Source organism: Ornithinibacillus bavariensis, assembly GCF_018333235.1.
In the GTDB taxonomy this organism is placed as follows: Bacteria; Bacillota; Bacilli; order Bacillales; family Amphibacillaceae; genus Ornithinibacillus; species Ornithinibacillus bavariensis.
Window position 1 is genome coordinate 1 of sequence record NZ_BORP01000008.1, and the last position, 57,671, is coordinate 57,671.

Below are 57,671 nucleotides of genomic sequence, written 5' to 3' on the forward strand. Positions count from 1 at the left end.
CGCCTTTCATCTTCTTACCATGTGATAAAAAGTATTATCCGGTATTAGCTCGCGTTTCCGCGAGTTATCCCAGTCTTACAGGCAGGTTGCCCACGTGTTACTCACCCGTCCGCCGCTCGATCCACTACCTTCACCCCGAAGGGATCCGTTAGTTTCACGCGCTCGACTTGCATGTATTAGGCACGCCGCCAGCGTTCGTCCTGAGCCAAGATCAAACTCTCCATAGAAGACTCACTTTTGGTTCTTTCAAAAGTGTAGTCGCACTTGTGCAAACAGCGTTAAGTTGTTTGCCAAAAAAAGTTTGTTTATCATAATTGATCGAGTCAATTACATTCTTAGCTACTAAAAGCACGCTAGCTTTTAGATTATTAATAGAAAAAACAGGGTATGTTTTTTCCTTACATACTGGTTGTTTTGTTCAGTTTTCAAGGAGCAAATACTTCGTTGCCTTTTGTTTGCGACAACTTTTATATTATATTAAATCGACCTAGTTATGTCAACAAGTTTTTTTGATATAAATCAATTCGTTATTTTGCCTAAAATGACAAAATAATGTTTGAAGTTCATTGTTCTATACTCATGTATGAACAATATCACCGACAAAACAATTATAACATGTTGCATATATTATGTCAACTAGTTTATTAGTGCTCGTTGCTCAGATAACAGCAACAGAATTTATAATACACCCCTTTAATACTTCGGTCAATAGGATAACATAAAAATATCAATTCCATTTCCCCCAAAATAATCCAAGACCACATATTATTATATTCCAGCCTCTAAAAACTGCTCCTACTTTTAGTATGTATAGGTTTTTATCATTTACACAAAATAATCACATTAACTGTAAGAAGAGGAAGATACAATGCGAAATATCGTACAAGTAGTTCTGTTAACATTATTATTAATAGGAAGTGTTAATTATTCCAGTAATGCTGAAAATAACAAGAAACAATATGAACATCAAATTATAAAAACATATGAGGAGGATGTAACAGGAGATGGACTAAAGGAAATTGTTGAACTAAAGGGAGTTTTGTTTTCTCCTGATTCCAAATATTATCGTGATATAGTTGCTGTAATAACTTCTTCTGAGAACCATGTTTGGGAGATTCCTTATATGGGTGGTTACGATCCAAAGCTAACATTTATTGACTTAAATCATGATAAAGTCAATGATATATTTTTCCAAAGTCCAACCGGTGGAAGTGGTGGATTATATCAATATCACTTACATACTTTAGTCCAAAACAAGCTTTTGGAAATCCCTTTACCTGAACAACCTTTTGTTAAAGGAAAATTTCTTGAAAATTTTAAGTTAGAAATAACCATTTCACCAAATACGGAACCGACTATCATAAATATTGAGAAACGAGCAAATGAATATATTCGCTTAGGAATTTATAATAAGGAAGGAAAACTACTGAAAGAGACCTCCGCAATGGTTGATCCAATTGCCTTCTTTGAACCTAAGTTAATAAGTAAAAGTAAAGGATATGGCTTAAAAAGTTACCAGCAGGTTAGTGGCGCATATCACGCAGACCAAATTGGTACGGTCGAATCTTTGTGGTACTTTGACAGAGATAAATGGATATTGTTACAAACGAAATGGATGCCGAGTAATTAATAAAGAGGGCTTCTCATTATAAAAATTATTAATGAGAAGTCCTCTTTCATTAGTTTGCTACTATATTAACTAATTTGCCAGGTACAACAACAACTTTTCTAACCGTCTTCCCTGCTATCCAATCTTGAATTCCTTCATCTTCAAGTGCCAATTTCTCAAGTTCTTCCTTAGAAATGTCTTTTGCGACTTTCAATTTAGAACGAACTTTTCCTAATACTTGAATAACTATTTCAATTTCATTTTCTACCAATTTAGAGGCGTCATACGTTGGCCAAGCTTCATAGCTAATAGTTTCCTCGTGGCCAAGACGGCTCCATAGTTCCTCCGCAATATGAGGAGCAACAGGGGAGAGCATCTTCACAAAGCCTTCAACATATTTCTTAGAAAGCTTTTCAGCTTTGTATCCTTCATTAATGAACACCATCATTTGTGAAATTCCAGTATTGAAGTGTAGATGTTCAAAGTCCTCGGTTACCTTTTTAACTGTTTCATGATATACCTTTTCTAGTTCAGTACTTTCTTCATCTACTATTTTATTAGATAGGCTCCCATCCTCATTAATGAATAAACGCCATACTCTATCAAGGAAACGTCTTGCTCCATCAAGTCCATTGGTAGACCATGCAACAGATGCATCTAGTGGACCCATGAACATTTCATAAAGTCGAAGTGTATCAGCTCCATGAGATGCGATAATATCATCAGGATTCACTACATTTCCTTTTGATTTACTCATTTTCTCGTTACCTTCACCTAGAATCATTCCCTGATTGAATAGCTTCATAAATGGTTCTTTAGTTGGAACTACACCAATATCGTACAAGAACTTGTGCCAAAAACGGGCATATAGTAGGTGAAGTACTGCATGCTCTGCCCCACCAATATAAATATCAATTGGTAGCCATTTTTTCAATAGCTCTGGATCAGCTAATTTTTCTGAATTATTTGGGTCAATATAACGTAAGAAATACCAGCAGCTACCCGCCCATTGTGGCATTGTATTCGTCTCACGGCGACCTTTCATTCCCGTTTTAGGATCGACCACATTAACCCAATCACTATTAGCTAATGGGGATTCACCTGTACCAGATGGTTTAATCTCTGTCATGACTGGAAGTTCTAATGGTAGCTCTTCTTCAGGCACCGTAGTCATACTACCATCTTCCCAATGGATAATTGGAATTGGCTCGCCCCAGTAACGTTGTCTAGAGAATAACCAGTCACGCAAACGATATGTCACTTTTTTCGTTCCTAAACCTTTATCTTCAAGCCAAGCATTCATTTTAGCAATAGCATCTTCTTTATTTAACCCGTTTAAGAAATCAGAGTTAACATGTTCTCCATCTCCGGTATAGGCTTCTTTTGCGACATCACCACCAGCTACTACTTCAATGATTGGTATGTCAAATTTACTTGCAAATTCATAGTCACGTTCATCATGAGCGGGTACAGCCATAATGGCACCTGTGCCATAAGACATTAAAACATAATCAGCTATCCATATAGGCATTTTTGCCTGATTAACTGGGTTAATGGCATAAGCACCACTAAATACTCCTGTTTTATCTTTAGCAAGATCTGTTCTTTCTAAATCCGATTTGGTTTGAACTTCATTCAAATAGCTCTGTACCGCATTCTTTTGATCTGCGGTTGTAATCTCTTTTACTAAAGGATGTTCTGGAGCAAGAACAGCATATGTTGCACCGAATAAAGTATCTGGTCGTGTTGTAAATACTGTAAAGGCTTTATCATGCCCTTCTATGTTAAAGGTTATTTCTGCTCCTTCAGAACGACCAATCCAGTTACGCTGCATATCCTTGATGCTTTCCGGCCAATCCAACTCCTCCAAATCCTCAAGTAACCGATCAGCATATGCAGTAATTTTTAGTACCCATTGTTTCATCGGTTTACGAATTACTGGATGACCCCCACGCTCACTTTTCCCATCAATTACTTCTTCATTTGCTAGCACAGTTCCTAGAGCTGGACACCAGTTAACAGCTACTTCATCAATGTAAGCCAATCCTTTTTCATAAAGCTTTGTAAATATCCACTGTGTCCACTTATAATAATTCGGATCTGTTGTACTAATTTCTCTGTCCCAATCATAAGAAAAACCTAGCTCCTGAATTTGCCTTTTAAAGGTATTAATATTCTTTTGCGTAAACTCAGCTGGGCTATTTCCTGTATCTAGTGCATACTGTTCAGCCGGAAGTCCAAAAGCGTCCCACCCCATAGGATGAAGTACTTCGTAACCTTGCATCCGCTTCATTCTAGACAGTATATCGGTAGCAGTATAACCTTCTGGGTGACCAACATGAAGGCCTGCTCCTGATGGATATGGGAACATGTCTAATGCATAAAATTTTTCCTTATTGGATGAAGTATTTGTCTTGAAGGTTTTATTTTCAAGCCAGTATTTTTGCCATTTCTTTTCAATTTCATGATGGTTAAAGCTCATCATTTTCCCTCCTTTTTTAAAATAAAAAAAGCCCCTCATCCCAGTAAGGGACGAGAAGCTGTTATTCCCGCGGTACCACCCAAATTAACGAATCAATCGCTCACTTGTATCCGTAACGTGGATGTACGTCAAAAGCTACTAATGGTTCACTTTTGCAGCCTTGAAGGCGAGTTCGTAAATAATCAGGGGCAATTTACACCAACCATTGCCTCTCTTTACCTGAAATCAATACTACTACTCCTTCGCATTGCTTTTCAATATTTAAATTGAATTGTAATGAATACTATTAGCTTTGTCAAGATATTCCTTTTTTATAATTTATCTTTTGTACGATTACCATTACACCTTCATGCTATCCTTGGATAAGGGATTCGATGCAGTCTCGCTCATCCGCTCATAAATTTGTTTAAGGATATAAGAATTTGCCTGATTATTCTTATACACTGCATTCGTCGTCTCTAATAGAAAATCCTTCGTAGGATTCACTGGGTATTCTCCACAAATATCCACACCTGCTATCTCCTTACAAGCAATAAGCTCCGTTACCAGTTTCATGAGCTGGTTAAGGCGCAGGGTCCCTTGATCCCAACCAGTTAGGGCATCTTCCATATCCAACACATCCTTATCTATACTGATGTAAATGGTTTTTGTCGGGATATTTTTTATTATCGCTTTCATTATAGCTGCTAGATTGGTGTGAAGTGATTGTTCCGTATAAATAATCACTTTTTCGTCAAACGCGTTAGGGATGTGTTGATATGCTTCCTCACTTACACCAAGGATGTAGACCTTTTTCAGCAAAGGAAGCGTTTTGAGAGATTCCAGTAGCCATGAACCACATGATATCATATCCGGACTAGGTGCAGGTAATGTATCTGTATGGTGATCAAATAAAATTAGTGTGTACGGCTGACAAATTTTAGATTGCAGTAAATAGGAAATATAATGATAGTTACCACTACCTAAATAATATACGCTGCTTTCTTGATAATCGTTTAGTTTATCAGCAATATTCAATAGGGTACTCTTCTCGCAGAATAAACTAACATTTTGCATAACATTAAAATCAATCCAATTGTAGGAGCCTTCATGATAGAAAGATTGTCTCTTGTATGCCCCATCAAAGTCCAACAAGGATACAATACTTTTCACTTTCATTCCCCCAATTTGATTGTTCACTGTTTCACAAAATTTAATCAATAAATAGAATATTATTAATATTATTTTAACATAACACTAGGAAATCTCTAGCTTGAACACATCAAAAATAATATGATTTCATCCTATAATGTCAATAATTTACGATTACATTTATCCATGCTATGCTTAAATAGATTTGATTTATTAAAGGAGATCGCAATGAAAAGCATATTAAAATATTCTCATCACCTATTAGAAGAAATTATTCAGCCAGGTGAAACAGTTATAGATGCCACCTGTGGTAATGGTAATGATACTTTATTTTTAAGTAAACTTGTTGGAGAAAATGGTGAAGTTATTGCATTTGATATTCAAGAGAAAGCTATTAATAATACGGATCAATTATTAATTGAAAATAATTGCACGAATGTTTCCCTTGTTTTAGACAGCCATGCTAATATGGAAAACTATTTATCAAAGGATTTAGCAGGAAAAATAGGCGGTGCTATTTTTAATCTCGGTTATTTACCGAAAAGTGATAAGTCCATTATTACAAAAGGTGAATCTACAATAAAGGCTATTCAATCTGTTTTACCTTATTTAAAACCAAATGGACGTATCATCCTTGTTGTTTACTACGGACATGACGGTGGAGAAAACGAAAAAAATTCAATACTAAAGTATGTTATTTCACTAGACCAGAAAAAGTTTGATGTCCTACGATATGGTTTTATAAATCAGAAAAATAATCCACCGTTTATCATTGCTATTCAAAAAAAATAGAGGAGGATCATTAATGATACACCATTATAAAAATATCTCACCAACTATCCATCCTACTGCATTTATCGCCAAAGATGCTGTCGTAGTCGGAGATGTTACCATTGGAGAGGAATCCAGTGTTTGGTTTAAAACAGTAATTCGTGGAGATGTTGCCCCAACTAGAATTGGTAAACGAGTTAGCATTCAAGATTTATCCATGCTTCATCAAAGTCCGAATAACACACTGATAATAGAAGATGATGTTACAGTCGGTCATCAGGTCACACTGCACTCTGCAATTGTACGGAAAAATGCCTTAATCGGAATGGGTTCTATTATTTTGGATGGAGCTGAGATTGGGGAAAATGCCTTTATTGGGGCAGGAAGCCTCGTTCCACCAGGTAAAAAAATCCCTCCACATACGTTAGCAATGGGGCGCCCAGCAAAGGTTGTTCGTGAGCTTACAGATGCAGATTATAAAGAGATGGAACGTGTGAGACAGTCATATGTGGAGAAGGGTAAATATTATCGGGAGAATACTAATTTAGGAATAATTTTTTAACACAAAACACGCTTCGTGCTTATAAACTGCACGAAGCGTGTTTCTATTAATTATTTCGTTGTTAATAATACTAGATCATCAACCTTATCCGTCTTTTCCCATGGGAATTCTACATCTGTTCGTCCAAAATGTCCATATGCAGAAGTAGCTCTGTAAATAGGCTGCTGAAGGTTCAGCATCCGAATAATTCCTGCCGGACGTAAGTCAAATGTCTTACGAACAGCTTGAACTAGCTCTTCCTCACTTACAACCCCAGTCCCAAAGGTGTTAATGGAAATTGATACAGGTTCAGCCACACCGATTGCATACGCAAGCTGCACTTCACAGGATTCAGCTAATTTTGCTGCAACGATGTTTTTAGCAACATAACGAGCCGCATAGGCTGCAGATCGGTCTACCTTAGTTGGATCCTTACCACTAAATGCTCCTCCGCCGTGACGAGCATATCCACCATACGTATCGACGATTATCTTCCTACCAGTTAAACCAGCGTCACCCTGTGGGCCTCCAATGACAAAACGTCCAGTTGGATTAATAAAGTACTTTGTTTTTTCATCCAATAAGTCACTAGGTACGATAGGCTTGATAACATACTCCATTATATCCTTTTCAATCTGCTCCAAAGTAGCATTTTGAGAATGCTGTGTAGAAATAACGATGGTATCAACACGAATTGGGCGATCCTCTTCATCATATTCGATAGTCACCTGTGTTTTTCCATCTGGTCTTAAATAAGATAACGTATTGTCTTTTCGAACATCACTTAATCGTTTTGCTAGCTTATGAGCCAGTGAAATTGGTAAAGGCATGAGCTCTTCTGTTTCATTACATGCAAAACCGAACATTAGCCCTTGGTCTCCTGCACCAATCGCTTCAATTTCACTATCTGATATTTTACCTTGACGTGCTTCTAGTGCATGATTGACTCCTTCGGCAATATCTGGAGACTGCTCATCGATTGCAGTTAGTACTGCACATGTATCGGCATCGAAACCGTATTTAGCACGAGTATACCCAATATCCTTAATAGTTTGACGAACAACCGCTGGAATATCAACATAAGTTGATGTAGTAATTTCACCAGCAACTAATACTAATCCGGTTGTCACTGTAGTTTCGCAAGCTACCCTTGCGACTGGATCCTTTTTTAATATTTCATCTAATATAGCATCTGAAATCTGGTCACATATTTTATCTGGATGACCTTCTGTTACAGATTCAGAAGTAAATAAACGACGATTATTAGCCATTAGGCTAAATCCTCCCTCTAGTTTCTTGGTACGGTACTCTTTTCTCTATCAGTATTATATCCTTAATCAATAAAAAAAGCCTTTCCATCACACGAGGAAAGGAATTACCAGCCTTTCGCTCTTATTGTTCAAGGAAGTTTCCTTGCACCAGGTTAGCACCTTTTCACAAATGTGTGAGGTTGCCGGGCTTCATCGGGTCTGTCCCTCCACCAACTCTGAATAAGAGAGTATCCGCTCATTGTTAAGGTTAACTGAATATATTGTCCCATGTCAACCGTATATTTCGCTGTCACGTAATTTTAATAATTTAATACAATAAAAAATAATAAATAGTATGGACTATTAAAATCAATGTGTTATACTATTGATAATTTCATATACATGCTATACTTAAAAATATCTTTCTTGATTAAATTAACATAAAGGAAGGAAAATTTAAATGAATATGGTAATGAAAAGTTCTCTATTGGAAGAACTATTATCTGGGAACAATGTTAAAAAAAATCTATCTGTTGCACAATTAGTTGAAAAAGTACTATCTAGAAAAGAAGGATTATTATCAGATACTGGTGCAGTACTTGCGACGACAGGAAAATATACTGGTCGTTCCCCAGAGGATAAATTTATTGTTAAGGATACTTTTTCTGAAGGAAAGGTTGACTGGGGAAAAGTCAATCAACCAATTGATAAAGAAATTTTTGAGAAACTATATAAAAAAGTTATCCAACATTTAAAGAGTCAAAATGAGATATTTGTTTTCGAGGGTTTTGCTGGAGCTGACGAGAACTATCGCTTACCTATTCAAGTCATTAATGAATTTGCTTGGCATAACTTATTTGCAAAACAGCTTTTCATACGCCCAACTGAAGAACAATTAGCATCACATATTCCATCCTTTACAGTAATTTCTGCGCCAACATTTAAGGCTGATCCTAGTATTGATGGTACTAACTCTGAGGCATTTATTCTTATCTCATTTGAACATAGAGTAATTTTAATTGGGGGAACGGAATATGCAGGTGAAATTAAGAAATCAATCTTTTCCATCATGAACTTCCTTTTACCTGAGAAAAACATCCTTCCAATGCATTGTTCAGCTAACGTTGGGAAAGAAGGCGATGTTGCACTATTCTTTGGGTTATCTGGTACTGGTAAAACGACACTGTCAGCGGATCCATACCGATTATTAGTTGGAGATGATGAACATGCGTGGAGCTCAAGTGGCGTCTTCAATATTGAAGGTGGCTGTTACGCAAAATGCATTAATCTATCTGAAGAAAAGGAACCACAGATTTTCAATGCGATAAAATTTGGTGCTGTTTTAGAAAATGTTGTTATGGATGAAATAACTCGTAAACCTAATTTTGATAATACAACGCTAACAGAGAATACAAGAGCAGCTTATCCATTAGAGCATATAGACAATATTGTAAATCCAAGTATTGCAGGACATCCAAATACCATTATTTTCTTAACTGCAGATGCTTCTGGCACATTGCCACCTATTAGCAAACTATCGAAAGAACAGGCAATGTATCATTTCCTAAGTGGGTATACTAGTAAACTAGCAGGAACAGAAAGAGGAGTTACAGAGCCGCAAGCAACATTCTCTGCTTGTTTTGGAGCACCTTTCCTTCCATTAGAGCCAGCTACCTACGCAAAAATGCTTGGTGAAAAGATTGATCAGTACCATACCAATGTATTTTTAATTAATACTGGCTGGACTGGTGGCTCATACGGAATTGGAAGTCGAATTAAACTGTCCTATACAAGGGCAATGGTTCATGCAGCACTAGAAGGCGAATTAAATAATGTAGAAACCATTAAAGATGAAATTTTCGGTTTAGAAATTCCGACACATGTTGCAGGAGTTCCCGATAACGTGCTTATTCCGAAAAATACATGGACTGACAAAACCGCCTATGAAAAGCAGGCAAAAGACCTTGCATGTCAATTCCACGAAAACTTTAAAAAGTTTTCTCATGTAAGTCCTGAAATTGCTCAAGCTGGTCCTACATTTCAATAATTATTATTGGCCTCATCCCAAGAGGGTTTATATACTATAGATGGTAACAACATGTTACAAAGTTCCTAAACGACCTTACACAAAAGGTCGTTTTTTTATATAAAACGCTTATTTTTATCTAGGCATTCACACATTTTTCGTCCTTGCATACACTATCCTGTGGAAAAAACGCTATTAGAAAGGGACGAATCGAATGAGAAAGATAAAAATTCTTGTATTCGTGTTATGTTTTGTGCTTTTCTTCCTTTCTGCTTGTGGCTCTAACGATAAACATACTACGATTAAATTAGGAGAGGTAACACGCTCTCTTTTCTATGCACCACAATACGTAGCTATTGAAAAGGGCTTCTTTGAAGAAGAGGGGTTGAATGTAGAATTACAAACAACCTGGGGTGGAGACAAAACAATGACAGCTTTATTATCAGATGGAATTGATGTTGCGTTAGTTGGTTCGGAAACTTCCATCTATGTGTATGCACAAGACTCCAAGGATTATGCTGTTAATTTTGCTCAATTAACACAAACAGATGGTACGTTCCTTGTCGCGAAAGAAAAACAAGATAATTTTTCGTGGGAGGATCTTAAGGATTCTAATTTTCTTGGCCAACGTAAAGGTGGCATGCCGCAAATGGTAGGTGAATATGTACTAAAACAGCATGGGATTGATCCCCACAGCGACCTTACCCTCAATCAAAATATTGAATTTGCCAATATTCCTAGTGCCTTTGTTTCTGGTGACTACGAGTATGTTCAACTTTTTGAGCCAACTGCCAGTGTGTTCGAAAAAGAAGGTAGCGGCTATGTAGTGGCTTCGTTTGGAGAGGAATCAGGTCAAGTACCTTATACCGTTTTTATGGCAAAACAAAGCTATTTAAAAGAAAACGAAGAAAATATTGAGAAATTCACTCGTGCCATTTATAAAGCACAGCAATGGGTTCAGGATACTGATTCAGCTGAAGTTGCAAAGACAATTAAAGATTACTTTGAGGACGTGGAATTAGACATTTTAACTTCATCAATTGACCGTTATAAAAATCAAGGATCATTTGCAGCTGACCCTATATTAGATGAGGATGAATGGAATAACTTAAAAAAAATTATGAAAGAAGCAGGAGAATTACCAGACGGTAATATTTCTTACGAGGAGTTAGTAAACACAGAAATAGCAGAAAAAGTCATCTCAAACTAAGGAGTGAAAACATTGTCCTTTCTAACCTTAGAAAACGTATCACATCATTATTTTTCAAAGAATGATTATACAAAAGCATTACAGGATATCTCTTTTTCTGTTAAGGAAGGAGAATTTATAGCCTTACTCGGACCGAGTGGTTGTGGAAAATCAACTATCCTTTCGATCGTATCAGGAATCATGAAACATACGTCTGGAAAGGTACTTCTTAATAACAAGCCAGTAGAAAAATCAAAACGAGATATCGGTTACATGCTTCAGCAGGATTATTTATTCCCTTGGCAAACTATCCTAGATAATGTATTGATTGGACCTACTATCCAAAAAAATGTGGATGAAGAAATAAAAGTTGAAGCAAAGAAGTTATTAAATGAGGTTGGCTTAAATGACGTTGAAAATCAATATCCATCCTCTTTATCAGGTGGTATGAGACAAAGAGTTGCTCTTGTACGAACCTTAATTACCAAGCCTAAAATTCTACTACTAGATGAACCATTCTCTGCACTAGATTATCAAACAAAATTAATGCTAGAGGACTTAGTATTTCAATTACTACACGCTTATAAAAAAACTGCTATTCTTGTAACTCACGACATAGGTGAAGCCATCGCGATGAGTGATCGAATCATTGTGATGCGTGCAAATCCAGGTACCATTGCTAAAACATTCGAGGTACCTATTGAATTACGAAATGAGATGCCCTTTCTAGTTCGAAGACATCCTAAATACCAGGCTATTTTCGATAAAGTTTGGGAGGAGTTAAATAAAAATGAAGAACAAAAGGCTTAACACTTCCCAATTAAACACAGAAAGGGGATGTAGCAATGCTAGATAAGGAAGACCAGCAATTATTGAATATGCATATGCAAAAGCTAAAACGTGAAAGAAAAATAGTGGTTATATGGCAGATATTCATCCTTATTGGATTTTTCGGGTTATGGGAGTTAGCTAGCAGAATGAACTGGCTTGACCCACTAATATTCAGTTCCCCTTCAAGGGTCTATAACCTATTACTAGAAAAGTTTTCAGATGGTACTATTTTAACGCATACGTGGGTTACCTTAATCGAAACACTTTTAGGCTTTATCATTGGTACACTACTTGGAATCATACTCGCAACCCTACTATGGTCTTCCACCAGATTTTCAAAAATATTAGACCCCTATCTTGTAATTTTAAATGCTATGCCTAAGGTTGCATTGGGGCCAATTATCATTGTAGCTTTAGGACCTGGGTATGTCTCCATCATTTCGATGGGGGCAATTATATCCGTAATCATTACGACTATTGTTGTATATACCGGCTTTAGAGAAGTAGATCCCAACTATGAAAAAGTATTAAAAAGCTTCGGAGCTACTCGTTGGCAATGCTTCAAATCAGCTGTATTCCCTGCTACCTTACCCGTTATGATCTCAACACTAAAAGTAAATGTTGGCTTATCGTGGGTTGGTGTGATTGTCGGTGAATTCTTAGTTTCAAAGGTTGGGCTAGGATACCTCATTGTTTATGGGTTCCAAGTATTTGATTTCACATTAGTAATGGCTGCTTTAATCCTTATTGCGTGCATCGCTGCAATAATGTATAAAGTTGTGGAAAAAATTGAGGGCTGGTTAATAAAACATACAACTTAGTATGCTATATAAATAGTTGCATGCTACTCAGAAATATCATCTAATTTGAATAAATAGCGGGATGCTTCATAGCAACATGCATCCTCGCTATTTTTATGTGTTTATTGCTTATCATTAGTGCACTTAGCCGATTTTTACAGTTAAGAATAGATAGCGATTTTCGATTTTCCTAATTTTTTGTATGTATCGGGTATTTTTGGTGCATATCCTCCCCCTCTACTGTAAATAACTGGAGAGAAACCGTTCATTTAAGTCAATCGGTATGCCGACGTATAATTTCAAGCAAACTATCGGGATTTTCTGTTGGGACAATCTCTGCCATTCTCGCCCCAGCAATAATCGGTTCCCATTCTAATACCTCATTTCTAGTTAGTCCACTTTTTTCGCAATAAAGTGTTAAATAATGTTCGGCTATTTCGTTAAAATGTAGGGTATATAAAAGATATGTTCGGCAAACATCAGCACATCTATTACCTGAACTCGAATCTACCCAATCGATGATATAAACTTTTTCACCTGACAAAATTAAGTTAAATAAATGAAAATCCCCATGGCATAATTTATTATCAAAAGCCATTTGATCTAATTGATCCAATAATTTTTGTTTCTGCTTATCAGTTAGCCTTTGAGCTGATAGGATTTTGCTCTTTAGTTTAGCTTTCATCGGCGTAAACGAAACTGCTTCAATCTGATGTATTTTCTGTTGTACATCAACTGATAGGGTTAAGTAATATTCAACGTCGTCTCTATTCTTGAGCAGTAATTCCCCAAGCGTTTTACCTTGTATTTGTTCCATAATAATCGCTTGCCTTCCTTGAACCTCCGTAATATCTACAACTCTCGGTACTGGCAAGCCACTAGTATAAGCAAATTCTTGTTTAATAGCTTCATGACGAGCTTCTTCTTTAGGTAAATGCTCATGAAATACTTTTATGATTTGGTTATCATGATGATAAATCTTAGCTGTGTTACCATGTGCTATGGGAATTCCTAAAATCATTACTACCCCCTCCTAAATGTTGAATTGGTTCAAAATCTCTATCTATTTTATATTTCCATAAACATATTAAGTTGGACCTTTATTGATACCATTTTAATGATTTTATATCTAATTTTTATTCTAGCATATTATCTAGACTAGTCGGCAGAAAAATCTGAATACAAGAAAAAAATGGAACCCATTGTAGGGTTCCTTAAGTAGAAGTATTTCTTTAAGCTCTAACAGGCGAAATCAGCTGTATATTGGAGGTTTTTCCTCTTGGAATAAGTACAATTGGTTTAAATGAACCGTTAAAACATAACATTATCTCTTCTTGATCAATTATCACTAATGCATCTTTCATATAGTTACCATCAAACGTTATACTTAACTCCTTATCACCCGAAACATGCTTAACCTTCATGGTTTCTTCAATTTGTCCGATGGAAGATGAATTAGAGGATACTATTATTTTTGAATCATCATATAGCTGAATTTTCACGTTATTATTTCTTGATTCACTTGCAAATATACTAGCACGATAAATTGCGTTTAATAAATCCTTTGTATTGACTATTAGAGTGGTTTTCGATTCTTCAGGAATTAGACTTGAGGTACTTGGGTATTTTCCATCAATTAGCTTAGAGTACACTGCTAAATTACTGGATTTAAACACAATAGTTGATTTTTTAATAAATACATCTATCTCACTTGAATACCCATTATAAAGCTTTCCAACCTCTGATAAAGTAATACTTGGGAGGATAAAGGACTCGTTTAAATCGGTATGTAAAGAATGCTTAATGAAAGAAAGCCGCTGGGAATTTGTAGCGACACAAATAAGTGAATTGTTTTGAAGTGTAAAATGTACACCAGTAAGCACAGGCTTCGTTTCATTTTTGGAAGTAGCAAAGACGGTATGCTTTACGATATTTTTCAACTCCTCACTTGTAAGCTGAAACCCGTCACTATGATCTATTTCTGGTAGAACAGGATATTCCCCTGCATCAAATCCACTTAAGGTAGTTATAATCTCATTTGATTTAATCTTCACCGAAAGATTATCCTCTAGCATAACATGCATATCATTTGGCAATTTCTTAATAAGCTCATTCAAATGCTTTGCTGAAACTACTATACTTCCGGTATGTATGATCTCCAGCTTTTCAGAGGTTGAGATTAATTTTTCAATCACCATATCGTTATTACTTCCTACAAGGTTTAGACTATTCTGTTTAGCCTCTATCTTAATACCAGTTAAAATAGGATTAGTTGCTTTTCCTGAAACTGCTCTGCTAACCTCCGATACAGCCTTACTCCATTCTGCTTGATTAATTATAAACTCCATTGGTTAATCCTTTCGTATACTAGATTGCTAGTTATTATGTTTGCTTCTATACAAAGTCTATTAATTTACTCTAAATTAAATGGCAATCTTGGGCTCTCATCCTTATAGATAGAATATGTCCACCCCTCATTAGTCAATGTTGTGCATTTCTCATCACTACAGCTAAAAAGATAGGTTTGCTTATTTGTCTTCACACTAACCCCGAAGTAATAAGGAAACACTCCTCCTTTCGCTCGATCAATACCCGAATCAATAGCGATTATATCTTCTGTCTCAGATAGCCTTTGATATGCTTCACTTTCGACCGTTTTTTGAACCATTTCACTTAATATTATTTGTTCTTCATCGGTTGGTTCATACCATTGGTCAAACAAAAACCATTTTCCAAAACAGTATATATTTACACCGATACTCAAGGTAAATATAACAATACAAATGATTAACAGTATTTTCTTGTTTTTCACTTTACTATCCCCTGTATATAAAAAATTTATAATAATATAGTAAGTATAGTATAGAAAATGAAAATCTGAAAATTATAAGTAAACGCACCTTTTTAATAAAGATGCGTTTTTCTCGAATCAGTCTGACATTATTTTATTCAGGCAATATGTTAGGACATCATCCTTCATAATAAAACTATATCTTTTATTTGTTTTAACATTCTTTGGTATTTCACTTATCAAAACTGGCCCTTCAGTTTCATAATACGTCTCTTGCCTTTCTAATTTTTCAATATCAGCGACATAAACATTTTTCACGACATGGCCTGCTTTACCAGCTACATGATACTGTCCTAAATAATAAATCGATTTGATAATGCCTCCTGTCTCTTCCATTACTTCTCGGTGTGCTGCTTGTTCAGCAGTCTCCCATTCTTCTACTTTTCCACCTGGAAACTCTAATCCCCGGTCCTTATGCTTCGTTAATAACCATTTTCCTTGATATTGGCAAATAACCCATACATGCTTGGGTTCCTTTGAAAAAGGATGATCCATAAAAGAAAGTTGAATTTCATTTTGATAATAATCACGAAATGTATACATGTGTCAGCTACCTTTTTTTCAATGATGTGTAATATTTGTTATTTTCCACTCCTGGTTTGCAAAAGTAAATTCCATTTCAATTACAAAGTCTCCATGGAGCCCAGTTTGGTTTTCTTGCTTAACCAATACTTTATTATGCTCTAATTGTATCACATCATAGTCATTCTGTTTATTAAACCAAGGAGGTCCATCTGTCGGAACAATATATAATCCCCCATTCTCCTCATAAAAATAGAAATTGACATATTCGCGAGCAATAGTTTCCGTTGTTACAACACCAAAGGCATTTATTAATGATTCTTTATTATTAAATTCTATTACTTGGTAGTCTTGATCTGTTTCTTGTACTAAGAGTCGCATAAATTCATCTGTCAATTGAATGATTTCTTCTTTTGTTATGGATTGATATTGTGAATCTTCCCCTATTACTTGTTCTTTACTTGATATTGAAGCTGTTGATGGTATGATAAGGGCGATGCAAATACCAAGTGCAATTAGTATCAATACATATTTCATCTCTATTCCTCTCCATGTCTCTAGTAGAAATTATTCCCTTTCCTCTACTAGCCTTAAACTAGAAAAGGAATAAGATATTATATCCTATTCCTGTATGGCTTCACATATGATTATCTTCTAAAATCCCAATACTATCGATATGACTTTTTATTGTGTCATCTCCTAAATCATATAGCATTTGATAGACTTCCACCAACCCGGTATCATAATGATCATTAGGCTTATCATTATGATATGGCATTATAGGTACATGCGCCCGCCAAAATGCTTGCATGGATGCGCTGTCCATATTGTTCAGTTTTGCTCTTAGCATCGCTACTTCTTCGTCAGTTGCATGAATGGTAAAGCTATCATTATTTTGATATTTCGTTTGTGAAATTTCTCCACTGCCTATGTCGATATAGTATTTCTTTTTTTCCAATACATCCACCTCCTATCCTTAATTTGTCTTAAAGTAGGAAAAGAATGTATGATAAGCATGGATTAATCATTTAGTAGCTCCAATAATTTACTACGTACTAGTTTATTGGAAGCATTCCTTGGCAAGCTCTCTACAAAGTATATTTCCTTTGGAAGCTTATATTTTGCAAGTCTTTTTTTCGCATAATCAATAATTTCTTCTTGTTGTAAGTTATTATTGGAACGGACGATAAATGCCACTGGGATTTGCCCCCAGTTATCATCAGGCTTTCCGGCTACTCCTACTTCCTTTACGCCATCATATCCAGACAATACGCTCTCTATTTCAGATGGATATATATTCTCCCCCCCTGAAATTATTAAATCCTTTCTACGATCAACAACATATAAAAATCCTTCCTCATCTATATAACCAAGATCTCCTGTTGTAAGCCAACCGTTTTGAAAGCTTTCTTCATTTGCTTCTTGATTATTGAAGTAACCATTTGTTACCATTGGTCCTTTAACAAGGATCTCACCAATCTCATTTGGTGCACTGTTCTTTATTTTTATTTGAGCAGGAAATAATGCCTTTCCAGCTGAACCAACCTTAGCAAATGCATCCCTTGGACTTAATGTAACAATCTGTGATGAGGTTTCTGTCATTCCAAAGGATTGAAAGACTGGAATATTTCTTTCATTCGCTTTTTTCAATAATGGTATAGGAGCTGGTCCACCACCAAGAAGCATACAACGAAAATGATTAGGAAGCCTACTCTCACCTAGCGACTGAATCATTCTTTGCAACATTACAGTGACCACTGAGACAATCGTTACACCACGATTAATAATAGCATCGAGTACGATCTGTTCATCGAATTTTTCAACTAAATAGACAGGCATACCATATATGACACTTTTGATGAAAATGGAAAATCCCCCAACATGAAAATATGGTAAGACAGCAAGCCATTTATCTGATTCCGATAAACCAAGATTCAATGCTGAACCAATTGCACTCCACCAATGATTCCCATAGGTATGTACCACTCCCTTTGGAAAACCAGTCGTACCTGAAGTATAGATGATTGTGAAAGGATCATCCAAATTAATTTCAGATACGAGCTGGGTATCCTGTTTCGCTTCCTTCCCAACCTCGGAAAAGCTTCTAACAAAATCAATGCTTAATTCATTAGCTTTTTGAATTAAATCATCTGCAGCTAATACTACTCTAACTTCAGCATCGTCTAGCTGATAATTTATTTCTTCTGTTGTTAGTCGAGTATTTAATAACACGATTACAGCACCTAGATAACTCAATGCATGTACGGCAATAATCATGTCTAGATTATTATTGGATAGCACTCCAATATGATTACCTTTTTGAATTCCAAGTGTAGCTAGTCTTTTAGCAAATGCTTGACTTTTTTCCTTAAGCTCATGAAATGTAATAACTGTCCCATCCACCAATTCAATTGCTGGTTGATTCGGTGAAAGAAATGCTTGTTTTGTTAACCAATGGGGAATAGTTTCAGCCATTCATACCACCTCATTTTATAGAAAAACCTTTGCATAATTTGCAAAGGTTTTTCTCGTTTTGGCTTCTTTCAGTAGCCTATTAGACGTTCATTGATCATACTAATTTTGGCTTTGCAAGATAACATCAAGGAAAACGAGGGAATTGACCGAAGTCTGGTTTTCTTTTCTCCTTGAATGCGTCTCTTCCTTCTTTCGCTTCATCTGTTGTGTAATAAAGAAGTGTTGCATCTCCACCCATTTGCTGTAGACCGGCTAAGCCATCCGTAGCCGCATTAAATGATGCCTTTAAGAATCGTAATGCAGTTGGTGATTTTTCTAAGATTTCAGCACACCATTGTAGTGTTTCTTCTTCTAGCTGTTCGAGTGGAACAACCTTATTAACCATTCCCATTTCATAAGCTTCTTGTGCATTATATTGACGGCATAGGTACCAAATTTCACGTGCGCGTTTTTGACCTACCATTTCAGCAAGTAATCCCGCTCCATAGCCCGCATCGAAGCTTCCTACTTTTGGACCGGTTTGTCCAAAAACAGCGTTATCAGCGGCAATTGTTAAATCACAGACAACATGAAGTACATGGCCACCACCTATCGCATAACCAGAAACCATGGCAATGACTGGTTTTGGAATTGTACGAATAAGTCGTTGTAAATCTAGAACATTTAAACGTGGGATATGGTCTGATCCAACATATCCACCATGTCCACGAACAGATTGGTCTCCTCCAGAACAAAATGCTTTATCACCTGCACCTGCTAAGATAATGACACCGATAGATGAATCGTCACGTGCATCAGCAAACGCATCAATCATTTCATTTACGGTTAGTGGTGTAAACGCATTGTGCTTTTCCGGGCGATTCATGGTGACTTTTGCAACACCATTGTATTTTTCATAAATAATTTCTTCGTAATCACGAACTTTTTCCCATTGTACAGACATGGAATTCCTCCTTCTATGTAATAAACTATCGGTACGACCGTTTACAATAGGTCTACCTAGGTTTTGTTTATACAGATAAAAAGCTATACCTTTTTATCTGCTAAAATAAACTCCTCTACTATTTTACCAAAAAGTTCAGGTTGTTCCACATGAATTGCATGTCCAGCATTATTTACTAATGTCATCTTGCTATTTGGTAGTAACTTATCCATCTTTTCATTAATAGAAATAAACTTATGGTCCAATTCCCCAACAATTAGCAATACTGGGACAGTAAGTGCTGAAAGGGTATACCACCAGCTTGGTTGACTACCAGTTCCCATAGACCGTAACGACATTACTAATCCTTCGACTGATTGAGACATTCGTTCCCTGCGGAGCTCTTTACGGACATTCTCTGCTAAATCTCGCTGCGATAAAAAGAGTGGGATATTTTCCCAATATTTAACAAAGGACTCTAGGCCTTTTTCTTCAAGCATACTTGCGAGATTCTCATCCTGATCGATTCGTTTCTTACGTTCTTCTATCGTCGCTAATCCTGGAGAAGCACTTTCAAGGGTTAGCGACTTTAGCGCTTGCGGATAGAACATTGCATATGAAAGAGCGGTTCTTCCTCCCATGGAATAGCCTACTAGATGGAATTGATCAAACCCATTTTCTGTCACAATTCGGTGAATATCATGACAACAGCTCTCCATGTCAACAGAGGAAGATGCAAAGGTTTTCCCATGTCCTGGCAAATCGATGACTAATATTGTAAATTGTTTTTGGTGTTTTTCTAAGAATTGATCCCAAGTATGTGTACTTCCCGTGAATCCATGCAGCAATACTATTGGTTCACCATTTCCATGGATTTCATACCAATAACTCACATCCCGAATTAGCGTTCTCACTGAACCACCAGCTTTAAAATATCCTCTTCAATAGCTGTCCATAATTCCTTGTGCCAATGAAGATTTTCAGTTCGATCTGTTTTCACCTCAATAACAGATAATCCTTGTTCTTGATAGCTTGCTAATAACATTTCTTTTAATTCGCTAGAATCTGTCGGATTGTGATACGAACCTCCATACATTTCAATTGCCTTTTGAAAATCAATATTTAGCGGTGTTCCAAACAGTACCTCGAAATGTTTTTCATGGTGGAATTGTGGTAAAAACGAGAATATACCACCACCATTGTTGTTGATTACAAGGATCGTAATATTGAGATTATAATGTTTTGCTGCAAGTAAGCCATTCATGTCATGGAAAAACGATAAATCGCCTAATAATAGCGTTACTGGGTTTCCAGACGCTGCAGCTCCTAATCCACTTGATATAATCCCATCAATACCGTTTGCCCCACGATTAGCTAATAATGTTAGCTTTTTAGAGCCCGCCATTAGGAATGTATCTACATCACGGATGGACATACTATTTCCTACATAAAATGTACTTTTGTTAGGAATTACATCTGTTAATTGCTTCACAGCTTCTCCTTCTGTAAGTGAACCAACCGATGCTTTTACTAAATGTTTCTTAGCAATCGAATTAAAGTTTTTCCAAGTAGTTAACCAGTCATTGTCTGAAGAAGAGCTTATAATTCCAGCCTCTAATAAATCTGAACAAAATAAAACCGGATCAGCATAAATATATTCTGTAGGATTACCAACCGGTTCACGATAGCCAGCATCCTGTTCAACCACGAATTGGAGAGCAGTCTGATTTTCTTTCACAAAAAATAAATATGCCTTAGATACTGGCATAGCTCCAAACCGAATAATATAATCAGGTTTTAAATAAGCTCGGATTTTTTCATTGCGTAAAAAACTGTCATAGCCCTCAATAATATTTCCAGTTGAATGGGAGCCAGTTCGAATCAGTGATAGCGGATCAGCTAAAATTGGAACTCCCCAATTTTCTGCAAGCAATGTAACAGCCTCCGCTAAATCCTGATCCATTTGTGGACCACATACAAAAAGTCCCTTTTGCAGAGAGGCTAATCGCTCAGCAAGCTGATTTATAAAGCTCTCTGGGAGCCTTCTTTTCCCATCATGCCATCTAGTATATGGCTCACGAATTGGTTCTCCCCAAAGATCCTTAAGTGTGAAGTCAGGAATAAGAGGTTCTTGAAAAGGAAAATTCAGATGAACTGGTCCTGGATTACCCGATAAAGCCTCATGAACTGCTCGTGCTGCTCTTATTCTAGCGTAATTTAGCATTTCTGCTGTAGACTTAGGCAATGCCATCTCATGAAAGCTCTTCACATAGGAGCCGTACATCTTTATTTGATCAATGGCTTGTGGTGCACCAACATCTCGTAATTCATGGGGACGGTCTGCAGTTAGAGCAATTAACGGTACCCTACTCTCATGTGCTTCTACTATCGCTGGATAATAGTTAGCAGCCGCAGTTCCAGAAGAACAAACTAGTGCAACAGGCCGATTTGTTTGTTTCGCTAATCCCAAACCGAAAAATGCAGCAGATCGCTCATCTAAAATAACCCATTCTTTAATTTCTGGATGCTCTCGAAAAGTCATGGCAAGTGGAGTTGACCTTGATCCAGGTGAAATAATGACATCAGTTAATCCACTTTTTGCTAATTCATCAACAAAATTTGCAATATATCTCGTTAAGTCTTCCGTGTGACTCATTTTTTATCCCCCTAATACGGTTAACATCGGTAAAAACTTAATTCGCGTCTCTTCAAATTCCGCTTCAGGGTCTGAACTTCTTACCACTCCACAGCCAGCAAATAATGAAGCAGTATTACCCTGAATAAGTCCTGAGCGAATCGCTACAGCAAATTCGCCATTTTGATTACTATCTATCCAGCCAAAGGGGGCTCCATACCATCCTCGATCAAGTAATTCAGATTCGCGAATATAGGATAGTGCTTCTTTTCTAGGCTCCCCGCCTAGTGCAGGCGTTGGATGTAGCTTCTCAATGACATCAAATATACTATACCCTTCTTTAAATATACCTCTTACAGGTGTATATAGATGCTGCAAATTTCTTAATCTATAAAGAACAGGCTTTTTAGGTATCTCCATTTTCTGACAAAATTCCTCTACAGAATTCTTTATCATTTGCACAACAAAATCATGCTCTTGCAAATTTTTTTCATCGTGCAATAATTGATACCCTATCTTATCATCCTCAAGTTCATTCCTACCCCGAGGTGCAGTCCCAGCTAAACAAGTTGATAATAACTGATTACCTTCCAGTTTTATTAGTCGCTCTGGACTAGCTCCAACGAAACAATCCGTTCCTTTTTCATATGCGAAAATATAACTGGTAGGTTGTGTATCAATTAATTGTTTGATTACATCCGTTAAACCAACTTCTTCCGAGAAGGTTAATCGTAGCTCACGAGCTAAAACGATTTTCTCTACTTGGCCTTTAGCTATATATTCAGTTGCATGTTTTACTGTCTCTTTCCACTGTTCTGGTTCAACTTCTTCCCGCCCAACAATTACTGGCTTTTTATGGTCTATATTTTGATAAGAAAGGAGAGCCTTCTCTTGATCAGCAAGTTGTCTTATTAAAAGCTTCGGATCATCCATTCCATCTACTAAAATCGTTGTTGTTAAAAAAGTCCCTTGTTGATTTACAAGTAATAAAAATGTCGGAACTCGAAGTTCATTATTCGTAAACTTATTCCACAACGCTGTCTTAGGCTTGTGTGGATCAAAAGCCATCCCACCAATTGCAGCAATTCCAGTCCCAGGAATCTGATACGGATTATTAATCACCGCTTCCTTCAAAACGGACTCCCATTTCTCCTCTAAACTAGATATAGCTTGAGAGTCCTCGTGGATAGAAACAGCACTTCCTATCCCTACCATCACAAAGTCATCGATTGTACTATGCCAATAGGAACGATTCATATGTAACGTTAATCCTGCTTCAAAAAAGTGCAAGGGGTTTAACGGTTGTATTTTTTTCGTAAAGCTCACTAGCCTTGACTCAGAGGAGTGTAGGCCCTGAATCACTCTTATTAAAGTGGACTCAAGTGTTTCCTCTTTAACCTCTATCATTTGGTTGTCCTCCGTTTTAACATGATACGTCTCTTTATATTCTATTCCCTTTCTTCTAGTTTCTCAAGAAAACTACTATCTACTCCAAATAGCCCTACTTTTACACCTGTTATCCTACTTCATTGACACCCTTACTCTTTTTGCCTAAACTAAAAATGATATAGATAGATAAGGAGTTAGTTTATGGCAACAACAGATAAAGATCATATTAAAAGAGCCTTAAATGAACGGGACGGCTTTCAGGTTTGGTGGAGGCTACTTCGCCCGCATACATTGACTGCATCATTTGCTCCAGTATTTGTTGGAACAATGGTCGCATTAAATGCCGGTAGTTTTCATCTATTATTATTCTTGGCAATGTTAATTGCATCCATCTTAATACAATCTGCCACCAATATGTTTAATGAATATTACGATTATGTACGTGGTGTCGATTCGGAGCATTCCGTTGGTATTGGTGGAACTATTGTTAGGGATGGAATCCAGCCCAAGACAGTACTTCGTTTGGCACTCTTTTTTTACGGAATTGCCCTTTTACTAGGTATTTATATTTGTGCAATCACCAGTTGGTGGATTGCTGCCATTGGGCTAGTATGTATGCTGTTTGGTTATTTATACACAGGAGGACCATTTCCAATTTCTGCAACACCGTTTGGAGAAGTTTTTTCTGGATTCTTCATGGGTACAGTTATCATCGGTATCAGTTATTATATACAAACAGGTTATATAGACGCATTCCCTATTTTCATCTCCATTCCAGTTGCGATATTAATTGGTTGTATAATGCTTTCTAATAACATTCGCGATTTAGATGGTGATAAACAAGGTGGGCGGAAAACACTAGCCATATTACTTGGAAGATACAATGCCGTTCGTTTTCTAGGTCTATTATTTATTATCGCATTCTATTTTACTGCACATTTTATTATTATTGGCATTTTACCGCTATGGTCTCTCCTTACATTTGTCGCAGTGATTCCTGCTATAAAAGTTGTAAAGGGGTTTAAAGGAAAAACAGAACCATTAGAAATGATGCCAGCTATGGTGCTAACTGGAAAAACCAACTCCATTTATGGCATCCTGCTAGGCTTGTCTTTATTGATTAATTATTTCATCTAAGAACTACTAATACTTATAAAAGGGGAGAGTTCAGATGGAATTATCAAATACACTTATGGAATCGCTTGGTATTAAAACACTGTCACTAGATAAGGAACTTGTTGTCATGACAATGCCAGTCGATCACCGTACACATCAGCCTCTTGGCTATCTACATGGGGGAGCCAGTGTAGCACTTGCTGAATCCGCTGCAAGTGTAGGAGCATGTTTACATGTCGATTTAGAGAAATTCCATGTTTTTGGAATCGAAATTAATGCGAACCATATCAAGAGTAAACGTGATGGAATTGTAACAGCAAAAGCAAGACCAGTCCATGTTGGAAAAACGACGATGGTATGGGAAGTTGACATTCGAGATGAAGATGAGAAAATAATTTGTATTTCTAGATGTACAATCGGAGTTGTACCGAAGAAATAAAAAAAATCAGTGGGGAACTAGTTCCCCACTGATTTTTTTATAAAGCATCACATAAAAAGTAGTTCAGAATTATCCCATAAGGCTGAACTACTCTCTAAACATAAATTTGATTATACAAATTTTGCTTGCTGCTGTTCAATCCAGCGGCGCATTTTGATAAATATTGGTACAAATAATATTCCTACAATAATTCCTTTAATCACGTTAAAAGGTAAAATACCAACTAAAATAGTAGTCATCATAAATTCGTGGGTAACTTCTCCCCAGCCCATCATCAATGAGTATGCTGGTAGCAACACGAAGTAATTAAATACTCCCATTCCTAATGCCATGATGATTGTTCCAGTTATTAATCCAGAAACAATACTTTTTACATTTTTAAATTTGTGATAAAGAATTCCTATTGGTAACACAAGTAACACACCAGCTATTAGGTTTGCTGTAACACCTACTATTTCCCCACCACCTATTGCTAGATATAAACCATTCTTTATGGCTACAACAATAACTCCAGCTAATGGTGAGAAGATTAATGATGCCATAATTGCGGGTACATCACTAAAATCAATCTTTAAATAACTTGGTAATAATGGGAGAGGAAAATTAATAAAGAACAGCAATAATGATACTGCACCTAACAAAGATAATATTATAAGTCTCGTTAATTTGGATGATTGCTTATTACTAGTTTGCATCATCTAACTCCTCCTTCACATGCATCGATTCACATCTTGTGAAGGATGAACCTATTCCTACATACAAATAAACCCTAAAGCCATAACCTAATCGGGGCTTTAGGGTTTTAAATTCAATAGGAAATAGAGGCACATAAAAATGTACCAACTGTTCGGCTCGACATCTTCTCCCATCCAGACTTTAACTGTCGGTCCTGGATTTACACCAGATCAACCAATTTGACATACCTCTCAAACGGCTCACGGACTTAGAACCATGGTTCATTACCGTCGGTCGGGAATTACACCCTGCCCCGAAGATGGAATCGATATGATATTTTCAATCTTAATTATAACACATACTTTTGATTTGAAAAGGAGTATGCTCACTATTATTTTAAATAAACCAACTGGAAATATCCAAAATTTGATTGGAATCAGAAAGGGAGCCTAGTATCACCTTTGAAGATGTTTATTACTTAATCAAGGGGATTTAAGCTCTCCTCTCCCGTCAAATCAGCAATCATTGTAACAAGTAGCTTTATCTCCTGATCTATATCCATAAAACTTGCCGTCTCAACTGGCGAATGCATGTAACGTAACGGCAATGATACTAACGAAACCGGAACACCACGACCAGTGTACCGCATTTTATCAGCATCAGTGCCAGTATGTCTTGGGGTTAGCTCATACTGTATCTCTAGCTGAAGCTTTTTGGCAGCTTTTTCTAATAGATGATTAATTTTACGATTAATTGGAGCACCTTTTGCTAATACCGGCCCCTTTTCCAGTCGAACATCACCATGCTTATTCTTATTAACACCAGGATAATCCGTAGCAAAAGTCACATCACATGCAATGGCCATCGTTGGTTCAATTCCTGCAGCTGCAAAATATGCTCCACCCATATTCGTTTCCTCATTAACAGTACTTGCTGCATATACTCCAACTGTACAGCCCTTTTTCTTTAATTGCCTTAGCACTTCAGCAACGATAAATGCTCCAGTCCGGTTATCCAAGCCTCTACCGGAGATATAGCGGTCCATTAAAATTTCAGGCTCTGTTTTGTACACTACTAAATCACCTATTTGTACAAATTGTTCTGCCTCACCCTTTGTTTTAAAGCCACAATCAATAAATAAATCCTCTAGGTCAAAATCGTTCTTCAATCCACCATGATGTTGAGCATTTACACCAATGACACCGGTTAATGTTTTACCATAGCCTAAGACGGTTGTTTTCATACCGACTGCAGCCTTTGGATTAATTCCACCCATTTTATCAAAATGTAAAAAGCCATTTTCATCAATACGATTAATAACAAGAGCTATCTCATCGCAATGCCCTGCCAACAGAACTTTAAATGGAGCATCCGGATTCAATACACCTATAACATTTCCAGCATTATCTGTGATGACATCATCGGCAAACGCTTTAAAGTAATCACGTATTTTCTTTTGAATTTCCACCTCTTCACTGGAGGGGGAAGGAGTTCTAAGTAATTCTAATAAAAAATCTCTATTTGTCTTTTCCAATACAGACAACTCCCTTAATTATAAATTTATTGGTTTTATCATAACAAAATAACAGACAGCAAGCACTTTTATTTACGCAGCTTAAAATAATTATTAAACTTTATTTAATATATTGAATAGGAGGATGAACATGACATTAAATGATTTGTTCTTAAAAGCCATGTCTCACCAAGCATATATTGATGCGATGGAAACACATAAAGAAAATTTACTACATATCTATCATTCGTTCACCACACCAGAGGATAATGATTTCTTTAAACGTATACAAGATAAAAAATTACGAGTTATTGTCTTGACAGAGGATTGGTGTGGGGATGCTATGATGAACATTCCAATTCTTCTACATTTAGCTGAAAAAACAAATATGGAAGTTCGTATGCTCCTACGTGACTCTAATTTGGAGCTTATGGACCAATACTTAACAAATGGTAAAGCACGTTCTATCCCTATCTTCATCTTTATAGACGAGGATGGAAAGGAAATAGCAAAATGGGGTCCTAGAGCGGAAGAGGTTCAACATTATGTGGAGGAAATAAGAGCTGAATTACCGGATAAAGAGGCAGAAGATTATAATGAGAAGCATCGTGAAGTAATTCAAAAAATGACTGAAACATTTAAATCGGATACTAAACTTTGGAATGTAGTATACACCAGTCTAAAAAACACACTATCAAGCATGTACTAATATCAGAAGACCCGACCACTATAATAGTGGTTGGGTCTTCTGATATAGTTGCGTAGAAAATGGTACATACTAATGAGACACAATAATTTAGTTAGGTGAGAGAATGAATATTGAGCTCTTTAAACATGTCTATTTTCGACTTCCCATCCTAGTTCGCCTACTTGTAACCGTTCTTTTAGTTATGATTCTATTTGGCGCTATCATTCATTTTATAGAACCCAACCAATTTCCCACAATCTTTGACGGTATATGGTGGGCTGTTGTTACAGGTGCTACTGTAGGATATGGAGACTATGTTCCATTATCAACAGCGGGGCGAATCGTTGGTATTATTTTGATTTTAACTGGTGGGGGATTAATTACTTTCTACATTACTCAATTTGCTGCGACAACAGTACAGCATGAAAATGATCTTTCTCACGGTAAAGTCGCATATAAAGGAACGAAGCATTTCATTCTAATCGGCTGGAACGAAAAGACTAGAATCTTAATCCAACGGGCATTAAAGCTAGATCCTAAGCTTGAGATTGTATTAATTGATCAAACCTTAACTAGCATATCGTATCAGCATTTTCCAATTCATTTTATTCATGGAGACCCAACCGATGATTATATCTTACAAAAAGCAAATATTCGAGATGCGATAAGAGTCATTATAACCGCAGATAATCATCGGAATGAAAAACAAGCTGACAATTATTCCATCTTAACTACCGTAGCGGTTCGCGGCAACCACCCGGATATTCCCATTTTGGTCGAAATTCTTTCATCCAACCAAATTGATAATGCCATTCGTGCTGGGGCAAGCACCATACTTCGCCCAAATGATTTTATGAGCACATTACTTTTCCATGAAATATTTCATAATAAGTCGAATCCATTTGAATCAATTATTCAGCTACTAAAAACACAAAAATTTAAGCAAATACATGTATTAGAAGAGTACTATCACAAAAGCTTTTTAGAGGTATCGACTGCACTTCATGTAAAACAGTATTTAGTACTCGGAATACTTCGAGATAACGAATGGCATATGAATCCTCCCCCTTCCACGCCTTTACAGGAAGGTGATATATTAATAACGTTAGTTCCATGGCGACATTAATATTTTGCCTGAATCCACTTTCTATGATAGAATTATTTATTGCGTGAAAAGAAACGAATATATAGGAGTTGTTCAGCATGACAGACAAGTTTGAAATTGGTGAGGTTTTGAAAGGCAAGGTCACAGGAATCCAACCATATGGTGCATTTGTTGCATTAAATGATGAAGTACAAGGATTAGTTCATATTTCAGAGGTTACCCATGGATTTGTAAAAGATATTAATGATCATCTATCCGTAGGAGATGAAGTTTCGGTAAAGGTACTAAGTGTTGATGAAGATAATAATAAAATTTCACTTTCCATTCGTGCCACTGAAGAGCCACCTAAGAAGCAAGCGAAAGCAAAACCTCAGAAAAAATCCGTTAAACTAGAAGAGGATACTTCTGGATTTAATACCCTAAAAGAAAAACTAGAAGAGTGGATTGAGCAATCTGAATTAAAAAAATAAGTTTTTCTGACAGAGGCTTCCCCCCATCAACATTACCTATTTTGTTAATATTGATGGGAGAAGCCTCTTAAACATTTCTTACAGCTATGATATGTTTGAATCAACAGAGTCTATTTTCAATATTAATTTAGGAGTTGAGAAGAATGACACATATCCAATTTTCTTATCAGCATGCACTGAATTTTTTACATAAAGATGAGATAGACAATTTTTCAGACTATGTCCAAGTAGCACATCAGGCTATCCATAATAAGACAGGTCCTGGAAGTGATTTTTTAGGTTGGGTTGATCTACCGGAAGATTTTGACAAAGAAGAATACAGCCGTATTAAAGCAGCTGCTGAGAAAATACAAAAGGATTCCGATATTCTCCTTGTCATTGGAATTGGTGGCTCTTATCTTGGAGCAAAAGCCGCGCTAGAAATGTTGAACCATTCCTTCCAAAATATGCTTTCTAAGGAAAAGCGTAGCACACCACTTATTATTTTTGTTGGGCACCATATGAGCTCTACATATATGAAAGAATTATTGGATGTACTTGAAGGAAAGGACTTCTCCATTAATGTAATTTCTAAAAGTGGTACAACAACAGAGCCTGCTATAGCATTCCGTATTTTTAGAAACTATTTAGAAGAAAAGTATGGCAAGGAAGAGGCAAAATCACGAATTTTTGCTACTACAGATAAAGCACAGGGAGCACTAAAAGGTCTTGCAGATGAAGAGGGCTATGAAACATTTGTTATTCCTGATGATGTAGGTGGAAGATTTTCCGTTTTAACTGCTGTTGGCATATTACCACTTGCTGTTAGTGGAATAAATGTGGATGACATCATGCAAGGTGCACGGAAGGCCATGAATGATTTTAATGAGCCTCAATTAAAATACAATATAGCCTATCAATATGCTGTCGTAAGAAATGTTTTATATCACAAAGGTAAGACCATTGAGATGTTAGTAAACTATGAGCCTAGCCTTATCTTTTTTGCCGAATGGTGGAAACAGCTATTTGGTGAGAGTGAAGGAAAAGATCAAAAAGGAATCTTTCCAACCTCAGCTAATTTCTCAACTGATCTTCATTCTTTAGGGCAATATATACAAGAAGGCCGTCGAGATCTCTTTGAAACGGTAATTCATGTCCATAAGTCAAAATTTGATTTAACCGTAGAAACAGAGGAAAACAATGCTGATGGGTTAAATTACCTAGTAGGTAAAACAATCCATGAAATTAATGATAAGGCTTTCCAAGGTACTCTACTTGCCCATACTGATGGTGGTGTACCGAATTTGGTTATTCATGTACCAGAGCTTGATGCATACACCTTTGGTTATCTCGTTTACTTCTTTGAAAAGGCATGTGCGTTAAGTGGCTATTTACTAGGTGTAAATCCTTTTAATCAGCCTGGTGTAGAAGCCTATAAGAAAAATATGTTTGCCTTATTAGGAAAACCTGGATTTGAAACGGAAAAAGAAGAATTAGAGAAAAGACTTTAATCCTAAAATAAACAGCTCAAATCTGAGCTGTTTATTTATTCAATACCACTTATCTTCCAGACTCCATTTACCTTCACCATATCCATAGTAGCAATTATTTGAATATCCTCGTGCCACCCTAGAAAATAAATTGTAGCACTTTCCTTTGTTGGATATTGTACAGCTACTAAATTACTTTTATCTTTTATATCCCACCAATCCATCTTTTCACTATCTTTAATTGTGTATTCGCTATTTATGGAAGTGAATACCGATTTATCCTTTTTCTGGTAGGAGAAAATATATAATGATGTTAATTCTATTGGGCTGAGACCTTGTAATACCGCTCGGTCAAAACTACTAGCATATTCCTTGTAAACTTCAGTCGTATTATCTATAAACGGCCATTTATTTAAATCATAAATATCACTATATCCTACATTCTGAAATCTTGGATCAAGCATTACCTCAATTCGATTATAATTAGGATAATCCTGTGAAGTATATTGCCATTCATTAGCCTCCCAATCTTTAACTGCCTCTTCAACTGCTCCATAGAAGATAGAGTTTGGGTTATTATGTAAAAACTGATAAAACTCCTCTTTTTCTTCCATTAATGGCTTAGGTTCGTTTCCACCCGTCAAATAAATCGAGAGATAACTACTTATCTCCTGTGCTAGTAATTTTCGAAATTCATTGGAATAGATTTCTCCATACTTAATAATTAATCCTTCCAGCGCTAATAAATCCGTATCTATATTCTTCCAATCACCATCTGTATAAAAATCCTTAACGTTTTCCGAGAATCTTATATATTCTATATACCCCTTATGAAACCCAGCTTCACTAGCTTTTTCTTTAAGGTATTGATAATCAATTTGCACAGTCAGAATTTCCGTGTCATGTGTGAGATAAAAACCTTGTTCCCGAATTATTTTAATAAGTTGTTTTATTTCCTTTGGGCCTTTATAGCCTTCTAAGTCCTCTTGTGCCAAAACGATTGCATCATAGTCGTCTATCATAATTTGATGTTTTGTTAAGTGTTGCGACAAGTATTCCTGGAATTCAAATTTATACATATTATAAGAATTAAGTAGTTGTACCAAGGACTTATCACTATTTTCTTTGGATGCATCTAAGTCTCTCGTCCATTTAGAAGGAGGAATTAAAAAGTAATCAATTAATTCTTTTACCTCATCCAAACTACCGTAAACTTCTGGGTATTGCTTCATATCCTCAATATAATTACTAATATATGATACTGTAGGAAATTGATTAATATCCGCTAACCCAATTTCTAGGGCTAATTTCTTCTTTTTTTCTTCCAAGTAAGCTAGTATTTCTGGATTAACACTTTCCTCCACTGTTTCTATTTCCGTATGTTCATTGCTTCGCATTTCCTGTAATGTCCGTTCTTTTTCACGTGCTAGTTCCTTCTTCTCTTCCTGTAAATAGAAAATAGCTATACTAAAAAAGAACAGTAATCCTACTACTGCGATAATAGTAGGGAGACGTTTTTTCCAGCTATTTCTGTTTTTTCTAAGCTCAATATACTGTATAATACCATGAGTATTACAGAATTCTGGAATGACATCATAGACATACTTCATTTCATATAAAGATTTTTCCAGCTCATTCTCGAGTGCAACGGAATTCCACTCCTTCACCTTCCCACACATTTTCCGAATGATTCGTTTACCACGATCTATTTTTACATTAATCGATTTTGTATTCATCTTTAATAGTTGAGCTATTTCATCCATACTCAAGTTATGAAAGAAGTAAAAAATAAGCGGCGCTTTAAGATTTATATTCAAATCTTGAAGTACTACATGAAGAACATGATGAGGTTTTTTTTCAAAAAAATAGCCGAGCTGCTGATCATGGATTACAAAGCTTGTCTCAGGTTTCTGCTCCTTTTTAAGATAAGCTTTTATTGTTTTGTACGCCGTTTGATAAACGGATAACCACTCCGGATCTCCATCTATCTCTGTAAAAACATAATATAAGTTATAAAATACTTCTTGTACTACCTCTTCAATATGGTTAGTTTCTATACCAAATTGAAAAGAAAGTCTTTCTACTTCTGGTTTATACCGTTCTACAAATTTATGAAAATCTAGTACTGTATCCTCTTTGTTTACATGGTAAGCGTTATACATTTTCTCCCCTCCCTTTTGATCACTTCTTATCTTATCTATAAGACGATTTATTTTAAGTAAAGTTTCAAGGCACCGAATTAAAACAGTTTATTCGATTATTAGAACTGCCTATTTTATGTATATAAAACAGTAGATGAGTAAAAAATATTTCGTTCTAAAAAAGTTTTTTTAAAAGTATGTTTAAATTTATTTTATCAGGGTATAACTATTAACGTAAGACTTTCTCGTATTCCCCCTGTAGGCAAGGCGTTATAACGCTTTGCTTTTTTTTATTTATTAATTCCTTTACAACTAATTACCCCAAAGAATGTGAAGCTTTCTAATGTTAAAATTACTATGGTTCTGTATAATTAATAGTAATGTAGTTTGAAGGAGGTTTCCATATGGGATTTTTTGAAACTGTTTACGACCGTAAAAATACAAGGTCTGTCAAATGGGATATGCTTGATGAGGTTTTTAACACAAGCGATGTATTACCAATGTGGGTAGCTGATATGGATTTTAAAGCACCTAAAGAAGTTACGGAGGCACTTTTAGAAAGAGTGAAACATGAAATTTTTGGGTATACAGTCATTGATAAAGATGTTAAAGCTTCCATTGTAAACTGGTTAGCTAGACGCCATCATTGGGAGATTAACCCCGATTGGCTTTCTTTTAGCCCAGGTGTTGTCACAACCTTACATATGGCTGTACAAGCATTAACAAATCCAAATGATTCTATTTTAATCCAAACACCTGTTTATACGCCATTTTACAAGGTGATAGAGGAACATGAGCGGAAAGTTGTGAAAAGCCCGTTAATCCGAAAGGGCGATACATATGCAATTGATTTTGAAGATTTTGAAGAAAAATTAAAACAAGGTGTAAAAGCATTTATTTTATGTAATCCACATAACCCAGTAGGGAGAGTGTGGAAGTATGAAGAGCTTAAGGAGATAGCTAGGCTTTGTTTAAAATATAATGTATTCATCATTTCTGATGAGATACATGGTGATTTAGTTTTTCCTGATAAAAAGCATATACCTATCGGCTCTTTGTCAGAAGAAATTGCTAACTGTACGATCACTTGTATGGCTCCATCCAAGACTTTTAATCTTGCCGGATTACAAGCTTCTTATGCCGTTACAGCAAATCCTGAGCTACGTAAAAAGCTGGATCATCATTTTACGATTCAAGGTATTCATGGTCTTAATACTTTAGGGAATACCGCTTTGGAAGCTGCATATAATTTTGGTGAGCCTTGGCTAAATGAATTACAAGAAGTTTTGGTCAGTCATCATAACTATGTAAAAGAAGAATTAGAAGCGAAAACAGATTTGCAAGTTATTCAATCAGAAGGAACTTATTTACTATGGATTGATTGTAAATCATTAAATATGGATGACAAAGCGTTACATTCCTTTTTTATTGAACAAGCAAAGGTGGGTCTAAACAAAGGAATAGACTATGGTGTTGAAGGCTCACAATTTATGCGGATGAACATTGCTTGTCCAAAAGAGATTTTAGTAGAAGGTGTACAGCGTATTATTGATGCTGTAACAAATAGCTAAAGTAATTAAGCGCGGAAACACTCTAATTCCGCGCTTCTAATTTGAAGAATTAATAAAAATGCTTTTGACTATAAAAATAAACGTGATTAATTTATTCATCTTTTTGTTTTTCATTAAATTCTGTTGGATCTGTAGGTGTTTGTTCTGGAACTTTTCCTTTACCAGATTTTATTTTACCACAAAGTATTCTTACTCCCGAGTCACCACCAGGCTGCGACACGCCATCATCCTGTCCTTCTGTAACAACTAACGAGGTTCCCTCACCACGAAGTAAGGACATTTTTCCATCCTTAAGCGTTGCCTTTGGTAGTATCAATTCTGCATCTACTAATCCATCTGATTCCGCTTCCACATTAGGTAAATCTCCTAAATGAGAACCCTTTGGATGCATTAATCCATGTTCCTTTCCCTCTGGATTTAAATGGCTACCTGCTGATTTAAAGTCTGGTGCATCACATTTTGGATATTCATGTACATGAATACCGTGAAATCCGGGAGTTAACCCTTCTAGTTTTAATTTTATCTTCACACCATCTGCCTCTTCTGATAATTCGGCTGTTCCTACCATATCACCCGATGCATTATACATGTCCACTGTTTTCGTTGTTATTATCTTACTTTGGCAAGCGGTAAGTAAGAATACTGCTAAAAGGAATATAAGCGATTTTCGCATTTACACTTCTCCTTTTGTGCTTAGTATAAGTAGTATTTACTAAATTCATTAGGGTAAACATATTCGGTTTGAATTATTGAAGATAGCTATAAAAAAAGAGATAAAGCTATACGCTCTATCTCATTGAGTAGTTGAAGTATCATCATGCTTTTCAATTTTTAAATTTTTATATTGCTCATCAAATTTCTTTTCTTGTTTTTTGGAATATTTATAAATAAGGTATAATGCTACACCAGCACCTATCATAAATATTACCAGTGAAATGACAGCTGGGATATATTCTGATTTATCGTCAGGAAAATACAAAAATGGCATCATATTAAATCACAATCCTCTCCCAATAAGTATACCAAATATAAAGCAGTTACAATAGTCCTGAAGCCTAATTGTTCGCTAATTCGTCGAAAATTTGGCACAATGAGAGAAATGACCTGTTACATTATTGGAGAGGAAAAGGAGGCTCATTACGTAATTATGTCTACTCTTAAATTAGGAATTATCATTCAAGTACCTTATAAATCGGGAATATATGTTGGAGAAATTGTGGAAGACCGTGGTGATAATTATCTTATAAAAACATTAGCTGTACTAAAGCATCCGATGCAAGGGGATCTGCACCATCCAAAACAAGTAGAAAATGTCATCTTTCACGAGAGAAAAGCATTATCACAATATGAGAAGTTTAATGCATTAAAAGATATTGTAACAGCATATACAGAACCAGTACCTGATTATAGTGCTTCTTTAAAAAATTCTGTAATAGCTTATAAAGAAAAATTAGCAAATAAAACCAATGACTACAATACTGCCGCTCTAAAGGCATTAGAAACTGTGGAGAGTAGCTATTACTTAGGACGTTACTATGATTAGAGAATATGAGGTTCGACTCTTTTTGAGCTGCCTCTAAGAATTTCCTGTAAAAAATAAAGCCAGAGTTTCCTCTGGCCCTTTGATTACTCACCCAAGTTTTCTTTAATTACTTCGGCAATTCCTTGAATTGCTTCTTCCTCGTCATTACCAGTAGCTGTAATCTTGATTTCCGCACCCTTTGGAATTCCAAGTGACATAACACCCATGATTGATTTTAAATTCACAGTTTTATCGTTATATGTCATTTCAATTTCTGACTGATACTGACCAGCTTTATTTACTAATAAAGTTGCTGGGCGGGCATGTACCCCTGTCTCTGCGGTGATTTTAAATGTTTGTTCCTTCATTCTGTTTCATCCTTCCAAACGTAATATTCGCCTGTACAAATTTTATGTACTTTTTTCCTTGATTATTCAATATTATACGTGAATAATTGAACTTACTTTCATTATATACAAATTTGTCACTTATTCAAAATAAAAAGACTGTGAAATTTGTTTTTAAATAGGGATTATGATAACTTTAGTTTTAGATTAGGCTACTAGGAGGGCATAAACATGAGTGTGCATATTGGTGCAAATAATGGAGAAATCGCTGATAAGATATTATTACCAGGAGATCCTCTTCGCGCAAAATATATAGCGGATACTTTCTTGGAAGATGTTAGTCAATATAATGAAGTTCGAGGTATGTACGGATTTACTGGTACATATAAAGGGGAACGAGTATCTGTTCAAGGAACAGGCATGGGTGTTCCATCTATTTCCATCTATGTAAATGAATTAATTCAAAGCTATGGCGTCAAAAAACTTATTCGTGTAGGTACATGTGGTGCTATCCAAAAAGATGTAAAGGTTCGTGATGTGATCTTAGCTCAAGGAGCAACAACAGATTCTCGCATTAACCAGCTTATCTTTAACGGAATTGATTACGCACCACTAGCTGATTTTGATTTGTTACGTACCGCTTATGAGATTGGTACGGAAAAAGGCTTAAGCATCCGTGTCGGGAACGTATTTACAAGTGATACGTTTTATCGTGATAATGCAAAAGAAGTGAATGAATTACTAGCCAAATATAAAGTACTAGCAATTGAAATGGAAACAACTGCATTATACACATTGGCAGCAAAATTTGATTGTCAGGCACTATCTGTCCTTACCGTATCAGATCACATTCTTACTGGAGAGGAAACAACCTCTGAGGAACGGCAGACTACCTTTAATGAAATGATGGAAATCGCTTTGGAAACAGCAATTAAATAGGTTTTCATAGGAAGCTTGGCTATCCCAGGCTTCTATTTTTTTATTTATTAGATGGTTCTGAAGAATACCCAGTTAAAATAGTTTAAGCTAAAGGAATAGTATTCATAACATATTATCAGATGGTTATGATAAAATATCATCAACTATACACGTCTAACTGAAAGGAATCACGTAATGCAACTATTTTCCAATTATCCGTTAATTGCAGCACTATCTGCTATTATCTTTGCACAAGTCATTAAAATACCTATACGATTTATTGCCACTCGAGAGTTTATGCCAGGCTTGGCATTTAGTACTGGTGGTATGCCAAGTAGTCATTCAGCAGCAGTTAGTGCATTATCGACAGCAATTGGCATCGTGGAAGGTTTTAGCTCAACCATATTTGCGGTTTCAGCAATTTTTAGTGTGATTACGATGTTTGATGCATCAGGAGTTCGCCGTCATGCTGGAGAACATGCTACATTATTAAATCAATTAGTAAAGGACTTCCAAATTGTCATCGCTGGCGCCAAGAACTGGGACAGTAAACGAGACTATGAAAAGAAAGAAGATTTAAAGGAATTACTTGGCCATAAACCGATTGAAGTATTTTTTGGTGCATTATCTGGAATTATGGTCGCTATTTTGCTATACCAATTATATGTGTAAAAAGCACCACTTCATATGGAATACCATAATGAAGTGGTGCTTTTAATGCTAATTCAAACGAGTATCATTCACTTTTCCGAAATACTTGTAATGCTTGATTTTCATTAAGGTCCTTCATAACCTCTTCAGATAGTTCCCCTGTTCCTTTTTCAATAATATAAACATCAACCTCTCGTTTTCCCCACTCCGAATACACCTTTTCTACCGTATCAAAATAAAGGTCTATTTTATTACCGTTAATTGCTCGGCCCTTATCCGCTACAACCCCAAAACCATAATCCGGAATCCAAAGTATCGTTCCGATTGGGTACACGGATAAATCTGCTGCAATTGTAGAATACAAGTCCCTCTTTACCTTAACTCCAGAATAGGTTATGCCGTACTGTGGGTGATCTGGTGTCTTTCCAGTTGACTCTACCCCAGCTGTATATCCAGTAGCGATTACTTTTGCCTTTGGGAACTTTTCAATATTTATAGCCTCTTCCACCGTTTTTGGGGCATCTATTTGTTCACTTGAAATATATTGCTTCTGCTTTTTTAACATCAATAGTTCTTTTTCATGTAACGCTATCTTTCTATGTTCCGCCAGTTCTGCATAATAAATATCTGCGGCCACAGCTTCACTATGCTTCAGCATCATGGCTAAATCTGTGTAAGTCACATTGGATATACTGGATAACGTTGTCCAAAATGCTAACAAAAATAGCGTCGTCATGCATATCCTTCTAAATATACTACTGATTTTCAATAATAACACCTCTCTGGATGTCATCATTTCCAATCTAGTAGGAAATTATGCATTTTGCATAGAAAAGTAATCTTTTGAAAAAATAATATTAAAACATCTGGTACCCACTTTTACGTAAAAATCGAATGACAAAACCAGATACTATCGTGCCTAAAAAGCCAGAAAGTAAAATGATAAAATCAAAACCAGTAATAGAAATTAATCGAGAGAAAGCAGTTGAAAATGCCTCACCTGGTGAAGTGAAATATTTACTTATAGCTATGTTGTCAACGATAAAAAGAACAACAAAAGGATAAATAAAGGCCATTAGCCATGTTCTTCTAAGTAACATATTTAGAATAAATGCGATTCCGAAAAAAATAACAAAAAATAATATAATGGAAACGATAAATTGTATCAAGTTCTATGTTCTCCTTTGCATTCTTCGCTTATTTATAGTTTTAATTCTATAAGCAAATCATAAAAAAAGCAAAGACGAGGTAATCGCCTTTGCTTTCTAAGATTGGCATATATTAATAAAAGAAATTAAATTTACCTTTTTTAAGCATTAAGCCCACTCCACCTAATTTTAATAGGTAGCGGTTATCACTCATTTTCTTCATGAACGTTGCTTTCCAACCAAATAGCTTCTTGTCTCCAAATACAACACCCATAGCATCATTATGACCAAGTGAAGCAAGTGTTCCTAGTGGCTTATACTCAAAAGCTTCTAATTCATGTCCTTTTATAAGTGCTACAACATTATGAGCAACTATTCCAGACTGCTGAATTGCAATTTGAGCTGTTGGTGGATAAGGTCGGCCATTTTCTTCGTTCATGATTAGTGCACAATCCCCAACTACAAATACATTATCATATTCAGGTGAACGCAAATCAGGACGAACTTGGATTTTTCCACGATTTGTTTCAAATCCAGACTTCTCCACGATAGTGTTTGCTTTTACACCAGCCGCCCAAATCGTTGTTAGAGTTGGAATCTCATTTAATTTTCCATCTTTTTCGTATACAACACTTTCAGGCTTGCTTTCTTTCAATAGTGCACCTGTAACGAATTCAACACCACGAGCTTCTAAAGAATTCATCGCATACTCTACTAATTCAGGGTCAAATCCTGGTAAAACAGTTGGTGCTCCTTCAATATTAATGATACGAACTTGTGACTTATCGATATCATACTCTTTACATAATTCTGGGATTCTATTTGCTAATTCACCGACGAATTCAATACCTGTGAATCCGCCACCCCCAACCACAATATTTAAACGTGAAGGATTATTATCCTTATGAAACTCTGCAAAATTATAATCTAGATGCTCTCTAATTAAGCGAGAAGAATTAATATCATTAATCATGAAAGCGTTTTCTTCTAATCCTGGAATTCCAAACGTTGCAGATTCAAAACCTAAGCCAATTACAAGGTAATCGTACTCTAATTCACTATTTTGAAGTTTAACCTTGTTTTCCCCTGGTTTAATTTCAACAACAGTATCCTGCACAAAGTTTACTTTATGTTGATTGATAACATCCTTGATTGCAATTCTTGCTTGATCTTGATGAACTGTTCCAGCTGATACCTCATGTAACCAAGTTGTTTGGTAATGATAGTCGTTCTTGTTCACTAAGGAAATGTTTGCTTCATTTACTCCTAGTGACTTTTGTAATTTTACTGTGGTCATAATACCACCGTAACCAGCACCTAACACTACGATATTAGGCTTTTTCATTCATCATCACATCCATTTTAATATTTGTAATCTATTACATTGTGTATGTGACATTTTTCACGAATAAGATCAAAAAAAGAGATAAAACCAATAGAAAGTGATTGTCACATCTTCGTAATATATTGTCCATCCTATATAATAGCCCTTTTAACTATAATTTTCAACCCTAAAAATATTTTTAAACTCTTTTCGTAAAAGCCTGATTTATTACAAGTGAAACTATTTTATGGTACGATATTAGTGGTATTTTTTGAGATAACTAGAATGAACACTACTTTCATACCCAATAAAACTGTAAGAGGAGGTAAATATATGTCAGAGCAAGTATTCGATGTTACAATTATTGGCGCAGGTCCTGTTGGCCTTTTTACTGCTTTTTATGGTGGAATGCGTCAAGCAAGTGTAAAAATAATTGAGAGTTTACCACATACTGGTGGGCAATTAGCAGCCCTTTATCCAGAGAAATATATATATGATATCGCCGGATTTCCTAAAGTGAGAGCACAAGACTTAGTAGACAATCTTGAAGAACAAGTAAAGTTGTTTAATCCAACGATCGTATTAGGTCAATCTGTAGAGACTGTCGAACGACTTGAAGATAACTCGTTTAAATTAACATCTAGCACTGGTGAAGTCCACTATACAAAGACCATGATTATTACTGCTGGGAATGGTGCATTCCAGCCTAGAAGATTAAACATCATGAACTCTGAAGAATTCGAGGATATCAACCTTCATTACTATGTGAAAGATATGAACCGTTTTAAAGATAGAAAAGTAGCCATTCTCGGTGGCGGTGATTCAGCAGTTGACTGGGCACTTATGCTAGAACCAATCGCTGAAAAAGTATACTTGGTTCATCGACGTAACGAATTTCGCGCGCATGAGCATAGTGTGGAAACTTTATTAAACTCGAAGGTAGAAGTACTTACTCCATATACACCAAATGAAATTACTGCTTCCGACAGAATTGAAAAGGTTTTGTTAGAAGAAGTAAAAGGTGAAAAAAAACTTGAGTTAGAGATTGATGATGTCATTTGCAACTATGGATTTATATCTACATTAGGTCCTATTAAGAACTGGGGTCTTGAAATCGAAAAAAATAGTATTGTAGTTAATACCAAAATGGAGACCAATATTCCAGGGATTTATGCTGCAGGAGATATCTGTACCTATCCTGGAAAAGTAAAGCTTATTGCAACTGGTTTTGGTGAAGGACCAACTGCAATTAATAACGCAAAACAATACATCGATCCAAAAGCTCGTGTACAACCAAAGCACTCAACCAGTATGTTTGAATAATAATCATTGGTACCAGGTAGGGTTTCGGAGCCAACAATTCAACCTACCTAAATAAGGATAACTATAACGAAAAGCATGAAAAGGGAACATCCTCTTCATGCTTTTTATTAACATTTCTCTGGGGCACCGACTGTTTCTTTTGTGCGGAATGATGATCCACATCCACAAGAAATAATCGCATTTGGATTATCGATACTAAATCCGCCACCCATCATGTTTTGTTTAAAATCAATTGTTGTTCCTTGAATTATTGGAATGTCTTGTTTGAAGATGAGAACTGGGATACCGTTGATTTCTTCCTCATGATCTAATTCTTCATTTACATGTTCATCAAAACCGAGTGAATAAGACAATCCGCTGCAGCCGCCACCCTTCACTCCAAAACGCAAACGCACGTTTGGTGATTCTTCTTTCATCATTTCTTTTATTTGGAGACATGCACTATCTGTTAGCGTTATAACCATTCTTATTCCTCCTCATTAATTGCTTATGTTAAGTATACATACGGTGGATCATGGTTTTCAAATATTAAGATTTTCCAATACATCATACATAGTGAAAGGTACCTGCTGCTACTACCTCAGCATTACCAGTCATCCATACAAAACCAGCTTGATCCCACTTTACCATTAAGTCCCCACCATCCAAGTGTACCCTAATGGTTTGGTTTTTCGGAATAAGTTGATTTAATGTTGCTGCAACTACTGCTGCACAAGCACCCGTACCACAAGCCATTGTTATTCCAGATCCACGCTCCCAAACGCGAAAATTTAATTCTCTATCGTTGACTACTTCCACAAATTCTACATTAACCCCTTCAGGGAATCGTGGATCTCTTTCAATAATCTCACCTAATTCATTCAAAGGGGCCTCGGCAATTGTATCTACGAAAAACACTGCATGAGGATTTCCCATCGAAACTGCTGTAACATATAATACTTGGTTCCCCACCTTAAATGGTTCATTCACCACAGTCTCCAGCTCTTCCCCAACCATTGGAATCGAGGATCTGCTCAGTCTAGGTCTTCCCATATTAATCGTAATTTCATACACCTTCTCATTATGAACCATAACTTCAACATCAACATTGCCGGATTTTGTCTCGATTTGGAAGATACGGTTCTTTACCAGCCCTGCTTCATAGGCATATTTAGCTGTACACCGTAGACCATTTCCACAGTTTTTTCCCTCTGACCCATCCTTATTAAATATTCTCATACCAACATCCGCTTCTTCACTCGGATGAATTAATATTAGTCCATCTGAACCAATACCTGTATTAACATTTGATACCTTTTGAGCGAGATCCGAAAGAAGCTCTTCTGCTACCTGTGACTTAAATAAATCAAGATAAACATAACTATTACCTAAGCCATGCATTTTGATAAAAGGTATTTCCACGCTATACCCTCATTTCGCATCATTCAATAATTTAACATTTCGGTTATCAAGAGCCTCATAAATAGTTTTCAAACGCGGAATTCCTTCTGCAACCATTTCATCATTCACAAATACAATAGGGTAAAATAAATCTTCATCGAAGATTCGTTCAATAAAGTTCTGATGCTTTTCATCCTGTTGTGGTTTATTAATATCAATATATTCATATTCAATAACATTGTCTTCGTATTTTCTAGCAATTGCCGCCTGTAGCCACTCATAAGTATCTTTGGAACCTGGTGCACCAACACAGCTTGCACAAATCTGTTCAGCACCGTAAATCGTAATCATCACCTTGGAATCCACCTTGTGTTCCCCCTTTTTTTCAATACATACATTAGTTTCTTTTATTTTACAAAATCTTTATATAAAGATAAAATAATAATAACTATTTTAGTATTGATCTTATGCATAGATTTTTTCATAGAAGACCATTATAATTAGGTTAGGAAAGGAGAAGATGGATAATGCGTGAACAAGTTCAGGAAGTTTTAAATAAATTACGTCCATTCTTACTACGTGATGGTGGAGATGTGGAGTTAATTGATGTTGATGAAAATGGCATTGTACTTCTTCGTCTCATGGGTGCATGTGGTAACTGCCCTAGCTCAACGATTACTTTAAAAGCTGGTATTGAACGAGCACTAATGGCAGAAGTACCGGGTGTAAAGGAAATTGAACAAGTATTTTAATAAAATAGAAGCAGACAACTTTTGTTGCCTGCTTTTTGTATGTTATCCCTTTTCTAGCCAATGCAATACTGGAATATCGTATTCCCGAAAATTCACCTGAAGCAAATCGAATAAACGATTTAATCGTTTCTCGTACCGTACTTGTGTTTGTAATAAAGCTTCTAACTTATAGAAGTACCTCTCATACTCTTTCCCCTGAAAGCCAGCCTCCATTAGATCAAAAAAATGGATTGGAAATAATAGTCGTGCATATAGTAAACGCCAACCAAAAATCGATAATGGCTGCACCCCCTGATAATCTCTTATAAAAACGTACACCTCTTCTAATGCTGTCTCATTATTATCTAATAATTTGTAGCGTATGTACTCTGCGATATCCCGAGTTGGGTGATCAAATACTAAGTCATCTGTCCATATAACTGGAGCAATTAAATTATCTTGGTACCTTCTAAAAGCAAAGACTCCAGTGTCTGCCTGATGAAATCTTCTTTCCGATTCACTCTCCTGTATATATTGAATAGCATTTTCACTAATTCCTATAATATAAGGAAACACATCTACTAATAAACGGTAATAATCATTCCCATTTTCTTTCAACTCTTCTTGTAATTTATGTTCAAATGCAGTTAATTTTCTAATCCATAAGTCCTTCCACATTCCATAGCTTGAAATCTCCTGCGGTTCATATTGATAGGAAGCTGTTATATTATGAAATTGTGCCAACTGTTTCCCGTGTGATTCGATTGGAGAGTGCTGAAGGTTAGAAACACGTAGAACAAGATATTGTTGACCATCATTTTCAACGAACCAAGAGTTATTCTTTGTTAATATTGGAATTGCAGTATGATTATAGCCATTCTCTGCTAGAAAATAGGCTAGCGCAGCTTGCTCCAGTAGTACCATTTCCTTGTTGGATGAAGAAATGATAAAATAGTTAGTATCATGATCACGAAAGCCTTCTCTACCATTTATTAATACATGCTCTTTAGCATAAATATTATAATTTACAAAAAGTAATTCTTTCATCATATTTCCCTCCCACATACCATTACTATAATGTATGAAAATATTAGCCAATCTTAACCAAAAAAGGAGAAACGGTGATAAACATGAATAAAAAATTAAAAATGAGCGAACTGGAACAAAAAGCAAGAGAATTATTAGAAGAAAGAGGCGTTACCTTAAAGGATATTGCGGAACTCGTCTATTACCTACAATCCAATTATCATGAAAATTTAAGCTTAGAGGATTGCTTATACAATGTAGATAGAGTCTTAGAAAAACGTGAAGTGCAAAACGCTATCTTAACCGGGATTCAATTAGATAAACTAGCAGAAAAGAAAATGCTGGAGGAGCCTTTGCAAAAAACAATTGAGACAGATGAAGGCCTTTATGGAGTAGATGAAATCATTGCTTTTTCAATCGTAAATGTTTACGGTTCCATTGGCTTTACAAATTACGGCTATATTGACAAACAAAAGCCAGGTATTCTAAAGCGACTAAATGACAAATCAACTGGGGAATGCCATACCTTTTTAGATGACATTGTGGGTGCAATTGCAGCAGCAGCATCTAGTCGGTTAGCACATTCAGCAGTTCATGAATAATGAAACGAAAGGGATGCTCCACTGATTACAGTGTGAGCATCCCTTATTAAGAAAGCCATTCATTCAAATTTTTTACATAATAGGTTGGTTTAATTGGTAGTTCCTCATATTGTTCAAATGGCGTAACACCAGTAAAAACCATTAATGTATCGATCCCCGCATTAATTCCTGCACGAATATCTGTATTGTAATTGTCTCCAACCAGAATGGTCTCTGATTTAGACGTACCAAGAACTCGTAACGCTTCTTCCACAATAATGGTTTCAGGTTTCCCAATAAATTGCGCTTCCACTCCCGTACTTACCGTAATAACAGCTGTAAACGCTCCATTTCCAGGCACAAGTCCTTGTTCTGATGGAAATGCGTTATCACTATTCGTCGATATTAAGGCAGCACCCTTTTGTACTGCAAGACTGGCTTTTGCTAGCTTTTCATAGGTTATTTGATGGTCAATTCCCATAATCACAGCGTCACATTCCACATTATCTGTTATTTGTACCCCTTCCCTATGTAAAGCATCAAAAAGTCCTTCTTCACCGATAACGAAACAGGTACCATGAGGTAGCTTTTTCTTTACATATTTAGCAGTAGCCATACTACTTGTAAATACTTCCTCTGGCTTTGCTTCAATACCAAGCATAGTTAACTTTTTCGCGACTTGCTCTGGCGTCTTAGAAGAGTTATTCGTTAAAAATAAAAGGGATTTCCTTTCCTGGCGAAGCTTCTTAATAAAACTTGGTGCCTCTTCAATAACTTTATTTCCACGGTACATAGTCCCATCTAAATCAATCAAATAGCCATTATACTCTTTCAACTTAAAATCTCCCTATTCTTTTGTAAACGCATTTGCAACTCCTAGTTCGTTATGCAAATATTCTCTTACTCGTGAGGTGAACTGAAGAAGAACAGAATAGTTCTCCGTTATTACACGGTTTAATTTATCATAATCAATATGTAGATAGTCCTTTACAAGCATTTTTCTAAGCTCTATCACTGCTTTATATGCATTACTATCTGACGCTGGAATAACTCTTTCATCCACTAGAATATCAATAATATCCTCATAGCTCCCTGGGTCCCTCATGATAAAACCATCAATCATCATGTTACCTACATCAATAATGGCTTCTATTAATAGCTGAGTAAGTCTTTCTAAGGCTAACTTTTCTTGATAGCTTTCCACTGTTATTGTCTTATGTTCTGTTAAAAGTCGTTCAATAAACTGTAATGTTGCCTCTACTTTTTTCCGTTCAACAAAATACATCACGCAACCTCCAATAAAATCCTTCACTGATATCTTAACACAAAAATGTCATTCATTTAATTTTGTTGTATATGTAGACCAACAAATGGAATAGTAAGATTCGATTCAAAAGGGAAACTATTGATAAGAAAGGGATGAGAACCATGGATAAAAATGATAAAAAACGTTTTTCCGATTTTTCTACTGTTCGTAACCGAAAAAACCTATTAATACCAGAAGAATTTCCAGAAGGAGCCTTTGGGGCAAGTATTGGGCAGGACGATCCCGTATTTAGTAAATCTACCCCATGGGAAAAGGGACAACGTAGACTTAGTGCTTTCGTCTATCCATACAAAGAGTTGCATGAGGATCTTCCTAGACAAATTAGTGGTGCACATCCAATCCACGACCATCCAGATGATGTTACACCAGAGCAAGAAGAATAGACTGTCTCATAAGGGGTCTCCCCCTTTTTGTGACAGTCTTTAATCTATTTTCTGTAATACAAAATAAGCACAACCGAAATTACAATATTCATATAGATAATCATCTAACGTACTGATTTTCGAGTCTTCTGCAGCCTTTGAATTATGATCATGATAAAATCCTTTTAACCTTAGCTGCTCATAGCCCCAATCACCAACTATAAAGTCATATTTCTTTAATATTTCAGAATAGCGCTCTTCCAACGCCTCTTGTTGAAATCCATCTTTAACATTTTCGATTAACTCGTAATTTTTTCCAAATATCTCAACCAAAAACATTCACCCCTCCCGAGTTGTCTATAGTTTACCACATTTTCCGTTAGTACTGCCATTCTGTTTTTAATTGCATGATTTCCTCGTTATACAACAAACTAATATTATTCAGTCAGACATTAAAAGGAGGAGAAGTTATGAAGAATAAAGTGCTTATTTCCATCGTTAGCGTAAGTATATTGCTTTCAGCCTGTGCTCATACAGACACATCTACCGGTGAGCGTGAACAAGTTCTAGACCAATTAGATCCAAATCGTGAAAATAAAACGCAAAATACTACTGATATAAATGATAAATTTGGCTATGTGAACTATAAACGTGACCAATTAGTGCAAGATAGAGAAGATAACCATGTGGCGAGTATTAATCGAGTTGAAATGGCGGACACCATTGCCAGATTAATCCTACGAAACGAAGGCTTTAACCAAGTTGCAGCATTAGTTACAGATGAGCATGTCCTAATTGCATACGATCGGGACGAAGGCTTGAGTTCAGAGGTTGCTGCAGACATTGCAAGTAAGACCGCAGTATCTGTGATGCCTGCCTTTTATGATGTTTATGTAACAGATAACGATACATTAATACCTGATATCCAAAGCCTGCATAATACAACTACATCAAGTATGAACTATAATAACACCATCAATCGCATTATTAAGGAAATGAAAAAGTCACCACAAGGAATTAAGCATAAAGAGGATGTTATGGACTAGCGATTCGTTAGTCCAACTCCTTTTCAAACAGGAGGTATAAATTGTTGAATAAGAGAACTATTGTAGCTTTACTTTTTTTCCTATTGTTCATCATATATCTTCCGTCCCATCGATTTGCTGAGGAGAAAAAAGAAGAATCTATATATGATAAACGCATGGCTTTATACATGAAAACAGAATCACTAACTCAAATTCCTTGGTATTTTATTGCTGCAGTTGATCAATATGAAAGGCAGATTCATAAAGATTTAAAAGAAGATCAGATAATTTCCATTCGGATTCCGCAAGAAATTTGGTTTGGTCCAGGTAACCAGTCAATGGATATGGAGATGATTGAAGTATTTAATGGAAAAGGCAAGGATGGAAATGGTGATGGAAAAGCAGACCCAAATAACGGTGAGGATGCTTTATTAACCTTTGCTACCATGATTCAAGCATATGGTCATAATGAGGAAGATTTTAAAATTGCTCTCTGGGAATATTACAAAAGGGATTTAACCGTTCAAACAATAAAAAACACTGCTCGTGTATTTAAAAAGTATAACAGTATTAACTTAACAGAACGAGACTTTCCTGTTGCCATTAATTATAACTATACGTACCGCAGTACATGGGGAGATCGGCGTGGGTTTGGTGGAAGACGGATTCACGAAGGAACAGATATTTTTGCTGGATATGGTACCCCTGTGCATTCTACCACTTATGGAGTTGTTGAACTTATTGGATGGAATTTATATGGTGGCTGGCGAATAGGGATACGTGACATTTTTAATATTTACCATTATTATGCACATTTAAGTGGCTATCAAGAAGGAATAGAGATAGGACAAATCGTAAAGCCTGGCGATGTGCTTGGAAGTGTTGGTTCCACTGGATACGGTCCACCTGGAACTTCAGGAAAATTCCCTCCACATCTTCATTATGGAATGTATAAAGATAACGGCTATAGTGAATGGTCCTTTGACCCCTATCCTTATTTAAGAAAATGGGAAAGAATGGCAAGGGATAACAGATAAAAATCAGGGTGACATACAGAAAGAATCTATATGACACCCTGATTCCTTTATTTTGCTGCTTTTGATTTCTTAACAGCATGAATGATACTTGCTACAAGCCCTCCCCAAACAATTACAATGGACAAAATCATGAATATAATCCAAGACATCCTTATTGTGCCTCCTTTGTAAGTGTTTCTTTTTCTTCGGCTTTTGCTGGTTGTTTCCATTTTACAAGTGCTAGTAGAATACCTACAACTAATGCACCGACTGCGACTGCCCATCCACCCCACATAATAAAGGCATCTGAGTACCCTTCATAGTTTCCTGTTGGGGTATCAAATTTTTTGAGTATATTCTGGCTTAGTAATCCAACCATCATGTAACCAAGAACGATTGGTGTAATAACAGATAAACTAATCGTCCACCATGCTCCTAGACGGATATCAGAAATTTCATTAGAATGTTCCTTAAGATTTTTTACTTCTCTTAAGATCCACGCTACTAGGACCACCTCTACTAATCCTAATAATGCAACACCAAACTGATTAATGAAATAGTCTGCTGCATCTAAGAAATACAGTCCACCTTGTGTAGCGAATAATAACGAAATTACAGCTGCCAAACCACCACCAAATAAAACTGCTTTGGTTCTAGAAATTTTAAATTTATCTACTAACCCTGCAACATATGTTTCAGTAATGGACATTAAGGAAGTAAGTCCAGCTAATACAAGAGATGCAAAGAATAAGAATCCAAATAATGCGTTCAATCCAGGGAATTGATTAATAATTTCTGGAAATACCACAAATGCCAATCCTACTCCCGCCGATACCACTTCACTTACTGGTTCCCCTACTTGACCAGCCATAAATCCTAAAATAGCAAATACACCGATACCTGCTAAAATTTCAAAAGCAGAGTTACCAAATCCAGTAATGAATGCATTGTTGGTCAGGTCTGATTTTTTTGGCAAATAACTTGAATACGTAATCATGATGGCAAACGCAATCGATAAACTAAAGAAAATTTGTCCATATGCAGCTACCCATACATCCGGATCTAGAATAGCACTAAAGTTTGGAGTAAAAAATGCTTCTAACCCCTCCATTGCTCCAGGTAAAGTAATTGCACGGATAACTATAATAAGGAAAATAACTACCAATGCTGGAATAAAGATTCTGTTGGCAATTTCTATACCTTTTTTTACACCTTTAAAAAGGATACCTAAAGTAATAATCCACACAAGAATTAGAGGTATTAAAACTCCAGGAACTAAACTACCCATTTCACCCGGTTCGACCGTTCGCTTTAAATAATCCCCCATTAAAAAAGCGCCTGTATCAGAACCCCAATTTAACTTGAAAGAAAATACTGAATACGACATTGCCCAGGCAATAATTACGGAATAGTAGGTTGAAATGACAAAGGCAACTATTACTGCCCACCACCCGATAAATTCAGTCTTTTTATTCATTCTTCTGTACGTTAATGGAGCTGATCCTCGATACTTATGGCCCATTGTAAATTCTAGGATAAGAATCGGAATACCTGCTGTTAATAGAGCAAATAAGTAAGGAATTAAGAAAGCTCCTCCACCATTTTCATAGGCAACCGCTGGAAAACGCCATATATTACCCAAACCAATGGCAGATCCAACTGCTGCAAAAATAAAGCCTGCCCTTGTTCCCCACTGAGAACGTGTTTCCATGAAAAGACCTCCTCCTATTTTTTTCTTATTACTCACTATTTTGTTGTAATAAGTTATTACCCCTATTTTGTTTAGCTAGTAATCCCAAGAACTAAAAAGGATTATATTTTCTGAAATTACTTAACTTGTCTGTATTATAACGGTACCTTTTGCCTATGTCAAAGTATTTTTAATATTTACTATATATTATATTTTCTAACTTGATTTACATTCTAGTAAAAATTTTATTTATCTTTATTTCTATTCGAAACAATAAATTCTGAACAAAAAAAGCAGGGGAAACTCCCCTACTTTTCCATTGTTTTATAGTTCATGTTCAATTCGATTCATTGACAAAATGTTTATTTCAATAAATTTTTGTTTCTTCTTTTTATACTCCATCCAGATATTTGGATACTAAATTCAAATAATAGAATTAACGGGATAATTACTAAAATATCGGAAACAAAATCTGGTGGTGTAAGTGAAACACCGATAATGACCAATATGAAATAAGAAACTTTTCTAGCCTTTTTTAGTCTGTCTGGGCTGAGTATTCCAATTCTCGATAGGAGCATGACAATAACAGGAAGCTCAAAAATAATACTAACTGGAAACACGATATTAAAGAGTAACGTGAAATACTGTGAAATTCCATAGGTTTCAGTAGCACCAATATTATGATTGATTGAACTCATAAAATTTAAAACCATCGGAAATAAAATAAAAAAGCTAAAAGAGACTCCTATACCGAATAATAGGAAAGAACTTGGAATATAGAAAAAAGTAGCCCTTGCTTCTTTTCTGGTTAAACCAGGTTTAATAAACCTCCATAACTCATAAACAAATACAGGTATTGTGCAAAAACTAGATACTAAAATGGAACACTTTAAATAAATCATAAAACCGTCGGTGAAATTAAATACATTCCATTCTATATTGTCTGGAAATGTATAATCTCTTATAAATTCTAATATTGTCGGTGATATCACATATCCAAAAATAAAGGAAAAAATAAATACAATAGCAACGATTAATAATCGTCTTCGTAATTCTGTTAAGTGTTCCAGAAAGGTCATGTCGTGATTCATATTTTCACCTTTTCATTCCTATTCAATGATTTCATAAATAATCATAACGCATAGCTAGGAAAAAATAAAAGGTTACTGGAGGTTATTTCATTCTGTTCTTTGCCTTTTCCTACTACTTGCTCTACTCCAACTGAATGTAATCACAATAATTAAAGAAAGACTCACGACAAATCCTAATAACAGATGTTCCATGAAACCTATGATTAGATATCCTACGGCAGATGAAATGGCCACTATGAATGCATAAGGTAGCTGAGTCATCACGTGATCAATGTGATTAGCACCGGCCCCTGTTGATGACAATACCGTTGTATCCGATATTGGAGAGCAGTGATCACCAAATACAGAACCTGCTAACACAGCTGCCAAGGATGGGATAAGTAAATTGGTATCTGCAACCGCCATAATATTAGAAGCTATTGGTAGCATAATTCCAAAAGTCCCCCAGGATGTACCTGTTGCCAGTGCAATAAATCCAGAAATAACAAAGAAAATAAGTGGCAATAGACTAGTACTAATATTAGCATTTTCAACTACTTGAGCTAAATATTCGCCAATTTGCAGGGTAGATATAATTGAGCCAATCATCCATGCCAGTAGCAAAATATATATTGCTGGGAGCATTGCTTTAATGCCTTCTATAAATACAAGACTAGTTTTTACTTGATGTTCTCTTTGTAATAGAAACAAAACAAATGAAACAATTACTGCAGCCAATCCTCCATAAAATAGGGATAAGTTTACATTTGTATTTTCAAATATGGATAAAACCGTTATGTGTTCGCTACCCATTGCTCCAGTAACAAACATAAGTACTATTGTAACGATTAGTAATACAACTATTGGAATAATCAAATGGTAAATTCGACCCTTTTTACTTGGTTCGAATACATTAGACAAGTCGCCAGGAATTTTCGCGCCCTTTGGAACTACCTCTCCATGATTCATAGCAAGATCCTCATGCTTTCTCATTGGACCAACATTTAAATTAAATAATGCTACTAAAAATACAAGGACAAGTGCACCAATTGCATACAAATTATAAGGAATCATTTGTACAAACGCTTGTAATGGTTTTAAGTCCGTAGTTACCACTAATCCACCTACTAGACCGATTAAATAAGCCCCCCAGCTAGAAATTGGTGAAATGACTGTAACTGGAGCTGAGGTAGAATCAATATAATAAGCTAATTTCGCACGGGAAATATGATGTCTATCTGTTAACGGTCTTGCAATTTGTCCAACAGCTAAGGCATTAAAATAGTCATCAATAAAAATGATAATGCCAAGTATTGGTGCCATTAATTGTGCACCTCTTCTTGTCTTCACTTTAGCAATCATCCAGTCACCAAAGGCCTGGCTCCCACCTGTAGCCTGAAGGAAGGCCGTCATGATTCCTAAGAGAATTAGAAATCCAATCAATTGGATTTCGCCAATGTTAAAGGCTCCATCGGAAATAAAAATACCAATAAATACGGACCAAATCTCCACAACACTATCCACAATATTAAAGTTGTGGATAAATAATGCTCCTACTATAATGCCTATCCCTAATGATAATAATACTTTCCTAGTCAGTAACACTAGAATCAACATAATTAGTGCAGGAATAAGCGAAAAAATAGTTCCTTCCATAAACGTTACCTCCAATTGTAAATAGTTTATGCTATTTGTTCATGGAGATACGTTTCACGAAGAAAGACAAAATAAAAAAGCAACAATAGAAAATAACCTATTATTGCTTCCTGCATATACGTTATCCTCCATTTCGATCTGTAGTACTCCATGCGAACAGTAGCATGACAGTTTGCCTCTTATTCAAAGACAACCCAGCAAATAATAAGTTTGACCCTTATTACGCTTCGGCAAATAAGCCCTTCATCAATAATCATCGTTGTCATTCTCCTATTGATTACTCATCTTATTTGCGCCTCTACCTCACCGATCTGATAAGGTCATCTATTAAGTTATATGACTACTATACTAAATTATTTTTCATCTTGCAAATTTTCTTTTGGAATAGCTATAGATGGATTACCTCCCGCTCCTCCATAAAAGTCTGGAACTTCTCCCATAACTAATGATTTCCCAATTAATATTCTTGTACTTACAGGTGTAACACTTGTTGTAAATGGTACAACAATCTGGACGTCTGCATCAACTTGAACATATATGGATACAAAAACATTATTAATACCTAGCTCTTCTACTTCTTGGACTAATTCCGTACGTACACTTCCAACAAGCTCTAAGTTTACAGGAATTTTTGGACCTAGATTTGCCAAAATAGAATTCCCTGTAGCCTGACCAATTGGAATTTCAATTACGGTTGGATCACGATCAACTAGCTCATCCACCGTATCGCCATAAACATCAGGCTCACCTAATGGATCAGAATAGTGTGGTGGTGTCCCTCGGTTCATACTGTGAAAAAACTCCTCCACACGGTCTGTTGCAGCACGATTAATTTTGTTCACAACAGAAGAATCCCAATCAACAATTGAAATATTTCCCTGGGCATTTTTTTCCGTTATTGCTATATCCTCAAAGGTGTACTCCTCAGCAAATTTAACTGCTGCATTTATTCCTCTTGTAGCAAACTCTGTAGTCTTTCTTTCAGCTACCTCCATAATGGTTGGTGTGATTTTCTCGTCGATAAACTGTAAACTAAAATACGTGATTACGATAAATAATATGAAGGAAATCATGATTACGTATCTAGCTTGTGGAGGAGTTCCCCTTCCTCTAAATCCCATCCGATGCCTTTTCATAAAAAAACCTCCTCGAAACAATCTATGCTTGTTCCAAGAAGGGTATACTAGGATTTATTTAACTAAATTACATTTTGTAATGGTTACATTCAATGACTTTGATAAGTCAACTGTATATGGTTCCACGTCTTTATCATTTTCCTTTAATATTCGGATAATTGGCCGATCACATATCGTTTTGTTTTGCTTCATTACTACACCTTGGCGATTATCGCTTAGTTCAACTGAAATTCCATTAGGATAGACTGCGACACTACTCTTAAATGCCTCCACAACCCGGATATCAAATTGCTCAACAGCACTACTATACAATAGTTCTACACCTTCATGTGGAAGCATTGCTTTACGATAAACACGGTTACTTGTTACCGCATCAAAGACATCTGCTACACCAATGATTTGTGCAAAAAGATGAATGTCGCTTCCTTTTAAACCTCTTGGATATCCAGTTCCATCTAGACGTTCATGATGCTGATATGCACAGTGTGCCACTACCGAAGAATAATTATGATTTTTTCGTAATACATCATATCCGAAAATTGTGTGGGATTTCATTATTTCATATTCTTCATCGGTCAGTTTATCTGGTTTTTGTAAAATTTCAGGATCAATAAAAACCTTGCCTATATCATGTAGAATAGCACCCTTACCTAATTCTGCTAATTCTTGCGCATTCAAATTCAGTGTCGCTCCAATTGCTAGCGCATAAATAGTCACATTTAAGGAATGTTGAAATATGTAATCATCGGTAAGATATATATCTGTAAGCAAAGAGATAGATTCATCATGACTAGAAATTTCCTCCGCAATCCGGTGTATAATCTCAGTTAAATTCTTTTCTCCTTCATCCAAAACAAATGAATTTTTATTCAATTTATTTTTCTGGACATCAGCAAAAAGAGACCTCATCGACGAAGTAGCATCCTGTCTTAGGCGATCTGACAGAACGGACTGAACAACAATATCCTTTGTCGCTTCATCCTCAATATACACATATGTAATTCCTTGTTCCAGTAAGCGCTTTACAAGTCTAGCCGTAAATTGTACACCACTGTGAAGGAGTATTGTACCATTATCTCGATAAATTGTTTGGCCAAGCACTTCCCCGGGTTGAATGGAAGCTGTAGCTACTAATCTCATAAGATTCTCCTAACTAGTATAAATACCGCAAATCTCGACAAATTACTATTCAAATACTATCATTTCTTAAGTAAAAAATCTATTCAAACATTTAACAATAATTGAAAGAGTAGAATGCATAGTAGCGGGCTCCATGAACAATTTTCAACTTGAATTACTTCAAAAGATATTTAGAACTGGGGTATTCGTCATTAAGACCGAGTATTTTTAGGGAAATGATGTTTTGCGGTGGCCTATACGTCATTTCATGCCGACTTATTCGTTGAAATGATGTTTACTCGGACTCTATTCATCATTTCATGCTAACTTTCTTCTTGAAATGATGTTTACTCGGACTCTATTCATCATTTCATGCTAACTTTCTTCTTGAAATGATGTTTACACGGGCTCTATTCGTCATTTCATGCTAACTTTCTTCTTGAAATGATGTTTACTCGGACTCTATTCGTCATTTCATGCCAACTTTCTTCTTGAGATGATGTTTACACGGGCTCTATTCGTCATTTCATGCTAACTTTCTTCTTGAAATGATGTTTACACGGGCTCTATTCATCATTTCATGCTAACTTTCTCCGTGAAATGATGTTTACACGAGTTCTATTCATCATTTCATGCCGACGTACTCTCCATTATGACGTATACATAAAAACTTCATACTACAAATTTTCATTAAATAAAAATGCCCCCGAAAAGGAGACATTGTCGCTACTATGATATTCTTTTTAGAGCCTCTTTTCCAACCATGCCGACTTCCCAGCCATATTCTTTGGAAGCCTCTGTAATTTTTTCTAGTTTTGCACTTAATAGATCGTCGATTGTTCTGACACCAACTGCCCGTGCAGCAATTATTTTCCGATCTTTAAGTTTTTCACTTAACAAATCAACATCTAATGCACCGCACATGATATAGCCAATCTCATTAGTAATCATTAACAGATTGGTTTTGGGCAACTCGACTCGAATCGCTGTAAACATGATACCATCTACATCAAGGGGATTTACAGTAATCATAAACATGAGCCTCCTTTTATAAGTACACTATATGTCTATGCAAAATGGAGGGCTGATGTCACGATGCGAACTCTAGTAATTATTCAACATAATATTCACGGAGCGTATCCGCAAGATAGTCACGAATAAAGGTCGGTAGAATATAGGTCTTTTTCTCAGACTTCGCCACTTCCGGCAATAACCGGCCAAACGTGAAGGAATCTGCTGTTACAACCTGATATGTTTTATCCGGACTTATAGGTTCCCCTTGATAAAAAATTTCGTCCACATATTCCTTTCCATTAGGATGATAATCTGTTTGAACGTCAATTCCAGCAAACACCATTTTTCCTAATACTTTCCCACGAAACCCGAACCCTTTTAACTCAAAGTTCATAAATTCGTCTGTTAACGATGCTCGTACAACTTCCAGCAATTCCGCTCCAGTTAATTCCACGATACAAGGATTAATCGGATGTGGACAGATCCTGTGAATATCCCCCAATGTTATTTCTCCAGTTGGAAAATGATCCAAAAGTAAACCAGCATTAAACATTGCACATTCCGCACCAGTTTCCCTTAAAATTTTCTCTGCTAATTGCTCCATGATAGGTGTGTTCTCATACCAACCAATTCGTATTGGCTCTTCGATTGTAATAATTGTTTTATTTAATTTCTCATTAGCTGCATGCTGGAG

The 57,671-nt window shown here is 36.0% G+C and carries 61 protein-coding genes, 1 rRNA gene, 3 riboswitches and 1 other annotated feature (1 of these 66 running past the window's edge); of the genes, 23 read left to right on the top strand and 39 right to left on the bottom strand.

Annotation, left to right across the window (positions count from 1 at the left end):
• A 16S ribosomal RNA gene (locus KI338_RS16065) occupies positions 1 to 227 on the bottom strand; the annotation flags it as partial.
• A gap of 641 nt (positions 228 to 868) precedes the next feature.
• Between KI338_RS16065 and KI338_RS16070 the strand changes: the two genes are divergently transcribed.
• A complete protein-coding gene (locus KI338_RS16070) occupies positions 869 to 1,630 on the top strand; it encodes a YybI family spore inner coat protein (RefSeq protein ID WP_212922048.1) in 762 nt (253 codons plus the stop codon).
• 49 nt (positions 1,631 to 1,679) lie between these two features.
• On the opposite strand, the gene leuS is transcribed toward KI338_RS16070, so the two are convergent.
• Positions 1,680 to 4,091, bottom strand: a complete 2,412-nt coding sequence (gene leuS, locus KI338_RS16075) for a leucine--tRNA ligase (RefSeq protein ID WP_212922182.1) — start codon at positions 4,089 to 4,091, stop codon at positions 1,680 to 1,682.
• Positions 4,092 to 4,134: 43 nt separating this feature from the next.
• Positions 4,135 to 4,348: a binding site (T-box leader), on the bottom strand.
• A gap of 82 nt (positions 4,349 to 4,430) precedes the next feature.
• Positions 4,431 to 5,243 (bottom strand): arginase family protein, encoded by an 813-nt coding sequence (locus KI338_RS16080; RefSeq protein ID WP_212922049.1) that lies wholly within the window; start codon positions 5,241 to 5,243, stop codon positions 4,431 to 4,433.
• Positions 5,244 to 5,450: 207 nt separating this feature from the next.
• On the opposite strand from KI338_RS16080, the gene mnmM reads away from it, so the two are divergent.
• Positions 5,451 to 6,014 (top strand): tRNA 5-(aminomethyl)-2-thiouridylate-methyltransferase MnmM, encoded by a 564-nt coding sequence (gene mnmM, locus KI338_RS16085; protein ID WP_212922050.1) that lies wholly within the window; start codon positions 5,451 to 5,453, stop codon positions 6,012 to 6,014.
• A 13-nt stretch (positions 6,015 to 6,027) separates the two neighbouring features.
• The gene (locus KI338_RS16090; protein ID WP_212922051.1) at positions 6,028 to 6,555 is read left to right on the top strand and encodes a gamma carbonic anhydrase; all 528 of its coding nucleotides are present in this window, start codon (positions 6,028 to 6,030) and stop codon (positions 6,553 to 6,555) included.
• A 50-nt stretch (positions 6,556 to 6,605) separates the two neighbouring features.
• Here the strand turns inward: KI338_RS16090 and metK are convergent, their stop codons facing one another.
• Positions 6,606 to 7,805, bottom strand: a complete 1,200-nt coding sequence (gene metK, locus KI338_RS16095) for a methionine adenosyltransferase (protein ID WP_212922052.1) — start codon at positions 7,803 to 7,805, stop codon at positions 6,606 to 6,608.
• 118 nt (positions 7,806 to 7,923) lie between these two features.
• Positions 7,924 to 8,031: riboswitch (SAM riboswitch) on the bottom strand.
• 213 nt (positions 8,032 to 8,244) lie between these two features.
• Between metK and pckA the strand changes: the two genes are divergently transcribed.
• From pckA to KI338_RS16115, 4 genes are all read left to right on the top strand, one after another.
• On the top strand, positions 8,245 to 9,831 hold the full coding sequence (gene pckA / locus KI338_RS16100; RefSeq protein ID WP_212922053.1) for a phosphoenolpyruvate carboxykinase (ATP): 1,587 nt from the start codon (positions 8,245 to 8,247) through the stop codon (positions 9,829 to 9,831).
• A gap of 193 nt (positions 9,832 to 10,024) precedes the next feature.
• Positions 10,025 to 11,020 (top strand): ABC transporter substrate-binding protein, encoded by a 996-nt coding sequence (locus tag KI338_RS16105; protein WP_212922054.1) that lies wholly within the window; start codon positions 10,025 to 10,027, stop codon positions 11,018 to 11,020.
• Between the two features lie 12 nt (positions 11,021 to 11,032).
• On the top strand, positions 11,033 to 11,809 hold the full coding sequence (locus KI338_RS16110; protein ID WP_212922055.1) for an ABC transporter ATP-binding protein: 777 nt from the start codon (positions 11,033 to 11,035) through the stop codon (positions 11,807 to 11,809).
• A gap of 35 nt (positions 11,810 to 11,844) precedes the next feature.
• Entirely contained in the window at positions 11,845 to 12,651 is an 807-nt protein-coding gene (locus tag KI338_RS16115; protein ID WP_212922056.1) for an ABC transporter permease, read from the top strand.
• Positions 12,652 to 12,904: 253 nt separating this feature from the next.
• Here the strand turns inward: KI338_RS16115 and KI338_RS16120 are convergent, their stop codons facing one another.
• The 11 genes from KI338_RS16120 to KI338_RS16170 form a co-directional block, all read right to left on the bottom strand.
• Positions 12,905 to 13,651: a phosphotransferase family protein gene (locus KI338_RS16120; RefSeq protein WP_212922057.1), complete on the bottom strand. Its 747-nt coding sequence runs from the start codon at positions 13,649 to 13,651 to the stop codon at positions 12,905 to 12,907.
• Between the two features lie 211 nt (positions 13,652 to 13,862).
• Positions 13,863 to 14,978 (bottom strand): DNA polymerase III subunit beta, encoded by a 1,116-nt coding sequence (dnaN, locus tag KI338_RS16125; protein ID WP_212922058.1) that lies wholly within the window; start codon positions 14,976 to 14,978, stop codon positions 13,863 to 13,865.
• A 65-nt stretch (positions 14,979 to 15,043) separates the two neighbouring features.
• Positions 15,044 to 15,442, bottom strand: coding sequence for a hypothetical protein (locus KI338_RS16130; protein WP_244853701.1), 399 nt, complete (start codon positions 15,440 to 15,442; stop codon positions 15,044 to 15,046).
• A 117-nt stretch (positions 15,443 to 15,559) separates the two neighbouring features.
• The gene (gene ytkD, locus KI338_RS16135) at positions 15,560 to 16,024 is read right to left on the bottom strand and encodes an RNA deprotection pyrophosphohydrolase (protein ID WP_212922059.1); all 465 of its coding nucleotides are present in this window, start codon (positions 16,022 to 16,024) and stop codon (positions 15,560 to 15,562) included.
• Positions 16,025 to 16,042: 18 nt separating this feature from the next.
• Positions 16,043 to 16,540, bottom strand: coding sequence for a hypothetical protein (locus KI338_RS16140; protein ID WP_212922060.1), 498 nt, complete (start codon positions 16,538 to 16,540; stop codon positions 16,043 to 16,045).
• A gap of 100 nt (positions 16,541 to 16,640) precedes the next feature.
• Entirely contained in the window at positions 16,641 to 16,961 is a 321-nt protein-coding gene (locus tag KI338_RS16145) for a hydrolase (protein WP_212922061.1), read from the bottom strand.
• A 62-nt stretch (positions 16,962 to 17,023) separates the two neighbouring features.
• Positions 17,024 to 18,478, bottom strand: a complete 1,455-nt coding sequence (locus KI338_RS16150) for an o-succinylbenzoate--CoA ligase (protein WP_212922062.1) — start codon at positions 18,476 to 18,478, stop codon at positions 17,024 to 17,026.
• Between the two features lie 124 nt (positions 18,479 to 18,602).
• Entirely contained in the window at positions 18,603 to 19,421 is an 819-nt protein-coding gene (gene menB / locus KI338_RS16155; RefSeq protein ID WP_212922063.1) for a 1,4-dihydroxy-2-naphthoyl-CoA synthase, read from the bottom strand.
• 83 nt (positions 19,422 to 19,504) lie between these two features.
• A complete protein-coding gene (gene menH, locus KI338_RS16160) occupies positions 19,505 to 20,314 on the bottom strand; it encodes a 2-succinyl-6-hydroxy-2,4-cyclohexadiene-1-carboxylate synthase (RefSeq protein ID WP_212922064.1) in 810 nt (269 codons plus the stop codon).
• Positions 20,311 to 22,056 (bottom strand): 2-succinyl-5-enolpyruvyl-6-hydroxy-3-cyclohexene-1-carboxylic-acid synthase, encoded by a 1,746-nt coding sequence (gene menD / locus KI338_RS16165; RefSeq protein ID WP_212922065.1) that lies wholly within the window; start codon positions 22,054 to 22,056, stop codon positions 20,311 to 20,313. Before menD ends, menH begins: the two co-directional genes overlap by 4 nt.
• A gap of 3 nt (positions 22,057 to 22,059) precedes the next feature.
• Positions 22,060 to 23,442 (bottom strand): isochorismate synthase, encoded by a 1,383-nt coding sequence (locus KI338_RS16170; RefSeq protein WP_212922066.1) that lies wholly within the window; start codon positions 23,440 to 23,442, stop codon positions 22,060 to 22,062.
• 183 nt (positions 23,443 to 23,625) lie between these two features.
• Here KI338_RS16170 and KI338_RS16175 point away from each other — a divergent pair, with 183 nt between their 5' ends.
• Complete coding sequence (locus KI338_RS16175) at positions 23,626 to 24,561, top strand: 1,4-dihydroxy-2-naphthoate polyprenyltransferase (RefSeq protein WP_212922067.1); 936 nt, start codon at positions 23,626 to 23,628, stop codon at positions 24,559 to 24,561.
• 34 nt (positions 24,562 to 24,595) lie between these two features.
• Positions 24,596 to 24,979: a hotdog fold thioesterase gene (locus KI338_RS16180; protein ID WP_212922068.1), complete on the top strand. Its 384-nt coding sequence runs from the start codon at positions 24,596 to 24,598 to the stop codon at positions 24,977 to 24,979.
• Positions 24,980 to 25,089: 110 nt separating this feature from the next.
• Here the strand turns inward: KI338_RS16180 and KI338_RS16185 are convergent, their stop codons facing one another.
• Both KI338_RS16185 and KI338_RS16190 read right to left on the bottom strand, forming a co-directional pair.
• The gene (locus KI338_RS16185; RefSeq protein WP_212922184.1) at positions 25,090 to 25,674 is read right to left on the bottom strand and encodes an ECF transporter S component; all 585 of its coding nucleotides are present in this window, start codon (positions 25,672 to 25,674) and stop codon (positions 25,090 to 25,092) included.
• 158 nt (positions 25,675 to 25,832) lie between these two features.
• Positions 25,833 to 25,979: riboswitch (FMN riboswitch) on the bottom strand.
• A gap of 153 nt (positions 25,980 to 26,132) precedes the next feature.
• A complete protein-coding gene (locus tag KI338_RS16190; RefSeq protein WP_212922069.1) occupies positions 26,133 to 27,188 on the bottom strand; it encodes a M20/M25/M40 family metallo-hydrolase in 1,056 nt (351 codons plus the stop codon).
• 130 nt (positions 27,189 to 27,318) lie between these two features.
• Here KI338_RS16190 and KI338_RS16195 point away from each other — a divergent pair, with 130 nt between their 5' ends.
• The 4 genes from KI338_RS16195 to KI338_RS16210 all read left to right on the top strand — a co-directional run bounded on the left by KI338_RS16195 (position 27,319) and on the right by KI338_RS16210 (position 30,920).
• A complete protein-coding gene (locus KI338_RS16195; RefSeq protein ID WP_212922070.1) occupies positions 27,319 to 27,876 on the top strand; it encodes a thioredoxin family protein in 558 nt (185 codons plus the stop codon).
• 103 nt (positions 27,877 to 27,979) lie between these two features.
• Complete coding sequence (locus KI338_RS16200; RefSeq protein ID WP_212922071.1) at positions 27,980 to 28,981, top strand: potassium channel family protein; 1,002 nt, start codon at positions 27,980 to 27,982, stop codon at positions 28,979 to 28,981.
• Positions 28,982 to 29,058: 77 nt separating this feature from the next.
• Positions 29,059 to 29,430 carry a S1 domain-containing post-transcriptional regulator GSP13 gene (gene yugI / locus KI338_RS16205; protein WP_212922072.1) on the top strand — a complete coding sequence of 124 codons (372 nt, stop codon included), beginning with the start codon at positions 29,059 to 29,061 and terminating at the stop codon, positions 29,428 to 29,430.
• Positions 29,431 to 29,573: 143 nt separating this feature from the next.
• Positions 29,574 to 30,920: a glucose-6-phosphate isomerase gene (locus KI338_RS16210; RefSeq protein WP_212922073.1), complete on the top strand. Its 1,347-nt coding sequence runs from the start codon at positions 29,574 to 29,576 to the stop codon at positions 30,918 to 30,920.
• A gap of 35 nt (positions 30,921 to 30,955) precedes the next feature.
• Here KI338_RS16210 and KI338_RS16215 read toward each other — a convergent pair whose 3' ends face one another.
• Positions 30,956 to 33,061, bottom strand: coding sequence for a sigma-70 family RNA polymerase sigma factor (locus KI338_RS16215; RefSeq protein WP_212922074.1), 2,106 nt, complete (start codon positions 33,059 to 33,061; stop codon positions 30,956 to 30,958).
• Positions 33,062 to 33,444: 383 nt separating this feature from the next.
• On the opposite strand from KI338_RS16215, the gene KI338_RS16220 reads away from it, so the two are divergent.
• A complete protein-coding gene (locus tag KI338_RS16220) occupies positions 33,445 to 34,611 on the top strand; it encodes a MalY/PatB family protein (RefSeq protein WP_212922075.1) in 1,167 nt (388 codons plus the stop codon).
• A gap of 91 nt (positions 34,612 to 34,702) precedes the next feature.
• On the opposite strand, the gene KI338_RS16225 is transcribed toward KI338_RS16220, so the two are convergent.
• Both KI338_RS16225 and KI338_RS16230 read right to left on the bottom strand, forming a co-directional pair.
• The gene (locus KI338_RS16225) at positions 34,703 to 35,284 is read right to left on the bottom strand and encodes a superoxide dismutase family protein (protein WP_212922076.1); all 582 of its coding nucleotides are present in this window, start codon (positions 35,282 to 35,284) and stop codon (positions 34,703 to 34,705) included.
• Positions 35,285 to 35,404: 120 nt separating this feature from the next.
• Positions 35,405 to 35,602 carry a hypothetical protein gene (locus KI338_RS16230; protein ID WP_212922077.1) on the bottom strand — a complete coding sequence of 66 codons (198 nt, stop codon included), beginning with the start codon at positions 35,600 to 35,602 and terminating at the stop codon, positions 35,405 to 35,407.
• Positions 35,603 to 35,758: 156 nt separating this feature from the next.
• Here KI338_RS16230 and kapB point away from each other — a divergent pair, with 156 nt between their 5' ends.
• Positions 35,759 to 36,154 (top strand): kinase-associated lipoprotein KapB, encoded by a 396-nt coding sequence (gene kapB, locus KI338_RS16235; protein WP_212922078.1) that lies wholly within the window; start codon positions 35,759 to 35,761, stop codon positions 36,152 to 36,154.
• 83 nt (positions 36,155 to 36,237) lie between these two features.
• On the opposite strand, the gene KI338_RS16240 is transcribed toward kapB, so the two are convergent.
• Positions 36,238 to 36,501 carry a phosphocarrier protein HPr gene (locus KI338_RS16240; RefSeq protein WP_212922079.1) on the bottom strand — a complete coding sequence of 88 codons (264 nt, stop codon included), beginning with the start codon at positions 36,499 to 36,501 and terminating at the stop codon, positions 36,238 to 36,240.
• A 210-nt stretch (positions 36,502 to 36,711) separates the two neighbouring features.
• Between KI338_RS16240 and deoD the strand changes: the two genes are divergently transcribed.
• Positions 36,712 to 37,419 (top strand): purine-nucleoside phosphorylase, encoded by a 708-nt coding sequence (gene deoD, locus KI338_RS16245; protein ID WP_212922080.1) that lies wholly within the window; start codon positions 36,712 to 36,714, stop codon positions 37,417 to 37,419.
• 174 nt (positions 37,420 to 37,593) lie between these two features.
• Complete coding sequence (locus KI338_RS16250) at positions 37,594 to 38,070, top strand: divergent PAP2 family protein (RefSeq protein ID WP_212922081.1); 477 nt, start codon at positions 37,594 to 37,596, stop codon at positions 38,068 to 38,070.
• A 64-nt stretch (positions 38,071 to 38,134) separates the two neighbouring features.
• Here the strand turns inward: KI338_RS16250 and spsC are convergent, their stop codons facing one another.
• From spsC to KI338_RS16265, 3 genes are all read right to left on the bottom strand, one after another.
• A complete protein-coding gene (spsC, locus tag KI338_RS16255) occupies positions 38,135 to 38,785 on the bottom strand; it encodes a stationary phase survival protein SpsC (protein ID WP_212922082.1) in 651 nt (216 codons plus the stop codon).
• Between the two features lie 121 nt (positions 38,786 to 38,906).
• The gene (locus KI338_RS16260) at positions 38,907 to 39,218 is read right to left on the bottom strand and encodes a YuiB family protein (RefSeq protein WP_212922083.1); all 312 of its coding nucleotides are present in this window, start codon (positions 39,216 to 39,218) and stop codon (positions 38,907 to 38,909) included.
• A gap of 112 nt (positions 39,219 to 39,330) precedes the next feature.
• Entirely contained in the window at positions 39,331 to 40,542 is a 1,212-nt protein-coding gene (locus KI338_RS16265) for an NAD(P)/FAD-dependent oxidoreductase (RefSeq protein ID WP_212922084.1), read from the bottom strand.
• A 312-nt stretch (positions 40,543 to 40,854) separates the two neighbouring features.
• On the opposite strand from KI338_RS16265, the gene KI338_RS16270 reads away from it, so the two are divergent.
• Positions 40,855 to 41,844, top strand: coding sequence for an NAD(P)/FAD-dependent oxidoreductase (locus KI338_RS16270; RefSeq protein ID WP_212922085.1), 990 nt, complete (start codon positions 40,855 to 40,857; stop codon positions 41,842 to 41,844).
• 107 nt (positions 41,845 to 41,951) lie between these two features.
• Here KI338_RS16270 and KI338_RS16275 read toward each other — a convergent pair whose 3' ends face one another.
• The 3 genes from KI338_RS16275 to KI338_RS16285 all read right to left on the bottom strand — a co-directional run bounded on the left by KI338_RS16275 (position 41,952) and on the right by KI338_RS16285 (position 43,575).
• Positions 41,952 to 42,308: a HesB/IscA family protein gene (locus tag KI338_RS16275; protein WP_212922086.1), complete on the bottom strand. Its 357-nt coding sequence runs from the start codon at positions 42,306 to 42,308 to the stop codon at positions 41,952 to 41,954.
• A gap of 82 nt (positions 42,309 to 42,390) precedes the next feature.
• A complete protein-coding gene (gene dapF / locus KI338_RS16280; protein ID WP_244853717.1) occupies positions 42,391 to 43,224 on the bottom strand; it encodes a diaminopimelate epimerase in 834 nt (277 codons plus the stop codon).
• 30 nt (positions 43,225 to 43,254) lie between these two features.
• On the bottom strand, positions 43,255 to 43,575 hold the full coding sequence (locus tag KI338_RS16285; protein WP_212922185.1) for a YuzD family protein: 321 nt from the start codon (positions 43,573 to 43,575) through the stop codon (positions 43,255 to 43,257).
• A 176-nt stretch (positions 43,576 to 43,751) separates the two neighbouring features.
• Here KI338_RS16285 and KI338_RS16290 point away from each other — a divergent pair, with 176 nt between their 5' ends.
• A complete protein-coding gene (locus KI338_RS16290) occupies positions 43,752 to 43,976 on the top strand; it encodes a NifU family protein (protein WP_212922088.1) in 225 nt (74 codons plus the stop codon).
• Between the two features lie 42 nt (positions 43,977 to 44,018).
• Here the strand turns inward: KI338_RS16290 and KI338_RS16295 are convergent, their stop codons facing one another.
• Positions 44,019 to 45,005: a YutH/CotS family kinase-like spore coat protein gene (locus KI338_RS16295; RefSeq protein ID WP_244853703.1), complete on the bottom strand. Its 987-nt coding sequence runs from the start codon at positions 45,003 to 45,005 to the stop codon at positions 44,019 to 44,021.
• 80 nt (positions 45,006 to 45,085) lie between these two features.
• Between KI338_RS16295 and KI338_RS16300 the strand changes: the two genes are divergently transcribed.
• On the top strand, positions 45,086 to 45,583 hold the full coding sequence (locus tag KI338_RS16300; protein WP_212922089.1) for a phosphatidylglycerophosphatase A family protein: 498 nt from the start codon (positions 45,086 to 45,088) through the stop codon (positions 45,581 to 45,583).
• A 46-nt stretch (positions 45,584 to 45,629) separates the two neighbouring features.
• Here the strand turns inward: KI338_RS16300 and nucF are convergent, their stop codons facing one another.
• Both nucF and hepT read right to left on the bottom strand, forming a co-directional pair.
• A complete protein-coding gene (gene nucF / locus KI338_RS16305; RefSeq protein WP_212922090.1) occupies positions 45,630 to 46,397 on the bottom strand; it encodes a 5' nucleotidase NucF in 768 nt (255 codons plus the stop codon).
• A gap of 12 nt (positions 46,398 to 46,409) precedes the next feature.
• The gene (gene hepT, locus KI338_RS16310; RefSeq protein WP_212922091.1) at positions 46,410 to 46,847 is read right to left on the bottom strand and encodes a type VII toxin-antitoxin system HepT family RNase toxin; all 438 of its coding nucleotides are present in this window, start codon (positions 46,845 to 46,847) and stop codon (positions 46,410 to 46,412) included.
• A 143-nt stretch (positions 46,848 to 46,990) separates the two neighbouring features.
• On the opposite strand from hepT, the gene KI338_RS16315 reads away from it, so the two are divergent.
• Positions 46,991 to 47,272 (top strand): hypothetical protein, encoded by a 282-nt coding sequence (locus KI338_RS16315; protein WP_212922092.1) that lies wholly within the window; start codon positions 46,991 to 46,993, stop codon positions 47,270 to 47,272.
• A 39-nt stretch (positions 47,273 to 47,311) separates the two neighbouring features.
• Here the strand turns inward: KI338_RS16315 and KI338_RS16320 are convergent, their stop codons facing one another.
• Positions 47,312 to 47,584 carry a YutD family protein gene (locus tag KI338_RS16320; RefSeq protein ID WP_212922187.1) on the bottom strand — a complete coding sequence of 91 codons (273 nt, stop codon included), beginning with the start codon at positions 47,582 to 47,584 and terminating at the stop codon, positions 47,312 to 47,314.
• A 137-nt stretch (positions 47,585 to 47,721) separates the two neighbouring features.
• Between KI338_RS16320 and KI338_RS16325 the strand changes: the two genes are divergently transcribed.
• Positions 47,722 to 48,297: a YhcN/YlaJ family sporulation lipoprotein gene (locus tag KI338_RS16325; RefSeq protein ID WP_212922093.1), complete on the top strand. Its 576-nt coding sequence runs from the start codon at positions 47,722 to 47,724 to the stop codon at positions 48,295 to 48,297.
• Between the two features lie 44 nt (positions 48,298 to 48,341).
• Positions 48,342 to 49,313 (top strand): M23 family metallopeptidase, encoded by a 972-nt coding sequence (locus tag KI338_RS16330; RefSeq protein ID WP_373306358.1) that lies wholly within the window; start codon positions 48,342 to 48,344, stop codon positions 49,311 to 49,313.
• A gap of 47 nt (positions 49,314 to 49,360) precedes the next feature.
• Here KI338_RS16330 and KI338_RS16335 read toward each other — a convergent pair whose 3' ends face one another.
• The 8 genes from KI338_RS16335 to KI338_RS16370 form a co-directional block, all read right to left on the bottom strand.
• Positions 49,361 to 49,462, bottom strand: coding sequence for a methionine/alanine import family NSS transporter small subunit (locus tag KI338_RS16335; protein ID WP_212922094.1), 102 nt, complete (start codon positions 49,460 to 49,462; stop codon positions 49,361 to 49,363).
• Between the two features lie 2 nt (positions 49,463 to 49,464).
• Positions 49,465 to 51,003, bottom strand: coding sequence for a sodium-dependent transporter (locus tag KI338_RS16340; protein WP_212922095.1), 1,539 nt, complete (start codon positions 51,001 to 51,003; stop codon positions 49,465 to 49,467).
• Between the two features lie 341 nt (positions 51,004 to 51,344).
• Entirely contained in the window at positions 51,345 to 52,073 is a 729-nt protein-coding gene (tatC, locus tag KI338_RS16345) for a twin-arginine translocase subunit TatC (RefSeq protein WP_244853706.1), read from the bottom strand.
• Positions 52,074 to 52,160: 87 nt separating this feature from the next.
• A complete protein-coding gene (locus KI338_RS16350) occupies positions 52,161 to 53,708 on the bottom strand; it encodes a Na+/H+ antiporter NhaC family protein (RefSeq protein ID WP_212922096.1) in 1,548 nt (515 codons plus the stop codon).
• A 133-nt stretch (positions 53,709 to 53,841) separates the two neighbouring features.
• Positions 53,842 to 54,017, bottom strand: a riboswitch (Lysine riboswitch).
• A 44-nt stretch (positions 54,018 to 54,061) separates the two neighbouring features.
• Positions 54,062 to 54,844 carry a sporulation protein YunB gene (gene yunB, locus KI338_RS16355; RefSeq protein ID WP_212922097.1) on the bottom strand — a complete coding sequence of 261 codons (783 nt, stop codon included), beginning with the start codon at positions 54,842 to 54,844 and terminating at the stop codon, positions 54,062 to 54,064.
• Between the two features lie 54 nt (positions 54,845 to 54,898).
• A complete protein-coding gene (locus tag KI338_RS16360; protein ID WP_212922098.1) occupies positions 54,899 to 55,984 on the bottom strand; it encodes an HD-GYP domain-containing protein in 1,086 nt (361 codons plus the stop codon).
• Between the two features lie 708 nt (positions 55,985 to 56,692).
• On the bottom strand, positions 56,693 to 56,995 hold the full coding sequence (locus KI338_RS16365; RefSeq protein WP_212922190.1) for a YunC family protein: 303 nt from the start codon (positions 56,993 to 56,995) through the stop codon (positions 56,693 to 56,695).
• Between the two features lie 79 nt (positions 56,996 to 57,074).
• Positions 57,075 to 57,671, bottom strand: partial view of a bifunctional metallophosphatase/5'-nucleotidase gene (locus KI338_RS16370; protein ID WP_212922099.1) — the end only. Its footprint extends 801 nt past the window's final position; 597 of the gene's 1,398 nt are visible here — the last part of the coding sequence; its start codon lies beyond the right edge, outside the window; it ends in the stop codon at positions 57,075 to 57,077.

Bases quoted from the DNA above. Each gene is read 5' to 3' on its own strand.
- KI338_RS16070 (WP_212922048.1), top strand. From the start codon at position 869: ATGCGAAATATCGTACAAGTAGTTCTGTTAACATTATTATTAATAGGA.
- leuS (WP_212922182.1), bottom strand. From the start codon at position 4,091: ATGAGCTTTAACCATCATGAAATTGAAAAGAAATGGCAAAAATACTGG.
- mnmM (WP_212922050.1), top strand. From the start codon at position 5,451: ATGAAAAGCATATTAAAATATTCTCATCACCTATTAGAAGAAATTATT.
- KI338_RS16090 (WP_212922051.1), top strand. From the start codon at position 6,028: ATGATACACCATTATAAAAATATCTCACCAACTATCCATCCTACTGCA.
- metK (WP_212922052.1), bottom strand. From the start codon at position 7,805: ATGGCTAATAATCGTCGTTTATTTACTTCTGAATCTGTAACAGAAGGT.
- pckA (WP_212922053.1), top strand. From the start codon at position 8,245: ATGAATATGGTAATGAAAAGTTCTCTATTGGAAGAACTATTATCTGGG.
- KI338_RS16105 (WP_212922054.1), top strand. From the start codon at position 10,025: ATGAGAAAGATAAAAATTCTTGTATTCGTGTTATGTTTTGTGCTTTTC.
- KI338_RS16115 (WP_212922056.1), top strand. From the start codon at position 11,845: ATGCTAGATAAGGAAGACCAGCAATTATTGAATATGCATATGCAAAAG.
- KI338_RS16120 (WP_212922057.1), bottom strand. From the start codon at position 13,651: ATGATTTTAGGAATTCCCATAGCACATGGTAACACAGCTAAGATTTAT.
- dnaN (WP_212922058.1), bottom strand. From the start codon at position 14,978: ATGGAGTTTATAATTAATCAAGCAGAATGGAGTAAGGCTGTATCGGAG.
- ytkD (WP_212922059.1), bottom strand. From the start codon at position 16,024: ATGTATACATTTCGTGATTATTATCAAAATGAAATTCAACTTTCTTTT.
- KI338_RS16140 (WP_212922060.1), bottom strand. From the start codon at position 16,540: ATGAAATATGTATTGATACTAATTGCACTTGGTATTTGCATCGCCCTT.
- KI338_RS16150 (WP_212922062.1), bottom strand. From the start codon at position 18,478: ATGGCTGAAACTATTCCCCATTGGTTAACAAAACAAGCATTTCTTTCA.
- menB (WP_212922063.1), bottom strand. From the start codon at position 19,421: ATGTCTGTACAATGGGAAAAAGTTCGTGATTACGAAGAAATTATTTAT.
- menD (WP_212922065.1), bottom strand. From the start codon at position 22,056: ATGAGTCACACGGAAGACTTAACGAGATATATTGCAAATTTTGTTGAT.
- KI338_RS16170 (WP_212922066.1), bottom strand. From the start codon at position 23,442: ATGATAGAGGTTAAAGAGGAAACACTTGAGTCCACTTTAATAAGAGTG.
- KI338_RS16175 (WP_212922067.1), top strand. From the start codon at position 23,626: ATGGCAACAACAGATAAAGATCATATTAAAAGAGCCTTAAATGAACGG.
- KI338_RS16180 (WP_212922068.1), top strand. From the start codon at position 24,596: ATGGAATTATCAAATACACTTATGGAATCGCTTGGTATTAAAACACTG.
- KI338_RS16185 (WP_212922184.1), bottom strand. From the start codon at position 25,674: ATGCAAACTAGTAATAAGCAATCATCCAAATTAACGAGACTTATAATA.
- KI338_RS16195 (WP_212922070.1), top strand. From the start codon at position 27,319: ATGACATTAAATGATTTGTTCTTAAAAGCCATGTCTCACCAAGCATAT.
- KI338_RS16200 (WP_212922071.1), top strand. From the start codon at position 27,980: ATGAATATTGAGCTCTTTAAACATGTCTATTTTCGACTTCCCATCCTA.
- yugI (WP_212922072.1), top strand. From the start codon at position 29,059: ATGACAGACAAGTTTGAAATTGGTGAGGTTTTGAAAGGCAAGGTCACA.
- KI338_RS16210 (WP_212922073.1), top strand. From the start codon at position 29,574: ATGACACATATCCAATTTTCTTATCAGCATGCACTGAATTTTTTACAT.
- KI338_RS16215 (WP_212922074.1), bottom strand. From the start codon at position 33,061: ATGTATAACGCTTACCATGTAAACAAAGAGGATACAGTACTAGATTTT.
- KI338_RS16220 (WP_212922075.1), top strand. From the start codon at position 33,445: ATGGGATTTTTTGAAACTGTTTACGACCGTAAAAATACAAGGTCTGTC.
- KI338_RS16225 (WP_212922076.1), bottom strand. From the start codon at position 35,284: ATGCGAAAATCGCTTATATTCCTTTTAGCAGTATTCTTACTTACCGCT.
- KI338_RS16230 (WP_212922077.1), bottom strand. From the start codon at position 35,602: ATGATGCCATTTTTGTATTTTCCTGACGATAAATCAGAATATATCCCA.
- kapB (WP_212922078.1), top strand. From the start codon at position 35,759: ATGTCTACTCTTAAATTAGGAATTATCATTCAAGTACCTTATAAATCG.
- KI338_RS16240 (WP_212922079.1), bottom strand. From the start codon at position 36,501: ATGAAGGAACAAACATTTAAAATCACCGCAGAGACAGGGGTACATGCC.
- deoD (WP_212922080.1), top strand. From the start codon at position 36,712: ATGAGTGTGCATATTGGTGCAAATAATGGAGAAATCGCTGATAAGATA.
- KI338_RS16250 (WP_212922081.1), top strand. From the start codon at position 37,594: ATGCAACTATTTTCCAATTATCCGTTAATTGCAGCACTATCTGCTATT.
- spsC (WP_212922082.1), bottom strand. From the start codon at position 38,785: ATGACGACGCTATTTTTGTTAGCATTTTGGACAACGTTATCCAGTATA.
- KI338_RS16265 (WP_212922084.1), bottom strand. From the start codon at position 40,542: ATGAAAAAGCCTAATATCGTAGTGTTAGGTGCTGGTTACGGTGGTATT.
- KI338_RS16270 (WP_212922085.1), top strand. From the start codon at position 40,855: ATGTCAGAGCAAGTATTCGATGTTACAATTATTGGCGCAGGTCCTGTT.
- KI338_RS16275 (WP_212922086.1), bottom strand. From the start codon at position 42,308: ATGGTTATAACGCTAACAGATAGTGCATGTCTCCAAATAAAAGAAATG.
- dapF (WP_244853717.1), bottom strand. From the start codon at position 43,224: ATGCATGGCTTAGGTAATAGTTATGTTTATCTTGATTTATTTAAGTCA.
- KI338_RS16285 (WP_212922185.1), bottom strand. From the start codon at position 43,575: ATGATTACGATTTACGGTGCTGAACAGATTTGTGCAAGCTGTGTTGGT.
- KI338_RS16290 (WP_212922088.1), top strand. From the start codon at position 43,752: ATGCGTGAACAAGTTCAGGAAGTTTTAAATAAATTACGTCCATTCTTA.
- KI338_RS16295 (WP_244853703.1), bottom strand. From the start codon at position 45,005: ATGATGAAAGAATTACTTTTTGTAAATTATAATATTTATGCTAAAGAG.
- KI338_RS16300 (WP_212922089.1), top strand. From the start codon at position 45,086: ATGAATAAAAAATTAAAAATGAGCGAACTGGAACAAAAAGCAAGAGAA.
- hepT (WP_212922091.1), bottom strand. From the start codon at position 46,847: ATGTATTTTGTTGAACGGAAAAAAGTAGAGGCAACATTACAGTTTATT.
- KI338_RS16315 (WP_212922092.1), top strand. From the start codon at position 46,991: ATGGATAAAAATGATAAAAAACGTTTTTCCGATTTTTCTACTGTTCGT.
- KI338_RS16325 (WP_212922093.1), top strand. From the start codon at position 47,722: ATGAAGAATAAAGTGCTTATTTCCATCGTTAGCGTAAGTATATTGCTT.
- KI338_RS16335 (WP_212922094.1), bottom strand. From the start codon at position 49,462: ATGTCTTGGATTATATTCATGATTTTGTCCATTGTAATTGTTTGGGGA.
- KI338_RS16340 (WP_212922095.1), bottom strand. From the start codon at position 51,003: ATGGAAACACGTTCTCAGTGGGGAACAAGGGCAGGCTTTATTTTTGCA.
- tatC (WP_244853706.1), bottom strand. From the start codon at position 52,073: ATGAATCACGACATGACCTTTCTGGAACACTTAACAGAATTACGAAGA.
- KI338_RS16350 (WP_212922096.1), bottom strand. From the start codon at position 53,708: ATGGAAGGAACTATTTTTTCGCTTATTCCTGCACTAATTATGTTGATT.
- yunB (WP_212922097.1), bottom strand. From the start codon at position 54,844: ATGAAAAGGCATCGGATGGGATTTAGAGGAAGGGGAACTCCTCCACAA.
- KI338_RS16360 (WP_212922098.1), bottom strand. From the start codon at position 55,984: ATGAGATTAGTAGCTACAGCTTCCATTCAACCCGGGGAAGTGCTTGGC.
- KI338_RS16365 (WP_212922190.1), bottom strand. From the start codon at position 56,995: ATGATTACTGTAAATCCCCTTGATGTAGATGGTATCATGTTTACAGCG.